64 protein-coding genes, 3 pseudogenes and 1 riboswitch (2 of these 68 only partly in view) are annotated in these 55651 nt (G+C 41.4%); of the genes and pseudogenes, 11 read left to right on the top strand and 56 right to left on the bottom strand.

Features of this window, described 5'->3' with window-relative positions; all coding sequences use genetic code 11:
* The 5 genes from M1K46_RS05885 to M1K46_RS05865 form a co-directional block, all read right to left on the bottom strand.
* Nucleotides 1–417, bottom strand: the 5' portion of a protein-coding gene (locus M1K46_RS05885; protein ID WP_256225324.1) for a hypothetical protein. 96 nt of this gene lie to the left of the window's left edge; only the first 417 of its 513 coding nucleotides appear in the window; its start codon is at nt 415–417; its stop codon lies beyond the left edge, outside the window.
* Nucleotides 418–770: 353 nt separating this feature from the next.
* A complete protein-coding gene (locus M1K46_RS05880) occupies nt 771–947 on the bottom strand; it encodes a hypothetical protein (protein ID WP_139223430.1) in 177 nt (58 codons plus the stop codon).
* Nucleotides 948–1081: 134 nt separating this feature from the next.
* On the bottom strand, nt 1082–1648 hold the full coding sequence (locus M1K46_RS05875) for a hydrolase (RefSeq protein ID WP_256225323.1): 567 nt from the start codon (nt 1646–1648) through the stop codon (nt 1082–1084).
* Between the two features lie 3 nt (nt 1649–1651).
* Complete coding sequence (locus M1K46_RS05870) at nt 1652–2497, bottom strand: 1,4-dihydroxy-6-naphthoate synthase (RefSeq protein ID WP_256225828.1); 846 nt, start codon at nt 2495–2497, stop codon at nt 1652–1654.
* A 9-nt stretch (nt 2498–2506) separates the two neighbouring features.
* The gene (locus M1K46_RS05865; protein WP_256225322.1) at nt 2507–3160 is read right to left on the bottom strand and encodes a futalosine hydrolase; all 654 of its coding nucleotides are present in this window, start codon (nt 3158–3160) and stop codon (nt 2507–2509) included.
* A 151-nt stretch (nt 3161–3311) separates the two neighbouring features.
* Between M1K46_RS05865 and M1K46_RS05860 the strand changes: the two genes are divergently transcribed.
* Entirely contained in the window at nt 3312–4178 is an 867-nt protein-coding gene (locus tag M1K46_RS05860) for an MBL fold metallo-hydrolase (RefSeq protein WP_256225321.1), read from the top strand.
* A gap of 12 nt (nt 4179–4190) precedes the next feature.
* On the opposite strand, the gene M1K46_RS05855 is transcribed toward M1K46_RS05860, so the two are convergent.
* From M1K46_RS05855 to M1K46_RS05820, 8 genes are all read right to left on the bottom strand, one after another.
* A complete protein-coding gene (locus tag M1K46_RS05855; RefSeq protein ID WP_256225320.1) occupies nt 4191–5405 on the bottom strand; it encodes an MFS transporter in 1215 nt (404 codons plus the stop codon).
* Nucleotides 5402–6439 (bottom strand): ArsR/SmtB family transcription factor, encoded by a 1038-nt coding sequence (locus M1K46_RS05850; protein WP_256225319.1) that lies wholly within the window; start codon nt 6437–6439, stop codon nt 5402–5404. The genes M1K46_RS05855 and M1K46_RS05850 overlap by 4 nt, the downstream gene beginning before the upstream one ends.
* A 134-nt stretch (nt 6440–6573) precedes the next feature.
* Entirely contained in the window at nt 6574–8307 is a 1734-nt protein-coding gene (locus M1K46_RS05845; RefSeq protein ID WP_375162182.1) for an alkaline phosphatase D family protein, read from the bottom strand.
* 423 nt (nt 8308–8730) lie between these two features.
* Nucleotides 8731–9477, bottom strand: coding sequence for a twin-arginine translocase subunit TatC (gene tatC / locus M1K46_RS05840; protein WP_062239586.1), 747 nt, complete (start codon nt 9475–9477; stop codon nt 8731–8733).
* 60 nt (nt 9478–9537) lie between these two features.
* A complete protein-coding gene (locus M1K46_RS05835) occupies nt 9538–9720 on the bottom strand; it encodes a twin-arginine translocase TatA/TatE family subunit (RefSeq protein WP_062239581.1) in 183 nt (60 codons plus the stop codon).
* Nucleotides 9721–9842: 122 nt separating this feature from the next.
* Entirely contained in the window at nt 9843–10478 is a 636-nt protein-coding gene (locus M1K46_RS05830) for a DUF1345 domain-containing protein (RefSeq protein WP_256225317.1), read from the bottom strand.
* Nucleotides 10479–10606: 128 nt separating this feature from the next.
* The gene (locus M1K46_RS05825) at nt 10607–11071 is read right to left on the bottom strand and encodes a DinB family protein (RefSeq protein ID WP_053355078.1); all 465 of its coding nucleotides are present in this window, start codon (nt 11069–11071) and stop codon (nt 10607–10609) included.
* 57 nt (nt 11072–11128) lie between these two features.
* Entirely contained in the window at nt 11129–11317 is a 189-nt protein-coding gene (locus M1K46_RS05820) for a hypothetical protein (RefSeq protein WP_062239573.1), read from the bottom strand.
* Between the two features lie 324 nt (nt 11318–11641).
* Nucleotides 11642–11756, top strand: a riboswitch (SAM riboswitch).
* A 118-nt stretch (nt 11757–11874) separates the two neighbouring features.
* Here M1K46_RS05820 and M1K46_RS05815 point away from each other — a divergent pair.
* Nucleotides 11875–12708, top strand: a complete 834-nt coding sequence (locus M1K46_RS05815) for a MetQ/NlpA family ABC transporter substrate-binding protein (RefSeq protein ID WP_062239571.1) — start codon at nt 11875–11877, stop codon at nt 12706–12708.
* Between the two features lie 333 nt (nt 12709–13041).
* Here M1K46_RS05815 and M1K46_RS05810 read toward each other — a convergent pair whose 3' ends face one another.
* Both M1K46_RS05810 and M1K46_RS05805 read right to left on the bottom strand, forming a co-directional pair.
* Nucleotides 13042–13476: an NUDIX hydrolase gene (locus tag M1K46_RS05810; RefSeq protein ID WP_053355082.1), complete on the bottom strand. Its 435-nt coding sequence runs from the start codon at nt 13474–13476 to the stop codon at nt 13042–13044.
* Complete coding sequence (locus tag M1K46_RS05805) at nt 13473–14051, bottom strand: hypothetical protein (protein WP_256225315.1); 579 nt, start codon at nt 14049–14051, stop codon at nt 13473–13475. Before M1K46_RS05805 ends, M1K46_RS05810 begins: the two co-directional genes overlap by 4 nt.
* 132 nt (nt 14052–14183) lie before the next feature.
* On the opposite strand from M1K46_RS05805, the gene M1K46_RS05800 reads away from it, so the two are divergent.
* The gene (locus tag M1K46_RS05800; protein WP_053355084.1) at nt 14184–14489 is read left to right on the top strand and encodes a hypothetical protein; all 306 of its coding nucleotides are present in this window, start codon (nt 14184–14186) and stop codon (nt 14487–14489) included.
* Nucleotides 14490–14517: 28 nt separating this feature from the next.
* Here M1K46_RS05800 and M1K46_RS05795 read toward each other — a convergent pair whose 3' ends face one another.
* Nucleotides 14518–14913, bottom strand: a complete 396-nt coding sequence (locus M1K46_RS05795; protein ID WP_256225314.1) for a VOC family protein — start codon at nt 14911–14913, stop codon at nt 14518–14520.
* Between the two features lie 505 nt (nt 14914–15418).
* On the opposite strand from M1K46_RS05795, the gene M1K46_RS05790 reads away from it, so the two are divergent.
* Nucleotides 15419–16570 (top strand): cation:proton antiporter, encoded by a 1152-nt coding sequence (locus tag M1K46_RS05790; protein WP_256225313.1) that lies wholly within the window; start codon nt 15419–15421, stop codon nt 16568–16570.
* A gap of 204 nt (nt 16571–16774) precedes the next feature.
* On the opposite strand, the gene M1K46_RS05785 is transcribed toward M1K46_RS05790, so the two are convergent.
* Genes M1K46_RS05785 through M1K46_RS05770 form a run of 4 tightly spaced genes read right to left on the bottom strand, consistent with a single transcriptional unit; the run spans nt 16775 to nt 19088 of the window.
* Nucleotides 16775–17461, bottom strand: a complete 687-nt coding sequence (locus M1K46_RS05785) for a YjjG family noncanonical pyrimidine nucleotidase (RefSeq protein ID WP_256225312.1) — start codon at nt 17459–17461, stop codon at nt 16775–16777.
* Nucleotides 17458–17925 (bottom strand): DMT family transporter, encoded by a 468-nt coding sequence (locus M1K46_RS05780; RefSeq protein WP_248252065.1) that lies wholly within the window; start codon nt 17923–17925, stop codon nt 17458–17460. Before M1K46_RS05780 ends, M1K46_RS05785 begins: the two co-directional genes overlap by 4 nt.
* A gap of 14 nt (nt 17926–17939) precedes the next feature.
* Nucleotides 17940–18638, bottom strand: a complete 699-nt coding sequence (locus tag M1K46_RS05775) for a Crp/Fnr family transcriptional regulator (RefSeq protein WP_256225311.1) — start codon at nt 18636–18638, stop codon at nt 17940–17942.
* Between the two features lie 24 nt (nt 18639–18662).
* A complete protein-coding gene (locus tag M1K46_RS05770) occupies nt 18663–19088 on the bottom strand; it encodes a DMT family transporter (protein ID WP_256225309.1) in 426 nt (141 codons plus the stop codon).
* Nucleotides 19089–19334: 246 nt separating this feature from the next.
* Between M1K46_RS05770 and M1K46_RS05765 the strand changes: the two genes are divergently transcribed.
* Nucleotides 19335–19826 (top strand): PCYCGC domain-containing protein, encoded by a 492-nt coding sequence (locus tag M1K46_RS05765; protein ID WP_256225306.1) that lies wholly within the window; start codon nt 19335–19337, stop codon nt 19824–19826.
* A gap of 55 nt (nt 19827–19881) precedes the next feature.
* Here the strand turns inward: M1K46_RS05765 and M1K46_RS05760 are convergent, their stop codons facing one another.
* The 9 genes and pseudogenes from M1K46_RS05760 to M1K46_RS05720 form a co-directional block, all read right to left on the bottom strand.
* Entirely contained in the window at nt 19882–22350 is a 2469-nt protein-coding gene (locus M1K46_RS05760) for a heavy metal translocating P-type ATPase (RefSeq protein WP_256225301.1), read from the bottom strand.
* Nucleotides 22351–22361: 11 nt separating this feature from the next.
* Nucleotides 22362–22682 (bottom strand): ArsR/SmtB family transcription factor, encoded by a 321-nt coding sequence (locus M1K46_RS05755; RefSeq protein WP_248252061.1) that lies wholly within the window; start codon nt 22680–22682, stop codon nt 22362–22364.
* Between the two features lie 183 nt (nt 22683–22865).
* Nucleotides 22866–23348 (bottom strand): DinB family protein, encoded by a 483-nt coding sequence (locus M1K46_RS05750; protein WP_256225300.1) that lies wholly within the window; start codon nt 23346–23348, stop codon nt 22866–22868.
* A complete protein-coding gene (locus tag M1K46_RS05745) occupies nt 23345–23893 on the bottom strand; it encodes a GNAT family N-acetyltransferase (protein ID WP_256225299.1) in 549 nt (182 codons plus the stop codon). Before M1K46_RS05745 ends, M1K46_RS05750 begins: the two co-directional genes overlap by 4 nt.
* Before the next feature lie 16 nt (nt 23894–23909).
* Complete coding sequence (locus tag M1K46_RS05740; RefSeq protein WP_256225298.1) at nt 23910–24542, bottom strand: FMN-binding negative transcriptional regulator; 633 nt, start codon at nt 24540–24542, stop codon at nt 23910–23912.
* Nucleotides 24543–24566: 24 nt separating this feature from the next.
* A complete protein-coding gene (locus M1K46_RS05735) occupies nt 24567–24923 on the bottom strand; it encodes a VOC family protein (protein ID WP_256225296.1) in 357 nt (118 codons plus the stop codon).
* Nucleotides 24924–24935: 12 nt separating this feature from the next.
* Nucleotides 24936–25127, bottom strand: a pseudogene (locus tag M1K46_RS05730) (GyrI-like domain-containing protein); the annotation flags it as partial.
* 145 nt (nt 25128–25272) lie between these two features.
* Nucleotides 25273–25830, bottom strand: a complete 558-nt coding sequence (locus M1K46_RS05725; protein WP_256225295.1) for a peptidoglycan-binding domain-containing protein — start codon at nt 25828–25830, stop codon at nt 25273–25275.
* 287 nt (nt 25831–26117) lie between these two features.
* Nucleotides 26118–27353, bottom strand: a complete 1236-nt coding sequence (locus M1K46_RS05720) for an alkaline phosphatase (protein ID WP_375162181.1) — start codon at nt 27351–27353, stop codon at nt 26118–26120.
* 123 nt (nt 27354–27476) lie between these two features.
* Between M1K46_RS05720 and M1K46_RS05715 the strand changes: the two are divergent.
* A pseudogene (locus M1K46_RS05715) lies at nt 27477–27821 on the top strand (chromate transporter); the annotation flags it as partial.
* Here M1K46_RS05715 and M1K46_RS05710 read toward each other — a convergent pair.
* The 6 genes and pseudogenes from M1K46_RS05710 to M1K46_RS05685 form a co-directional block, all read right to left on the bottom strand.
* On the bottom strand, nt 27801–28247 hold the full coding sequence (locus M1K46_RS05710; RefSeq protein WP_256225293.1) for a GNAT family N-acetyltransferase: 447 nt from the start codon (nt 28245–28247) through the stop codon (nt 27801–27803). The pseudogene M1K46_RS05715 and the gene M1K46_RS05710 overlap by 21 nt on opposite strands.
* A 38-nt stretch (nt 28248–28285) precedes the next feature.
* Nucleotides 28286–28492: a DNA-binding protein gene (locus tag M1K46_RS05705; protein ID WP_369795866.1), complete on the bottom strand. Its 207-nt coding sequence runs from the start codon at nt 28490–28492 to the stop codon at nt 28286–28288.
* Nucleotides 28476–29090 (bottom strand): dienelactone hydrolase family protein, encoded by a 615-nt coding sequence (locus M1K46_RS05700; protein ID WP_256225291.1) that lies wholly within the window; start codon nt 29088–29090, stop codon nt 28476–28478. Before M1K46_RS05700 ends, M1K46_RS05705 begins: the two co-directional genes overlap by 17 nt.
* Nucleotides 29091–29157: 67 nt before the next feature.
* Nucleotides 29158–29307, bottom strand: coding sequence for a hypothetical protein (locus tag M1K46_RS05695; protein ID WP_156419122.1), 150 nt, complete (start codon nt 29305–29307; stop codon nt 29158–29160).
* 101 nt (nt 29308–29408) lie between these two features.
* Nucleotides 29409–29600, bottom strand: coding sequence for a hypothetical protein (locus tag M1K46_RS05690; protein ID WP_256225290.1), 192 nt, complete (start codon nt 29598–29600; stop codon nt 29409–29411).
* A pseudogene (locus M1K46_RS05685) lies at nt 29597–30324 on the bottom strand (type II toxin-antitoxin system SpoIISA family toxin). The gene M1K46_RS05690 and the pseudogene M1K46_RS05685 overlap by 4 nt, the downstream one beginning before the upstream one ends.
* 303 nt (nt 30325–30627) lie before the next feature.
* Between M1K46_RS05685 and M1K46_RS05680 the strand changes: the two are divergent.
* A complete protein-coding gene (locus M1K46_RS05680; protein WP_256225288.1) occupies nt 30628–32121 on the top strand; it encodes a flavin monoamine oxidase family protein in 1494 nt (497 codons plus the stop codon).
* 209 nt (nt 32122–32330) lie between these two features.
* Here M1K46_RS05680 and M1K46_RS05675 read toward each other — a convergent pair whose 3' ends face one another.
* The 3 genes from M1K46_RS05675 to M1K46_RS05665 all read right to left on the bottom strand — a co-directional run bounded on the left by M1K46_RS05675 (nt 32331) and on the right by M1K46_RS05665 (nt 34858).
* Nucleotides 32331–32891 carry a hypothetical protein gene (locus M1K46_RS05675; protein WP_256225286.1) on the bottom strand — a complete coding sequence of 187 codons (561 nt, stop codon included), beginning with the start codon at nt 32889–32891 and terminating at the stop codon, nt 32331–32333.
* 22 nt (nt 32892–32913) lie between these two features.
* On the bottom strand, nt 32914–33918 hold the full coding sequence (locus tag M1K46_RS05670) for a hypothetical protein (protein WP_256225285.1): 1005 nt from the start codon (nt 33916–33918) through the stop codon (nt 32914–32916).
* A gap of 190 nt (nt 33919–34108) precedes the next feature.
* Nucleotides 34109–34858 carry an alpha/beta hydrolase gene (locus tag M1K46_RS05665; protein ID WP_256225282.1) on the bottom strand — a complete coding sequence of 250 codons (750 nt, stop codon included), beginning with the start codon at nt 34856–34858 and terminating at the stop codon, nt 34109–34111.
* Between the two features lie 225 nt (nt 34859–35083).
* Between M1K46_RS05665 and M1K46_RS05660 the strand changes: the two genes are divergently transcribed.
* Entirely contained in the window at nt 35084–36286 is a 1203-nt protein-coding gene (locus M1K46_RS05660) for a PLP-dependent aminotransferase family protein (RefSeq protein ID WP_256225281.1), read from the top strand.
* 45 nt (nt 36287–36331) lie between these two features.
* On the opposite strand, the gene M1K46_RS05655 is transcribed toward M1K46_RS05660, so the two are convergent.
* The 12 genes from M1K46_RS05655 to M1K46_RS05600 form a co-directional block, all read right to left on the bottom strand.
* Nucleotides 36332–37021: an N-acetylmuramoyl-L-alanine amidase gene (locus M1K46_RS05655; protein WP_256225280.1), complete on the bottom strand. Its 690-nt coding sequence runs from the start codon at nt 37019–37021 to the stop codon at nt 36332–36334.
* Nucleotides 37022–37189: 168 nt separating this feature from the next.
* On the bottom strand, nt 37190–37918 hold the full coding sequence (locus tag M1K46_RS05650) for an amino acid ABC transporter ATP-binding protein (protein ID WP_053355118.1): 729 nt from the start codon (nt 37916–37918) through the stop codon (nt 37190–37192).
* Complete coding sequence (locus M1K46_RS05645) at nt 37915–38559, bottom strand: amino acid ABC transporter permease (RefSeq protein WP_053355119.1); 645 nt, start codon at nt 38557–38559, stop codon at nt 37915–37917. Before M1K46_RS05645 ends, M1K46_RS05650 begins: the two co-directional genes overlap by 4 nt.
* Nucleotides 38560–38619: 60 nt before the next feature.
* Nucleotides 38620–39378 carry a transporter substrate-binding domain-containing protein gene (locus M1K46_RS05640; protein WP_053355120.1) on the bottom strand — a complete coding sequence of 253 codons (759 nt, stop codon included), beginning with the start codon at nt 39376–39378 and terminating at the stop codon, nt 38620–38622.
* Nucleotides 39379–39534: 156 nt separating this feature from the next.
* Entirely contained in the window at nt 39535–40086 is a 552-nt protein-coding gene (locus tag M1K46_RS05635) for an AAA family ATPase (RefSeq protein WP_256225279.1), read from the bottom strand.
* Nucleotides 40061–40522: a VOC family protein gene (locus tag M1K46_RS05630; protein ID WP_053355122.1), complete on the bottom strand. Its 462-nt coding sequence runs from the start codon at nt 40520–40522 to the stop codon at nt 40061–40063. Before M1K46_RS05630 ends, M1K46_RS05635 begins: the two co-directional genes overlap by 26 nt.
* Before the next feature lie 98 nt (nt 40523–40620).
* Nucleotides 40621–41067, bottom strand: a complete 447-nt coding sequence (locus M1K46_RS05625; RefSeq protein ID WP_256225278.1) for a DUF5085 family protein — start codon at nt 41065–41067, stop codon at nt 40621–40623.
* Complete coding sequence (locus M1K46_RS05620; protein ID WP_256225277.1) at nt 41064–41525, bottom strand: DUF5085 family protein; 462 nt, start codon at nt 41523–41525, stop codon at nt 41064–41066. Before M1K46_RS05620 ends, M1K46_RS05625 begins: the two co-directional genes overlap by 4 nt.
* 43 nt (nt 41526–41568) lie before the next feature.
* On the bottom strand, nt 41569–42348 hold the full coding sequence (locus M1K46_RS05615) for a hypothetical protein (protein ID WP_256225276.1): 780 nt from the start codon (nt 42346–42348) through the stop codon (nt 41569–41571).
* A 33-nt stretch (nt 42349–42381) separates the two neighbouring features.
* Nucleotides 42382–43524: a WXG100 family type VII secretion target gene (locus M1K46_RS05610; RefSeq protein ID WP_256225275.1), complete on the bottom strand. Its 1143-nt coding sequence runs from the start codon at nt 43522–43524 to the stop codon at nt 42382–42384.
* Nucleotides 43525–43791: 267 nt separating this feature from the next.
* Nucleotides 43792–44280 carry a hypothetical protein gene (locus M1K46_RS05605; protein ID WP_256225274.1) on the bottom strand — a complete coding sequence of 163 codons (489 nt, stop codon included), beginning with the start codon at nt 44278–44280 and terminating at the stop codon, nt 43792–43794.
* A gap of 158 nt (nt 44281–44438) precedes the next feature.
* On the bottom strand, nt 44439–45467 hold the full coding sequence (locus M1K46_RS05600; protein WP_256225273.1) for a serine hydrolase domain-containing protein: 1029 nt from the start codon (nt 45465–45467) through the stop codon (nt 44439–44441).
* Nucleotides 45468–45676: 209 nt separating this feature from the next.
* On the opposite strand from M1K46_RS05600, the gene M1K46_RS05595 reads away from it, so the two are divergent.
* Nucleotides 45677–46081 carry a hypothetical protein gene (locus M1K46_RS05595; protein WP_256225271.1) on the top strand — a complete coding sequence of 135 codons (405 nt, stop codon included), beginning with the start codon at nt 45677–45679 and terminating at the stop codon, nt 46079–46081.
* An 80-nt stretch (nt 46082–46161) separates the two neighbouring features.
* Here M1K46_RS05595 and M1K46_RS05590 read toward each other — a convergent pair whose 3' ends face one another.
* Entirely contained in the window at nt 46162–46629 is a 468-nt protein-coding gene (locus M1K46_RS05590) for a GNAT family N-acetyltransferase (protein ID WP_309144579.1), read from the bottom strand.
* A 97-nt stretch (nt 46630–46726) separates the two neighbouring features.
* Complete coding sequence (locus M1K46_RS05585; RefSeq protein WP_256225270.1) at nt 46727–47254, bottom strand: DinB family protein; 528 nt, start codon at nt 47252–47254, stop codon at nt 46727–46729.
* Between the two features lie 193 nt (nt 47255–47447).
* Between M1K46_RS05585 and M1K46_RS05580 the strand changes: the two genes are divergently transcribed.
* Nucleotides 47448–47765: a hypothetical protein gene (locus M1K46_RS05580; RefSeq protein ID WP_256225269.1), complete on the top strand. Its 318-nt coding sequence runs from the start codon at nt 47448–47450 to the stop codon at nt 47763–47765.
* Nucleotides 47766–47836: 71 nt separating this feature from the next.
* Here the strand turns inward: M1K46_RS05580 and M1K46_RS05575 are convergent, their stop codons facing one another.
* The 4 genes from M1K46_RS05575 to ric form a co-directional block, all read right to left on the bottom strand.
* On the bottom strand, nt 47837–51586 hold the full coding sequence (locus M1K46_RS05575) for an AAA domain-containing protein (RefSeq protein WP_256225268.1): 3750 nt from the start codon (nt 51584–51586) through the stop codon (nt 47837–47839).
* A 188-nt stretch (nt 51587–51774) separates the two neighbouring features.
* Nucleotides 51775–54210 carry a DEAD/DEAH box helicase family protein gene (locus tag M1K46_RS05570; RefSeq protein WP_256225266.1) on the bottom strand — a complete coding sequence of 812 codons (2436 nt, stop codon included), beginning with the start codon at nt 54208–54210 and terminating at the stop codon, nt 51775–51777.
* Nucleotides 54211–54534 carry a nucleoside triphosphate pyrophosphohydrolase gene (locus M1K46_RS05565; protein ID WP_256225265.1) on the bottom strand — a complete coding sequence of 108 codons (324 nt, stop codon included), beginning with the start codon at nt 54532–54534 and terminating at the stop codon, nt 54211–54213.
* Between the two features lie 137 nt (nt 54535–54671).
* On the bottom strand, nt 54672–55391 hold the full coding sequence (gene ric, locus M1K46_RS05560; RefSeq protein ID WP_256225264.1) for an iron-sulfur cluster repair di-iron protein: 720 nt from the start codon (nt 55389–55391) through the stop codon (nt 54672–54674).
* Nucleotides 55392–55593: 202 nt separating this feature from the next.
* Here ric and M1K46_RS05555 point away from each other — a divergent pair, with 202 nt between their 5' ends.
* On the top strand, nt 55594–55651 hold the beginning of the coding sequence (locus tag M1K46_RS05555) for a Crp/Fnr family transcriptional regulator (protein ID WP_256225263.1). It continues 668 nt past the right edge of the window; 58 of the gene's 726 nt are visible here — the first part of the coding sequence; its start codon is at nt 55594–55596; its stop codon lies off the right edge, out of view.

Raw genomic sequence — 55651 nt, 5'->3', positions numbered from 1 at the left:
TACTCCTGAATTGGTAGCCGTTCCTTGCCCAAAATACATTTTATCGTCTCTTCCAAAAACCACTTTATTATTGTGATGATCTCCGTGGCTTGGCAAGCCAGTCAGGATATCCTCTTTTTCTCCATCTATCGTAACGGCCGTAATTTTTCCTCTATGCGAAACATAGATTTTGCTTCCATATTGATTGATGCCAGTAAGCGGAGGTTCAAATCCCTCTGCGATGACCTTATTTCCCTGTCTAGTTACTTCTATCACTCTGCCATAACCTGTTGCCACACCTGCTTCCCCGACAATAAGCCTTCCACTTGCCGTAAATAATAAACTGATTGGATGCTGAAACCCTTTTACTGCCGCTTCGATTCGATAGCCTCCTTTCAGGGCAATATCACCCGGATTGGTCGTTCCTTCTCGGTCCATAGATTCTCTCTCTCGTTATACAGTATGGATATTCATCACGTACAGGTCTTATTCTTGAACGATCGTTACCTTTCATCTTGAGCTTCATCTATTACATATTTTTCTTCCCTCGTCTCATACTAAGAGCAGTATCTTACCTGGGGTGATAAGCAAATGGCGTCATTTTGGAAAAAATCAAAAAAGCTGTCCTCACAAACGCCTACTGAAGGGTTGCGCAAGAAGAAGCAGCCTGTTATTCCAACATCGAGCAGCCTCAATGAAAATAAAGAAAAAATAATAGACTACCTGGATCATTCTCATGACATCGGCAAAAGGGAGCTAACCTTTCAGGGTAAAAACGCTCTGTTGCTTTTCTATGAACCACCACCGTCAGTATATTTATTATCTCCCATCATATAATTAGTGCTTTCTCCTGGCTTAGCACCAGGGTTTATTGGAGGTCGAGAATTGTTGTTGTTTTTTTTGCGTCTCCAGTCTAAAAACAAAGCAAACGCTATTATTCCTAAAATTAAGACCAATAGCCAAGTCATTTTTATACCTCCTCTCAATTTTTTCCATGTTATCTTTTAATATATAATTACACAACCCTTTATATTCAATTAGCAACAAAGGTTACGAAAACAGCCATTAAAAAAGAAGGAAGGACCGAAATCCTTCCTTCTGTTTAGTTCACGTGAATGTGTTTCAAAAATTCCTCCAGCGTCCTTACCTTACCGATTTTCGGAAAAATAAAGCGGCAGGATGCGTCATGCTCTTCCTGGCTGAGCGCAACCATCGCGTCCGTTATGAAAACTTGGTTGTATCCAAGCTGGAAGGCTTCTCTCGCCGTACTTTCAACACCGATGTTGGTGGCAATCCCGCAGAGCACAATGGTGTCAATTCCGCGGCGCCTGAGCTGAAGATCAAGATCCGTACCGAAAAAAGCTCCCCATTGGCGCTTCGTGACGACGTAATCATTGTCCGTAACACCAAGTTCAGGTGCAAACTCAGCCCAGTCAGAAGGGCGTTCAGCAGAAGCCACAGGCTTGTCAATCGCTGGTTTCAATGCATCTTTGCCATCATGAAACTCTACGTTCACGAATGATATAAATCCCTCTTTTTGACGGAACAGCTTCACCAATTCAGCAGCTTTCTCCACTACCTCTTGTCCGCCAGGGAATTTGACGATCCCTTTTTGAAGATCGATAATGACGAGGGCTGTTTTATGAAAATCGATGTTTAGTGAATTCATAACTTAGTCCTCCATTTTTAAAAGTGTGGAATAGTCTCTTTCCGGTACAAGACCTTCTTTGGCCGCGCGATTAAGCAAAGAAATGATCGCTTCATAGCCCTTTTCCCCTAAATCAGCGGTAAATTCATTCACATAGAGGTTGATGTGCTGCTGAGCTACATCGAGTGATAGTTCGCTTGCATGCTGCATGACATATTCTCTTGACGCTTCTGGAGAGTCCCACGCATAGGCAACTGAGGAACGAATCCATTTCGTGATTGATTCAATATCCATTGACTTGCGGGCAATAATCGCACCGAGCGGTATCGGCAGCCCAGTGTCCTCTTCCCACCAGTTACCCATATCGGCCAACAGGTTCAAGCCATAATTTTGATAGGTAAAACGGGCTTCATGAATGACGAGGCCAGCATCAATCTTACCTTCTTTAACAGCCGGCATGATTTGGTCAAACGGCATCACGACTGTTTCTCCAATTCCGCCTGGTACATTTTGAGCTGCCCATAGGCGGAACAGCAAATAAGCCGTAGAACGTTCGCTCGGCACGGCAACCCTTTTTCCTGACAGCATGTCCGGACTTACTTCGCCGTCTTGATTCACAAGAACAAGCGGGCCGCAGCCTCGTCCAAGTGCTCCTCCGCAAGGAATTAAATCATAATGATCCAGCACCCAAGGAAGTGCAGCATACGAAATCTTTAGTATATCTGGCCCCTCCTGTCGGGCAGCCAATCCGTTTGTAATGTCAATATCGGCATAGGTCACATCAAATTCCGGGGTGCCTGGCACCATTCCATGGACCAATGCATGAAACACAAACGTATCATTCGGGCATGGTGAAAAGGCGATGCTCATTTTACTCATTTATAATACCTCCATTAAAACTTTACTTGCTGATTCAAGGGATATCAGCGCATCTTTTATCCGCCATCCCTCACGATCACGAGGACCTACCGTATTGGAGATCGCCCGGATTTCAAGCACCGGCAGATTATACTCCTGTGCCGCCAATGCCACACCGTATCCTTCCATCGCTTCAGCTGCGGCTTCCGGTTCCCGTTCCATTAATTCTTCAGTCGTTTCTGTGGTCCCTGTCACCTTTGAAAGAGTAAGAATGGGTGCTGGTTGTGCGATTAGTCCAGCTTTTGACAGTGCAGATGATATAGCCAGTACGAAGCTTTCATCCACTCCAACTCTAGTTGAAGAACCAAATCCCAGCTCGTCCAGACTGAGGAAGCCATCGGGAGATTCAGCACCTAAATCGGCACAGACAATTTCATTTGCGATCACCAGTGAACCAATGTCAGCTCTATTGGCAAAACCACCGGCAATTCCTGCATTAATGACAAGATTATATGTATTGGCGTTTAATGCCTTCATCGTATTGATGGCAGATGCAACAGGTCCGACACCTGCCAGTACAACATCCACTCGGGGATCATGCCATCCGCGAAGAACGGCCTCTTTTTCCGCCTGTACGGATGTCATAATCAGTATCCGTCCTTTTAACTTATTCATGTTCAGTCCTCCTGTTCCCTCTTCAAAGGTAGCATTTATTCTGCTGTTTTTTCCACTTTCATGCTCTGGGCAATAAGGGATTCCCGCATAAATTATACCGTATTGAAAACCCTATACGAGTAGAGAAAAAATGGAACGGAGGGTCTTCAGTATGGATCATGTGGAGGGCAGTGCTTCTACGAATAAATACATTCCAGTCAGCTCGGTCACTTCTGGTGAAGGAATAGAACTCGCACCCGATATCTACAGCTATACCAACCAGATCGTTAATCTTTGTTTTATCGGAAAGCCTGAAAACGGGCAAGATTGGGTACTGGTCGATGCCGGTATGCCTGATTCGGCCGAAAAGATCATCTATGAGGCTGAAGAGCGCTTCGGAAAAGGTTCACGGCCGAAAGCCATCATTCTCACGCATGCCCATTTCGATCATATCGGCGGCATCATTGGCCTTTTGAAAAAGTGGGATGTCCCTGTCTATGCCCACCGGCTTGAGCTGCCTTATGTCACTGGGAAGAAAGATTATCAAGAGCCAGATCCTTCTGTGGAAGGTGGTATGGTGGCAAAAATGTCCTTTCTTTTCCCGCACGAATCGATTGACCTGGATCAACGAGTAACCGCTCTCCCTGAAGATGGATCTGTTCCCGAAATGCCTGGTTGGCGCTGGATTCATACACCTGGCCATACTGACGGCCATATTTCCTTGTTTCGGGATTCTGACAAGGCATTGATCGCCGGGGATGCTTTCATCACCGTAAAACAAGAGGACCTATACAGCGTCATCATACAGGAACTGGAGATCAGCGGACCACCCCGCTATTTTACCCCTGACTGGATGACAGCCTGGCAATCAGTGAAAAAACTGGAGTCGTTGCACCCCGCAATGGCGGTTACAGGACATGGGCGCCCGGTTAAAGGAGAATGGCTCTCACAAAATCTCACAAGATTAGCACGAGATTTTGATAAGATTGCCATTCCCGATTATGGTAAATATGTGGGGGATCAGCTGCCAGAGCAATAAATAACAGGCTAATTAGCCTGTTTTTTGTTTATTAAAAGAATGTATCCTTCCACTTTCCTTGATCAGAAAAAATAAACCGGGCAAGACAATAACCGTTCCAATCACACCAAAAGTCTGGCGTATGGAGAGATGAAGGAATGCTGAAGAAGCAAATAAGATCCCCAAAGGCATCGTGGCTCTCATGAACAGCAAGCGGACGGCACTTAACTGGGCCAATCGCTCTCGGGGAGCTTCCTTCTGGAAATTAGCAGCGCTTTGAGCGTTGAACAGCGGGAATACCATTCCACCAAACAACTCGCACATCCATGCCCCTGGAATCGACGTCACCACGAAAAGAAGAAGGAAGGAAATCCCTCCAGCTACGAGTCCAAAATACATCGTCCATGGCGATTTTGGAATTCGCTTTATTAGGACGGTCCCCAGCGCATAGCCGATCGGAAAAGCTCCTGAAAAAACAGCATACTCCCACCTCTCTCCATTGAGTTCACTCCGAATCAGAGGAACACTTAGGACCATGGCAGCTCCTACAGCAAATTGGACACTTGATGAAAGAAGGGTCAGCCTCAAGAGATATGGATACTCAAAAAAGTTCTGATACCCCTGCTTCATCTCTGACCACCAAAATCGTTTAGTCCACACCGCTGCTCTTTTCGGTTCAAGCGGCGGTATTCGTGAAAGGGCATAATAGCTAACGAGAAACAAGAAAGAAGACAGTGCGTAAATAAGAGGCACAGGACTGATCAGCAGCAATAATGAAGTTACGCCAGGCGCAAGAAAACTCATCAGCCGTATCGTTCCATCAAGCAATCCATTCGCTTCTGCCAGCTCCTCTTTTTTGCAGATTTCAGGCAAAAGAGAAAACGACAGACTGGCATAGATCGGCTGCAGCAATCCTAAGCAGCATTGCAGAATGGCAAGTCCTAAAATGGTCCCCGCATGCGAATGGAGCAGTGATCCGATCAGCGGCAGCAAGTATGCACCCATGCGGATGAGCTGAATGTTTCGGAGCACTTTTTCTTTTATCACGTGATTTAAAAAAGGAGCACTGATTCCCTGCAGCACTAGAGAAGGTAGAAAGTAAACCAGCCACAATGCTCCCATCCATTCTTTTGAGCCGGTCAGTTCATACAGAAGCAATCCGTTGACAATGCCCCCTGCTGCTCCTCCAAATTCAGATACCATCTCACCGGTCCAAAGCGCTTTAAACGACCTCGAGTAGCTTTTCATTCTTCTTTTCCCAAGTACTGGATTAATCTTTCCGAAAAAGACTGGATCTGTTTCACATTTGCCGAATAGATCCCTTTTTCAACACTAACGAACTTCGCGGCTTTTAAAAGGGAAAGCTGATGGTGAAGTGTCGTTTTTGACATGTGAAACTGTCCGCTCAATTCCTGCAGTGATAATGGACCTTTTTGAAGCAGAAAAAGAAGTTTCAATCGAAACTCGTCTCCGAGCGCTTTATGCCCCCGGATCAGCTCTATGGACGGAACCCCTGGCTCGGTTAAATATTCTTCGTTTACCGGATAAAAGAAAAGCATGGTGTCAGGTGTCCGTAATTGCAGAACCCATGGCCGGTAAGAAACATGGGGAACAAGCTTTATGTACCACACTGATGGTTCAGGAATATACTTAACGCCGCCTGTAATTCGTTCAATCTCTTCCAATGGCTCTTCATATTTCACGATTTGTCTTGTTTCATGAGCAAGTGCCTGCATCCATTTTTTCCAAGCTGGCTTTGCACTTATAAAGCCATGCCACTCTTCCATCGCGGATAACATCAGCGAACTTAACTCAACGCGTGGCCGCTCTCCCAGCAATCGAACATAGCCTTCCAAGTATTCGTGACCTTCAAAGTACGAAGCATATTCTCTAAAACGATTCTCATGGCTAAAGTTTAGGGCAGTTTCCTTTCGAGTTGCTTCGGCTTCCCGGTTCTTATAAGGCAGGAGCGTTTCATAAAATTCTTCCTCTGTCATGTTCTGCAGTTTATTCGAAAATTCTTGAAGGGTGTCCGCGTTCCACCGGTTTTGAAGCAGGAGCATTCCGTACCACAAGTTCGTTTCTTGGATTTGTTTCAGATGCTCAATAAGCGAACTGTTCATTTCCCCTTTCCAATCTTTCCATTGCTCGTCCAAATCAAAGGAATGCCTTAATTGTGCGTAGGTATAACCGGCAATACCAAGTATGACTTCCCATACAGATGAAGATTCTAGTGCTACTTGGACTTTTTCTGCGGGCTGTGCGGATAAAAGGTGTTTCAAGACTTTCCATCCCCCTTTTATAGTTTCATACTTTATATTCTAAATTTAACGAACTATTTATTCAATATATTTCGAATGAACATTCAAAAAAAAAACACAAAAGCAGCTTTACGCTTTTGTGTCTCTGAGCCCATTTACTGTTTTACTTTCTCCTTTATTTGACCCATCTGCTTGTTATGTGCATGCGTATGAGCAGTAAAGCGGTCATCCTCTACCTGTTCAGAAATTTTAAGCCCCTGTGGGACAATGGAAGCCGATACCCGCTTCAGCCCGAGTTGGTCTTTTTGGTAAACATAGGACGCTCGTGTAGATACTGCGGCACCTGGCTCTGTTACGAAAGGGACAACACGATAGTCAGCCTGCCATTGTTCAGGTGTCACCTTACAGCGGACATAGCCGCGGTAGTCGTTAAAAAATTTGATATGCGAATTTTGTTCCAAAATATGATCGGTATCTTTTCGCTTATCGGCGCCATTTCCACCGGAAGTGATGGAAGTTCCAACAAATTCAGCACCGAAGATTGGTGACTTGGGATTATCAAAATCCATAAGCAGGTTGGAAGCCCAGCTCGCGTGAACATCCCCTGTTAATACAATCAGATTGTTCATGTTTTTACTTTTTACAAAGTCTAAAACCCGCTGGCGCTGTGCCGGATAGCCATCCCAGGAATCCATGCTGTAAACAGGGGCAGCGCTTGTCCCAAAATTCCATTGAGCAAAGAAAATCTGCTGAGCCAGTACATTCCAGTGAGCCTTGGAAGTACTCAGATTGTTAAAGAGCCAGCTTTCCTGTTCCTTCCCCATAAGAGTACGGCGAGGATCCAGTGATTCAGGAGACTGTGGTTTGTTTCCGTCTCCGTTGGCTTGATCCGACCGGTACTGGCGGGTATCGAGTACATTGAACGAAGCGAGGTTCCCGTATGTGAAATTTCGGTATAAACGCATGTCCGGCCCGTTTGGCAGCGATGTTTTACGAAGCGGCATATGCTCATAATACGCTTGGTAAGCGGCAGCCCGGCGAATGATGAAAGCTTCCACAGACTGTCCTTTTTCAGGAATCTTATCCGCATAGTTGTTTTCAACTTCATGGTCATCCCAGGTGACAACCCATGGGAAAGCAGCATGAGCAGCCTTCAGGTTCGCATCAGAGCGATACTGGGCATGACGGTTGCGGTAATCATCCAGCGACATGACCTCTGCACTGCTGTGCGTACGGACATTTCCGGTTGCCGCGACATACTCGTTCGGGCCATATTCGTAAATATAATCACCAAGATGGAACACAAGATCCAGATCCTCTTCAGCCATATGCTTATAGGCCGTATAGAATCCGTGTTCATATTGCTGGCAAGAAGCAAATGCAAATTTCAATTCTTTCACGGCAGATCCAACAGCAGGCAAGGTCTTCGTTCTGCCGATCGGACTCAGTTCATAACCGCTTTTAAAACGATAATAATAGACTTCGTTAGGTTTTAACCCGCTCACTTCAACATGCACGGAATGCGCAAGATCAGGTCTTGCCAGCTCTGTTCCGTATTGAACGATGTTGCGAAAACGTTCATCTCTGGCAATCTCCCATTTTACCGGAACAGCTTGTGCAGGCATCCCGCCCCCATTCAGCGGATCTGGGGCAAGACGTGTCCACAGCACGACGCCATCGGAAAGTGGATCACCAGACGCAACACCCAGGGTAAAAGGGTAGCTATGAAACTTTGGAGCCGCGTTAACCTCAAAGCCTCCCATGGACTGAGCCAACACCATACCAAGAGATAATCCCGCGATCTTACCGGTTCCTTTTAGAAAGCTTCGACGATCAAACCTCTTGTCCTCATTACTCTTATCGGTTAGTTCCTTAATCCAATCCTCCATATGCCTCTCATCTGCCATGCTGATTCCCCTCTCATTGAAATAGTAGCGTACGAGGCTCAGTATAAAACCTGTTTGTGAATCTACCGTAAAGATATGTAAAGGCCGGAGTTTAAGAGAATAAAAGGAGAAGGCCATTCTTCTCAGGACTTTTATCATCCCCTGTATCTTTTTTCAACATATTTCAATACGTGAAGGGACAAATTCAGTCAACCCTCAACAAACGATAAGGACTTTCGCCCAGGTGAATTTTAACATTTGCTTTAAAAAATCCTAACAATTGGAAGTTTAAAAAAGAGTGAGGGGAGCACTCTTTTTTGATTGGCGCGTATTTGTGTGAGATTGGATCGTATTTTGGGGAGATTGGATCGTAAAACGAGAAGATTCGCGCGTATTTCAGCCCAATCGGCGCGTATTCCTTCAAACTCACGAAGGCTTCCTCAGCTCCACAACATTATCCTCCTGCTTAGCCAGCTTTTTACGGTAAACAATCTTGGATAACGTGATGCTGAACTCATACAGAACCAAAAGTGGAATTGTGACAAGAAAATCGGACATGAAATCTGGCGGCGTAATAACAATCGCAATCAGTACTAAAACAAAATAAGCGATTCTCCGTGCTTTTGATAGAAGTTTTGGATTTACGAGGCCGATAGATGTCAGAAACATGATGACGAGAGGAATCTCGAACAAAAAGCCAAACGGCAGCGTGAGATTCATCATAAATCTGAAATATTTTTCTGATGTAAAGAAGGTCTGAAACTGTCCATCTGAAAGCGAGAGCAGGAAATCCAGCACCATCGGGTAAACAACAAAATAGCCAAAGGCAAGGCCGGTGATAAACAGCAGAAATAAAGCCGGTATGTAGGACAATGCCGTTTTGGCTTCGTGTTTAGAGAGTGCCGGTTTCACAAACATCCAGATCTGGTGAGCCGCCACCGGAATCGTCAGTGCGATGGAGATGATGCCCGATATCATAAAATACACCCACAGAATATCACTTGGCCCAAGAACCGCAAGCTTCTCGTCCAAATCCCTGATTAGCCAGTGATAGATGTCCTGAACATAAATAAAGGAAACGATGAAAAATAGAGCAAATGTAACCAAGGTAATAATCAGCCGTTTTCGAAGCTCGCTTAGATGATCCACTAGGAGCATTTCTACATCCTTCATAATTTTTCACCTCTGCTAAATAAGAGGAAGGAGATGACGAATGGCCACCCCCTTCTTCTATTATTTCTGTTCTGCTCTCTCTTCCTTTTCATCCGAACTCATCAAATCTTTGGCAGAGTTTTTAAATTCTCTGAGTGTGCTGCCAAATGCCCGTCCAATCTCAGGAAGTTTAGAAGGCCCGAAGATAATTAACGCGATCACTAACATGATAACCAAGCCGGGTATACCGATATTTTGTAACATTGGAATTCCTCCTTAAGGATGTCGTTATCGCTTACCTCCTACGATAAATAAGTATTGTTGAGGAACTGTGAAGAAAAATTTAACATTTTATAAACTTAAAAAAGGATGGCATTCACCATCCCTTACACGATATTAATTGCCCGTGCCGCCAGTACAACGAGCGCAACAAGTGAGATCACCGATTGTGTCATCATCAGGAGTTTCGCCCGCCGGGAAAATACAGCCGTATCCGCCGGACTGAAAGCAACACTTGTGTTAAATGCTACAAATAAGTAATCTAGGAAATTAGGCTTCCACCCTTCCCACTCTGGCAGAGAGGACATCATCTGAGGAAAACCAAATTCAGGCTTCCCTGGATTTTTTGAATTTCTCCGGATTGGCCCCCCTCTGTCGATCTCCCAATACCAGATCGCAAAAATCAGCACGTTCGCTGCCCACAATAGACCAGCACTTTGAAATAATTCACTGGCACTCGGCATGCCAAAAAATAAAGAATACACCAAGTCCACCATGCTGCTCATCAAGGCAAAAGTAAGAACTAAAACCCGAAGAATCGCAAATTTCCTCGACCATAGATCATGTTCAGAACTAACTGCGTAAAGCAAAGGAATATAAAGGATAAAAGCAATGACAAAGACCGGCCAGTTCGGGCCGATTGTCACCATATTGGATAAAAGTTTAAATAGTACTCCGATGATGACGATAGCAACATCAGACGGCCAGCGGTAATCTTTTTTCGTACTCTTTTTCAATTTCATAAAACCGCCAACTTAAAAAGGGTAGTCAATGCAAGAAGAAATGCTCGTCCTCATACACCGCTACCTTATGATATGTTATTGAAAATGGAATGGTGAGTTTATCTTTCCAGGCGAATTAAAGATTGATGTTATTCAAACAGTTGAATTTTCGGGTCTCTGCTATTTATGGCGAGTACCGTCTGCAGCTGACCTCTATGGTGATAGACATGTCCGAGAATTTCCAGCATCCATTCGTATCTTGAATAGGATACTCCCCACCACGAGGTTGTAACAACAGACCAATCTTCATTCGAAAAACACGCCGTCTTTTCTTTTAAAAAAGCAAAATGATCAAGAAGCATCTCCTTTATTTCCGCAATGGTCTGGGGGTGATGCTTTTCATAGAACTCCTCCATCTCCTGCTGAGTGGCCCCATTCAAGATCATAAAGTCCGCTTTATAGATCACGGCTAGATGGGCTAACAGTTCCCGTAACGTTCTTTTCTCCGCTCCCAGCGAAAGTTCCAGGTCGCTTTCTTCCATGATTTCTAAAATTTTTAGAATGTAATGGTTGGCTACCTCCAGCTGGTGAAAAATTGGTTTTATTATATTCATGAGGACTCCTTTCTAAGTAAACAAAAAAACCCTCATATAAGGGTTTCATAGTGAAAATTAAACGCCAGTGCGACGGTGCTGGTTGTTGGCCTTTTTCGTCTGCTGGCTTTTCATTTGTTTGGTTGATTTAACCGGGTTTGTAGAAAGCTTTCCGTTAGCCTGCTGCTGCTTTTTTTCAGCCAGCTTTTGCTTGATCGCTTCCTGATAGCTCAGCTTTTTAGGCTGCCCATTATTTTCAGATGACATATTTCGTACCTCCTTATGCCGTGTAGATCATACTGTAATGATATCTTCTTCCACATGTTTTGTCTGCATTTTTTTACAAATAGGGCAACTTAATTGGAGAACATGCCCCAATTTCGCTATGATAGATGGCAGAAACAAGGAAAGGAACGCTGCACATGGTGGATTTTGAATTGGATACAGTGGATTGCGAGAGGTTCGCTTTTTCTTGAAGAGCTCCGACACAAACACCCATAAATATATTTATACAATGGCTCTGTTGGAAAAAAAGGAATTGACATTATTTTGAATCCCTGCCATAATACAAAGTAATTTGATATGAGTACACTCTTATTAAGAGCAGGTGGAGGGAATTAGCCCTATGAAGCCCGGCAACCATTCATGCTGAATCACCAGTATGGAAACGGTGCTAAATCTAACAGCGAAAGCTGAGAGATGAGAGGTCAACGGATTTATTCGGAGCCCTCTGTCTCTTTTGAGATTGAGGGCTTTTGGTTTAACTCCATGCTCTCAAGACAGTGTAGTACTATCAAAAAATGAAAATGGGGGTTGGGGAATCAATGAAATTAAAAAAATGGGGATTATTATTACTGGGAGTATTGATCGCAGCAGCATTATCGGCATGCGGATCATCTAGCACGAGCGGCGATGGGAAAAAGATAGAAAAATTAACTGTCGGTGCCTCTAATGTACCGCACGCTGTCATTCTAAAAGAAGCGGTTCCTTTGCTGAAGAAAAAAGGAATTGACCTGAAGATCGTTAAATTCCAAGATTACGTTCTGCCAAACAAAGCGCTGGCCAATAAAGAGATCGATGCTAACTACTTCCAGCACATTCCTTACCTGGAGCAGCAATTGAAAGAAAATCCAAACTATAAATTCGAAAACGCCGGAGCCATTCACATTGAACCAATGGGCGTTTACTCTAAAAAATACAAATCACTAAAAGATTTGCCGGACGGTGCAAAAGTAATTCTGAGCAATTCAGTAGCTGAGCATGGCCGAATCCTTTCTATCTTTGAAAAAGCAGGATTGATCAAGCTTAAATCAGGCGTCGGGTACAAAGCACAGCTGAAAGACATTGTTGAAAATCCAAAGAAACTTAAATTTAAGGCTGACATCGAGCCAGCTCTTCTTACAAAGGCCTATCAGTACAATGAAGGAGATGCTATCGTCATCAACACGAACTATGCCATCGATGCAGGACTTAATCCAAAGAAAGATTCCATCGCACTAGAAGGGCCTGATTCTCCATTTGCCAACATCATCACTGTCCGCCAAGGAGATAAAGACAAGAAAGCCATTAAAACCCTGGTTGAAGTGCTTCATTCTAAAAAGATCCAAACGTTTATTGAAAAAGAATACAAAGGCGCCGTCCTTCCTGTTTCAAAATAAGTTGAAATAAGAGCCTGGAGAATTTTCTCCTGGCTCTTTTTTGGTATGGGGCATGGGGCGGGATGGTGTGTTTGGCATGTAACATGCTTGATCTGGCACGTAAAGCGCAAAAAGCAGACTGTAAACTCTGAAAAACGGCACGTAAACTCAGCAAAGTGGACAGTAAACCATACAAACCCGCATGTAAACTCAAAAATCAGTATTCAAACACGTTACCTGCACATTAAAAACACAGCATGCTCCTCAAAAAAAATAGAGCTTCCCCTTATCTTCGAGAAAGCTTCTTTTTCATCAAATAATTGTCCTTATTTTCTTGGATACTGCACTTCTTTTTTAGCTTCTGACGGTTCCTCGCTGACTATAGGAGATGGAATGATTGGATTTGATCCTTTCTTTTACACCATCCGGAAGATATAGATATGGCTCTGCTTCCATATAATCCATCCATGCAACTTCCTCGATTTCATCAGGACAAAGGGTCCCAATCTTTCCACCGGTTATTTTACCGAGGAACGTAAAGAAAATCACATGATGCCTACTTTCTTCAAAAAAGGCCTCTGATATTCCAAATACGTTCTCTACTTCTACCTCCAGGCCCGTCTCTTCTCTCACTTCACGGACAGCACCCTGTTCAAGGGTTTCCCCTTCCTCTACTGCTCCTCCGGGAAGCGTATAATAGGAACCTTTTTCCCCTCTGTTCTTCACCATTAAGATGTTATCCGCTCGTTCGTCCCACAATAAAACATAAACCACATCTACACGTTTCATTTGCTCATCTCCTCTAACTGCTTTGATAGCTTCTCATTACTTATGTAGGCCAACTGTTCAACCTCGTTGAGTACCCTTGCCCTTCCTTTTTCACTCAAAGTCCATTTTTCAGGGACAATTTCTCGATTATCTTGCAGAGGCAAAACATCTAATACTTTATCATCACTTGCGTACAAAGAAGATAGAAGGTAAAAACGGCGACAGAAGAAAGACTTTCCGGCCAACAGAACGTTTCGATAAGGAGTAGAATTTAAGAATTCAAAAGCAGAGTGAATGACACTCTCTACGCTTTTGGCTTCATTCCGGTTTGGTATGGCCATCAGTCGATCCTCACTAATTCCCGCTTTTGATAAAAGAGGAGCATAGTAATTATATTCATTTTGTTTCAAGAACGAGTTATAAACCCCAGGAATCAGGATCAGCTCTGCTCCTTTTTCTTCATAAAAGGAGAGCAGCTGTTCATTTAATTCCGGAAAATGTCCGGGATGATATAAAATGACATCGGGCTGGTCGAATAAGTGAAGCTGCTTCATGAAAACAAGATCTTCCATACAGCGTAGTGCTGCGTTGTTCATCGTAAATTCCCCTTCATTTTGAATGTTTTCTTTATCCTTTCTTTAAGAGATGCGAAAACCCCTCTTTTCTAAAAGGCATAACCCCGAAATAATGTTATAATATGGAAAAATAAAGGTGGAGGGATTAAGTGAATGCTTTTGAAATCTCTCGGTGTAGCTGCAATCGGTGTACTCATTTTATTTGTGGGATGGATGATTAAATGTTCAGGTACCGCTTCGTTCGTTGCTGGTTACCGGCAGACTTTTTTTCCTCGTAATGAAAAGAAATTGGCTAGTCGAATCGGTATCATTATAATGGTTTTCGGATGTATCACGATTCTCTTTCCTATTGTTCACCTATTCATAGACGGATTGAGAGGATCTTTTTATGCATTACTCGCCGGATGCCATGTGCTCGCTGTTTTCATTGTGATCGCCATCGACCAAGTAAAAAATTAAAAGAACTTCCAACACGGGAAGTTCTTTCTTACATGCCATTATGCTGCAGAAGATCAAATCGGTTGCCATATAGATCTTCAAAAACGACTTCAATTCCCCAAGGAACTTCCTTCGGTTCGCCTAGAAAGCTCACCCCTTTTTTCTTCATTTCTTCATAATCACGTAAACAATCATCCGTTTGAATGACTAAGAAGACATGATTGGAGGCCTGGCTGCCGATTCTTTCAGCTTTATCCGGCGTATCACCCTTCACAAAAACGATGGCGGTCTCTGATTCCTTTGAGGGAGCTACTGTAACCCATCTGTGTCCATTGCCAAATGCTACATTAGTTAATAGTTCAAATCCCAGCTGATTCGTATAAAAAGCAACCGCCTCATCAAAATCTTTAACAAGGATGGTGATATGTCCAATTTTTTTCTTCATTGTTCACACCTCAGATTCATTTTCTCCATTTTAGTTTTCTAAGTTTTATCATGCGTTATCGTATAATCGATTTTGTTAGGATTGCTTGCAGTTGTTTTACTCCTAGCAATTGCCCATACCTTGTACTCAGTTATTTTATTAGGGATTTTAACCTTAGGAAGCGCATTATATGCCTTCCGAAACCAGAAAAAAGCCTGGCATGTTCCTTCCCCGCTTTGTATTTCCTTCATTCCTAGAGCCTGAATAACTTTATCATTCCCTGCAAAGGTGTTTTTCACGTTAAAAGGCTTCGTATTGTCCGATCACAAATCCGTTGTCCCTCTAGTATGACGGAACAAACTGGAAATTGCATTAAAACACTTAAATTTTTTCCGCAAATATGGTATAATGGATTTAACAAAATAAATCGTACGACTTGGAGGAGCCTGTCACCAAGGGATATTTATGCCCTTGGTAACAGGCTCTTTTTTTGTTTTCAACTAAAAAATGAAAGGTGGTTGTTCACATGTTAATACTGCAAATCGCCATTATTTTAATTGCTTCCAAAATAGCGGGAAGCCTGAGTGTAAGATTAGGACAGCCTTCAGTTCTTGGAAAACTTATCATTGGGATTGTTATTGGACCATCGGTATTGGGATTGGTGAACGAGACAGAGACGTTAAATGAATTTAGCCAAATCGGTGTGATCTTCTTAATGTTTATTGCTGGGTTGGAAACGGATCTGGATGAGTTTAAAAGGACAGGTAAAGCATCCACATTAGTAGGCTTTGGTGGTATCATTGTTCCCCTTGTTTTAGGATATTTAGCAGGAATGGCATTACACCTATCCGTATTGGAAGCTGTATTTTTAGGGCTTGTGCTTTCTGCAACAAGCGTAAGTATTTCTGTTCAGGCACTCAAGGAGATGAACCAATTAAAAACACCTGAAGGAACAACAATCTTGGGTGCAGCTGTGATTGATGATGTAGTCGTTATCATCGCTTTGGCATTCTTAATGAGTTTTGCTGGAGGAGATGTCAATTTAACAACGGTTATTCTTAAGAAACTTTTATTCTTCGCAGGAGCTATTCTTGTAGGATGGAAGGTCGTCCCTTACTTTTTAAACAAGTTTTCTTTATTAAAAGTCACAGAAACGGTGATTTCATCCGCTCTGATTATTTGTTTCGTTTTTGCCTATTTCGCAGAATATACAGGAGTTGCGGCGATCATTGGTGCGTACATCGCCGGAGTAGTGGTTAGTGTGACCAACTTCAAACAAGAGGTTTTTGAAAAAGTTGAAACGATCGGATATTCTCTCTTTGTTCCTATTTTCTTTACCTCCATCGGAATTACAGCAGAGTTTTCAGGGATTACGGAAAATATAGGTCTTATCGCAGCCCTTAGTTTAATCGCGATCCTAACCAAATTAATCGGAGCTTCAATAGGAGCAAAAGCAGCTGGATTCAGCTGGAACAGTTCACTCGGAATTGGTTCCGCCATGGTCTCTCGTGGTGAAGTAGCGTTAATCATTTCCGCTATTGGTCTAGAATCAAAGCTATTGAACCAAGACATGTTTGCTGTCATTGTTGTCGTAGTTCTTGTGACTACTATTGTTACACCACCTATGATGAAAATCTTTTTCAATTCAAAAACTCAAAAAGAAATCAAAACAGCATAAACTACCTTTTCGGATGGGTTTAAAAAACGGGTTGCCAGTCAAAATGGCTCCCTTAGTAAGGGGTACCTTACATGAATTAAAACCCATATAGCCGCTGTTACAAATTATTAACTCGATAAAAGGGATCTATTCTTCTTATCCATCCGAACGGCAGATTCCTTGAAATTAATAATGGCCAACCAGAAAAATCCGGTTGACCTAGTTTTATCCCAATATCTGATACAGCTCATCAAGCTTCTGTATTTCATAGGTCGGAACCATATCCGTATGGTTGGTTTTCTTTTTGGGATTAAACCAGCAGGTATCGAGCCCGGCCAGCTGTCCGCCTTTCATGTCCGCATTTAAGGAATCACCGATGATCAATCCTTGTTCTAGAGAAAAATCGGGGATACGTGCAAAAACAAAATCAAAGTACTCTTTCATTGGCTTTTGAAACCCCGTGTCCTCGGAAACAAAAATCCCTTTGAACAGTGGATGCAGCCCCGAACTTCTCAACCGTTTGTCTTGTGTTTTGGAAACACCGTTTGTCACAATATATAGATCAAAACGATCTTGCAGCACTGTGATCAATTCCAATGCTCCTTCGATCAGTTGGTTCCCTTCACTTAAAAATCCACGATAGATTTCTTCAAGCAAACGCCCATCCGCCTCATGGCCGTACTCTTTTAATAAAAGAGAAAAGCGAGTGTTAAGGACCTCGTCCCGTTCGATTTCCCCTTCTTCAAATGCTTGCCAAAGCCCCTGGTTTATTTTCTTATAAAGGCTTTCCAGTTCTGAGGTAAACGTAATCTGCTGCTCTTCACACAACATGTGAAGGGCTGTGCTCTCTGCCGCACCGAAGTCCAACAGCGTATCATCAACATCAAATAACAGTGTTTTGTAAGTTTTCATGAGGCTTTCTGCGATTGCTGAGTCTCTTGCTCACCGCTGAATTTAAAAACGATGATGCCTCCGATGATGATCAGCACTCCAATCAGCTCTTTAAAGGTAAAAGGCACCGGTTTCAAGCCTAAGGCGCCCACCGAGTCCAAAAACAGGGCAAATCCAAGCTGTGATGCCAGGACAATGGAGATAGCAATCGTTGGCCGGAGCCGTTTGACCCCTTGTACCACACAGGTCACCACTCCTACTCCAATCACACCGCTGAACCAATACCACGTTTGCATATGGTGCAGATGGAATAATTGTTTCCCTTCAAAGATTAAACCAAGCGTCAGTGATGCAATGAATCCCAGACCCAAAACCAGGACATTCGTTGCCCAGGATCCCGCATGTTCATTGACCTTACTATTGAAAATGTTTTGCAAGCCGACGAGCGCTCCTGCAATCAGCGCAAAAATGATCCCTAAAAGCATAACTCTTCTACTCCTTATTCATAGATATTGTCATTGGCCAATGCCCGCAAGCCTTCCCGATCTTTTACAAGAATTCCTCCGCTGTTCCTTTCAACCAATCCTTCTGCACAAAATTGCTGGATGACCCGGTTCAGATGCCTGTAGCTCGTTCCGATTAAATTCGCAGCATCTTTCAAGCTCCGGGTACTGTGCTGCCCCGTTAATAAGGAATCCGATTCATCAAACGAGACCGACAAGAGATAACTCGCCAGACGAACTTCCACCGGATAGAGCAGATTAAAGCGTAAAGAATTGGATTTCACATAGAATTTTTCCGTAATGATTTTCAATAAAAAATTCAGGAACGCTGAATCATCACAAGCGTATTTTTTCAGCCAGCGATGATGAATACCGACCATCGTGACAGGAGATACAGCCTCCACTGTGTTCACCGTATCTGTACCCCGTACATATTCAATGTCCCCGATCACTTCAAGCGGTGTTTTAAACGAAAGAATGAGTGTTTTGCCTTCTGGTGAGGTGGTGTACACTTTTACCTTCCCCTTCACCAGTACATAAAGATACTGTGCGGGTTCTCCCTGTGAACAGATGAGCTCACCCGGCTTGAAATGATATAACTTCAAATACGGCATCAATTGCGAATGAAATATAGATTCTATATGATGATCACTTAAATATAATTCAAGCAGCTTTCGATCATTGATTTCTTTCATAGCGAAACCTCCATCAGGCGATTATCACATGCTTAAAATCAGCACACCTGTAATCATCATACCAATTCCGATGAACTGCGGCATCCTCATTCTCTGTTTCGCCGTTCCAAACCAGCCGTAGCTGTCTGTTAAAAAAGCAACGCTTAACTGAGCGATCAAGAGAGCAGAGATGGTCAGGGTCACACCTACCTTATGGATGGCTGTCACATTACTGAAGATCACGATAGCAGCAAACGTTCCCCCAAACAAATACAGCGGTTTCACAAGTTTGAATTTTTGCCAAGTCTGATCTCTGAAGAAAATCATGAGGATCATCGCTAAAATAAATCCTGTCATCTGGGTAACCGTGGCCGCTTGCCATGTGCCAATATCCTGGCCGATCCGGGAATTGGCCACACCTTGAAGGGAAATGAAGATACCTCCGAACAACGCAAAAAGTATTCCTTTCATCGAATCTCTCCCCTGTTTAATTTACATTTTTCATTATCAGGGAAAGCCACGCATGAGGGAAAGGACATATGTCCTCACTTTATAAAAAATGAAGGCAGTTTTTCTTGTTGAGCTAAATAGAATGCACCATGATTTCACAGGATGGAGTTGTTTACATTTATGTATTAATTGTGAACAGCTATGTGCAGCCGCCTTTTTTCATTTAAAATGACAGAGTAATCTAATCTATTGTAGAGGAGAATTGTTATGAAAATAAAATCACTTGCTGTCTTACTCTCCTTATCTCTTCTAATCGCCTGTTCCAATAAAGAACCTCAAAAAAGCGAAAAAAATCATCAAGAGCATGAACAATCTCAATCTCATGAAACCTCCGATATTAGAGAGGAAACAGGAAAAGTTGAATCGTTGCCTTCCTTTTTAATGAAACAGCCAAAAGAGATACAGGTAATTTATCAGGCTGCTGCTAAACATAAAGAGCTCCTGGAGAAGATTCCTTGTTACTGCGGCTGTGAAGAAGCAAACCATAAAAATAATTACGATTGCTTCGTCCATGAAAATAAAAAGAACGGTGCAATAGTTTGGGATGATCACGGAACAAAATGTGGGGTATGTCTGGAAATCGCTGCACAATCAGTAATGGATTACAGCAAAGGAAAATCAGTAAAGGAAATTAGAGAGAACATCAATAAAACATATGAGAAGGGTTATGCAAAACCAACACCTACACCTACCATATAAAGAAAAACCATTGAGAATCGTCTCAATGGTTTTAATTATGTCATCTTGATATATTTCATTCTTTATCCTTTAATAGCCTTAAAGCATTTAAAATAACGATTAATGCTGCCCCTGTATCACTTAATACCGCCATCCAGAGCGTAAGCCAGCCAGGGAATATCAATCCCAATGCAATAGCCTTTATGATGATGGAAAACCAAATGTTTTGCTTGATGATGGATAACGCATTTTTACTCAATTTCATGGTATGAGGCAGCTTATCAAGATTATCAGCCATTAAAACAATGTCCGCGGTCTCCATGGCAGTATCCGTTCCCGCTCCACCCATCGCAATTCCTAGATCAGCGGCGGCCAGTGCAGGGGCATCATTAATTCCATCACCGACCATGGCTACCTTGTAACCTTCGCTTTGCAGCTTCTTGATTGCGGTTACTTTATCTTCTGGCAATAATTCAGCAAAGTAACGACTCACATTTGCTTCAGAGGCAATTATTTTAGCGGTACCTTCGTTATCCCCCGTTAACATGATGGTCTCGCGTATTCCTCTTTCTTTTAATGCTTTTAACGAAGAGATGGTGGATTCTCGGATGGTATCCGACACGGCAATCAAACCAATGATCTTTTGTTCCGTACCAATGATCACGATCGTTTTCCCTTGGTTCTGCAGCTCCAGTACATTTTGGTTAAGCTGATCCAGTGACACCGGCATTTCTTTAAATAGAGTTAGGTTTCCTGCGTAATAATTCACTCCATCAATCGCGGCTTGGACGCCTTTCCCAACAATGCTTTTATATAACTCTCCTTCTTTAGAAGAAATTCCTTGGGACTTCGCGTAATCCACAATGGCTTTAGCAATTGGATGAGTGGAATAATTCTCTAATGTGAAGGCGATGGATAACAGTTCTTCTTCTGTACCTTCCAGCACTTCAACTTTTGATACTTTTGGTTTGCCCTCAGTTAAGGTTCCTGTTTTATCAAACGCGATAGCTGTGATGGCACCCGCTTTTTCTAAGAAGGTCCCACCTTTGATTAAGATTCCATTCTTTGCAGCATTCCCGATGGCTGACACAATGGCCACTGGAGTAGAGATCACCAGTGCACATGGACAAGCAATCACCAATAATTCAAGCCCTTTATAAAACCAATCACCCCACGTTCCTAATGTTAATAATGGCGGAAGGACCATGATAAGTAATGCCAATCCAAATACAATCGGCGTATAGATGGCTGCGAATTTATCAATAAAGGCTTCAGTGGGTGCTTTTTGCTCCTGAGCTTCTTCCACCAAGTGAATGATTTTGGAAATAGTCGTATCTTCGACTAGCTTTGTTACCTTGATCTCAAGCGTTCCGTGTTCATTAATGGTTCCTGCATACACGTTGTCTCCTGATTGCTTATCAACAGGGATGGATTCACCTGTAATCGGTGCTTGATTAACACTGGATTCCCCTTTAAATACCTCTCCATCCAAAGGAATCTTGTCACCTGGTTTAACAATAATGACATCACCAATCGAGATATCCTCTACGGGTTTTTTAACAACATCTAAGCCGGCTTGAACCCAGGCTTCTGGAGGAGCTAGATCCATAAGATTGCGAATCGAATTTCTTGTTTGTTCAATGGACTTATTCTGCAATTCGTTGCCCAATGCAAATAACCAAACCACAGTGGCACCTTCCAGCCACTCACCAATAAAAGCTGCCCCAATTGCTGCCGCTGACATTAATACATTCATGTCTAAAGAACGGCTTCTTAACGAATAGTAAGCACTTTTCACAGGTTTATATCCACTCAGAATCATGGCAACAGCATAGAGGATCGAGGACATCAATGTGGATACACCTGTAAAGGAACCAGCAAAACCAAGTGCAATCAACAGGCCTGAACCAATGAGCAAACCATTTTCATTCTTCTTTTGGACAGGCTGACTTGCTGTACGGCTAGTATCTAACGTAGCTTTAAACCCAATCTTAGAAACTTCTGAAACGATTTCTTCTGGACTATTTGTATGTTCAATTTTCATTTTCCCCGTCGAAAAATTAACATTTACGCTTTGAACAGAAGAGTGGAGGTTTAAATGATTTTCGATACTTTTAGCACAACTACCGCAATCCATTCCTTCTACCGTGTAGGTCTTAAGTTTTCTTTTCTCATTAATCGGCTCCACAGTATAGCCGAGCTTCTTAATTTGGCCTTCGATGGGATCAAAGGCTGAGAGATTGTGTGCAACGACTTGCATTTTCGCAGTACTGTAATTCACATGGACTTCTTTTATATCCGTTAGTGTGCGAATCCCTTTTTCAATGGTTTTTGCACAAGCAGGACAATCCATTCCCTGGACTCTAAACTCCATTTTTTCACCATCAAGGGAAGGTACAATACTCGTTTCTTTTATTTGTGGCTCAGAAGAACAACAGCTGGTTGTTTTCTCCTTGGCTATTGCTTCTGTGGCTTCCCCACCTGAACAGCAGCTATCCTTTTTCGTTTGTGGCTTTTTATCAGAGCCGGAGCATTGGTTTGACATAAGAATCACTCCTAATCTATATGACTGTCACAACAAGCGACATCATTTTGAACGTCGGCAAGAACAACGTTAAACATGTTAAGCAGTTCACGGACCTGCTGATTGCGGATACGATAATAACAATATCTTCCTTCCTGTCTTCCTACAATAATGCCACAACCTTTAAGACAGGCGAGATGTTGTGATATGTTGGATTGATTTCCGTTGATCGCTTCTACGATTTGAGATACAGTTTTTTCTTCATCCATTAACGCCTCTAATATTTGAATTCGTGTTTTATCAGCAAAACCACGCAGAAATTTTACCTTTGTATCAATTTCGATCAATTGCATACCAATAGCCCCCATTCATACATTAGAGTAAACTAATATATATATTAATATGATATTAGCAATAACTAATATATGTGTCAAAAACTTTTAAGCGGTTCGTAATCATACTTTGGAAAGATAAATGTACTTTTGAAAAAGTCAACATAAAAAAGAGCTGTTGTGAAAACAGCTCTTCCATGTTACCTATTGAATTGTTATGTTCAGTCCCCGATCAATCAGGTTAGCAGTTACTGGTTTCGTTCCGATCTCCCTCGCCCAAACCGACAATTGTCCGATGTGATGGATTTCGTGGGCGATCACATGGCGCATGATTTCTCCATGGGTGAATGTCACTTTCCTTCCATCAGGTCGGGTATCATGCAAAATTCGTTCTTCCATACTGTTGTTCCAGGCAAGAACAAAATTTTCCACTTCAGGCTTAAACTCGGCGTCCAGTTTTCTGACTTTTTCAAGGGATTGATATCCATCAAAAGTCTCCTGAAAATCAGGTTTTTCCTGTAATCCACGAATCCAGCTCCACTCGACATCGATGATATGAAAGAGCGTATGTAAGATGCCCCCCACACCGCCTGTACGAACTTTTAGTAGTTCAGCTTCAGGAACACCCTCACACCATTTGTACCAATCCTCCCTGACTTGCCAGTTGTAACGAAACAGCGTCTTCATGATACTTCCTCCTTATCCGGCCGGAACTCAATGAGCCAGCAATCCCTGTACTTTCCTTCATGCCACTCATGTTCAGCCAGTACTTTTACTTTTTTAAATCCGCATTTCTCATAGCACCGAATGGCCCGTTTATTCCAGGTTTGCGGATCCATAATAATGACCTGAGCCTGCTTATCGCTTACTAGGTACTCCAGCATCCCTGCCACCAAGTCTGTCCCAATCCCTCTATCACGATAACGAGCTTCCCCGAGGAACTGATCCATCCCATATACCGTTTCATCACGGTATCCGTATGCATGTTTTGCTTCAACATCCAGTTTGTAAAATTGAATGTATCCAATGTCTATTCCATCGTACTCAACAATACAGCCAACCGTCTCGTCTTCTTTTTTAAAAAACTTCTGTATCACTTTATAGATATCGTGAGGGCGGTCCCTGCCTTCATAAAATTCCAGGACAGATGGATCTGAAAGCCACTTAGCCAATACGAACCGATCTTCATACGCGAGCTGCCGTACGCTTAGCTTTCCATTTTGAAAGAACACAGAGCTTCCCCGCCTTTTATTCTTGCCGATTTGTTGAAGCTTGTTTGAGATTTTCTTTCATCAGTTTAGCAATCCGTCTCTCGTTTTCACCAGGCTGCTTACTCAGTTTCTCCATCACCATTTGCTGCCGTTTTAATGGATGGTTTTGACTCAATTTTGCTTTTCCCTCCATACTCGTAACGGCAAGCTTAAATCCGACAATCCCTTTCTGCATCCCTGATATGTAATGTGGGTCCAAATCGTTAACATCATAAGAACTCTCAGGGTCCTCATATTGCTTCACCATGCTAAAGAGGGTTTCAGCCATCTCTTGCTCATCCTGTATAAACTGGATTTCCCCATACACATGGACGGTTACATAATTCCAGGTCGGCACCGCTTCCCGGGTCTCATACCAGGAAGGAGAAACATAGCAATGAGGTCCTTGAAAGATAACAAGGACCTTCTGCTGTTCAATATCTTTCCACTGATGATTCGGACGGGCAAAATGGCCATAAAGCATACGTTTCTCACGGTCTAGCACCAAGGGAAGATGTGTGGCAAAAGGAACACCTTCATGCTGAGAAATGACCGTGGCAAAACTATATTGTTCGATAACATCAAACATCATTTCTTCATCGTTTATTTCAAAGGGCTTAGGAATATACAAGCTACCACTCCTTTTCAGCTGCAGCTACTGAGAGCACGTCACCTCAAACATAATGTCGTTCAGCGCATGAAAATAAAACGTATACCCACCACGGATCACTCTCGGATGATTGCCAACAGAAACCTTTGCAGCTTTTAGCTGTTCATACATTTCATCTACTTTTTCGCTCGTTTCTACATAAAAGCCAACGTGAAAACCATTCGGATACTTGGGAGGCTCTTCTCCCATACTGCTCAATACCAGCAGAAATCCCTCACCATCATCCATAACCCTACTCACATCGCTCTTTTGCGCTTTTGTTTGAAATCCTAGGAAGTGTTCAAAAAAATGCTGTGCTTCTGCTAAATCTTTCACACATAGATTCAAATGGTTAAGCTTCATGCTCCACCTTCCTCACCCGCATTTTTTGAGAACAAACAGATCTACCTTGCATCTCCCTTCCGGATCCTCTGCAGGATTATTCAGGTTAAACTCTAAATTATGACGTGAAAAATCCGGCTCATACTCACTTGCAGGCAGCCACTCTGCAAACATAAACTGATAGGCCTGATTCAGTTTACCCGGTGTGTCATAAAAGGAGTACATCATTCATTCTCTTTAAAGGGTTTCATATCCTGGTTAATTCTTCGCCAGAACATCCGCAATCCCTTCCTCCCTACATTGAGGCTATGATTTTCCCACCAAAAAAAGACATCAGGATCCGTTCTCCTGATGCCTCATTTTTTATCTCCTACTCCTCGTAATTAAACAACACTTCCCATGATTCCCGGCCAACGATACCGTCGACTGTCAGGTGATGTTTTTGTTGAAATTCCTTTACTTTCGCTTCTGTTTTCGATCCAAAGATGCTATCAATTTTAATAGAACCGCCCGCATCGTTTAAACGTGCCTGAATCCACGTCACATCCATTCCTCGGTCACCTTTCTTAATGGCGTGCCCCGGATAGGGGACTGGCGTGTGATAGAGAGCATTCCATGTGGAAGGACCCACTATCCCATCTGTCTTAAGATAGCGATAGTATTGAAACTGCTTCACTTTCTGAAGCGTCACCTTTCCAAAGATTCCATCAACCGTAATCGGGATTCTATTTTTGATTAGTTGTGTTTGTACTTTCCTGACAACAGAACCACGATCCCCGTATTTAATGACGTGGCCGGGATAAGGATCAGCCACATTCGCATTTTCTGATTTTACACCGGACGATGCGCTCGCTGCAGTTGGGAGTAAAGCTTGTAGTGCAAGAAATCCTGCTGCCGAGAAACAGATCAACGATTTTTTCATGCTCATACACTTTAGCCTCCTTACAAAAATTTGAAAAAATACAACAATACCACTCTATACCCGATTTCTTGTCCCTTGCAAGCCCTTTAAAAAAATTGTACATAAAGCAGAGCGTAATCGGGCGTCTGTCCTTCTTTAAATTTGATCGATTTTCTTTCAGTGGGGCCATCAAACTGTCCCTCTGGCAAATCTAGATCAGCGGTATTAAGTTATCCTCATCAAGACATTCGGCAAAACATGACAAATAAAAAACGCTCAGAAGAAATCTCTGAGCGTTTCGGATGTTGCTACTATTATTTTTTAAGGCCCATCGCGTCTCTCATCGCCTTAAAGATATTCGTGTTCTCATACGTTCCTTCCAGTTTCTCTGCTCCAGGTCCTTGTGCTGTTAATGGAACAGATTGACCGCCATGTTCATTAGTCGTCCAGTCAAGCGTAAACTTTTCTTTAGAGTGAGCAGGTGTATATGGCCCATCCTCTTTCGAAACATCGTCACCGCTCTCGTCTTTAGGGTTTACTTCTTCGATGGAAAGCCCGCCACATTCATGGTCAGCTGCTACAAGAACAAGAGTGTCAGGATGTTTTTTCGCATAGTCCTTCGCAACTTGTACAGATTTGTCCAGCTGCTTGCCGGCTTTCATCATGAGTTTACCATTGTTTTCGTGGGACATTTCATCGGTTCCTTCCTCTTCAACCATGAGGAAGAATCCTTTATTATTTTGAGACAACGTATCAATCGCTTTTTGAGTCATATCAGGCAATGGTACGACCGGATCATAAAGGTCGCCTTCACCTTCAGGATTTTGTTCGAACATTTCTTCGTTCGCGAAAAGGCCAAGCAATTTGCCGTTCTTCGCGTTTTGAAGTTCATCTTTATTGGTTACATAGTTATACCCAAGCTTTTGAGCTTTTTTCACCAAGTTCCCTTGAGTGCCTTGGCTTGCTTCTTCTTTATCTTTTGCTGGGTGATCCTGATATTTTCCTTCTTCGCCTTTAGGGTACCAGTAGTCTTCACCGCCGCCGAGCAGAACGTCGACTTTACTGTTTTCAAGGTACTGTTTCGCGATATCGCTTTGCTTTTTGCGATCGGCCACATGTGCACCCAATGAAGCAGGTGTGGCGTCTGTAATCTGGCTTGTTGTGACAAGGCCTGTTGACTTCCCAGCCTCACCGGCCATTTCCAGCACAGATTTTACTGGTTTCTTATTTTCATCTACTCCAATTGCTCCATTATATGTTTTAACTCCTGTCGCCATAGCCGTTCCTGCTGCAGCAGAGTCGGTTACGACCGAAGTAGAATGTGTATGAACATTTCCTGTATACGGCATTTTATTCATAGCCAGCTCGCCGTTAAGGCCTTGAGCAGCTAAACGAATCGCTTCCCTGTGAGAAGCTCCCATACCGTCTCCAACAAACATAATGACATTTTTTGCTTTTTTAGGAGATGCACTTTTCTCTTCTTTCGCATCCGCAATTTGATTTACCCCAAATGATGTGATGAGTGCTAATGAAAGTGTTGCAGCAGCTATTGTTTTCTTTTTCAATACTTCCACTCCCCTTTTCTCTGTTGTACCTTCATTGTAGTAAATGAGTATGAAGGAACGATAAATCTCTTGTAACGATATGATGAATTTATATTACGCAATTGTAAAGCGTCCTACCTTGGTGCTGTAATTAAGGGCTGGACAGGAGGACTGCTTGCAGCCTTCGCGATCTTCCTGCCCGCTTTCCTGCTCGTTTTTGGCACGCTTCCTTTTTGGAATGCATTGTGCCGCAACCCCAAAGTAAAAGGAGCTCTCATGGGTGTGAACGCTGCAGTGGTGGGTATTTTGATCTCAGCTTTTTATCAGCCAATTTGGACGAGCTCCATCCTGGCCCCCATCGACTTCGCTTTTGCCGCATTGCTTTTCAGTTTGCTTATGTATTGGAAGCTGCCGCCATGGTCGGTTGTGGCCATTGGGGTGGCGGGAGGAACATTACTTTCTTACGTGTCCTGAGAATTTAAAAATACTGATGAAATAATCCTCCTCCGGGAAATCGCCGACATATTCTAAACCCTGAACACCGTAGAAACCTTTCAGCTTTTCATTTCCTGCCCAGCAGTCTAAATACAGCGTTTTGTTTTGTTTTTGTGTTAAAGAGCAAGCAAAACGGATGATTTGGGAGCCTATGTTTCTACCTTGGTACTCGGGCAGGATAGCGATTTTTGAGATGTAAAGGCTTTGCGGTTCCATGGGTAGATCACTAAGTTTGCTTACTGAATAGATGTAGAAAGCTCCGGTGATCTGAGCATCCAGCATTACAACATAACCCTCATGCCGCTCGACTGCCTGTTTAACAACAAAAGGATCCCATGGATACGGCCACTGGTTGATTCCTTTCTTCAGCAAGTCGAGGGTAACGGCATTTAGGACCTTGACCATGGACGGAACATCTTTAAGTGTTGCTAGTTGTATCTCCATTATTTTTTAGCAAAAGAGAGTCCTTTTTCCTCAAGCGCCGTACGAAGCTGTTCCATTGCCTTCGGACCCATCCCATGGAGTTTTGATACTTCAGCTTCACTAAGATTGACAAGCTGCTCAAGTCTGGTAAATCCTGCACCGGCCAGAGCGCGCTGTGCCGGTTTTGCTAATTTGGGCGGAAAATCACTTTCAAGATTTTGTGCCAACATACTCGCTCCTTTCTAAAAAATTCTTCAGATGATGAAAGGCTTGGTTTGCTGATTCTTCGTTATAATTTGCCGTGTGAGGATCGCTAAATCCGTGCTTTCCGGCAAATTTGTAAACTTCAACATCCTTTTTCTGAAGCACCGTGATCAGCTCGTCCACAGCAAAGGATTTCTCCTCTTCCGGAAAAAACAGCAGGACAGGGCACTGAGGGGAGACCTCTGTATAGTTTCGAATGCGCGAACCGTAGTACCCAATAATACCGTCCACTCCTTCTTCCTTACTGCATAGCCAGGCGACAGTAGCCCCCACACTAAATCCTGTGATAAAGATTTTTTTATAGTTCGGTTTATTTTCCTTTACTAATTTTTTGACCTCTTGGGAGGTTTTCTCAAATCCTACGTTCTTCATGAAATGCTCATAAGCAAGACTTTCCTCATAATAATCAAAAGGCGTTTCCCGTCCCAATATATTCGGGCAAATGACATCAAATTCCTGCTGAGATAAGAACTTACAAACCTTTTTCATGTGCTGATTCAATCCATAAATTTCGTGAACGACGATGATAAGGGTATCCGAATGAAGATGTACTTTGAACATTTAAGACCTCCAGACAACAATTGTCCATAAAAAAAGAAAGGGTTCTGCTCCCTCTCCATTTAATGTATTATTTGCCGGCAAAGAACGTCCAGCGTTTTTTCTTCAAACTGTTTAATAAAGTCAGGATAGAATGATTTTCTTCCTTCAGCGCTTTTTCAAAATGGGACAAGGTCGGCTTCGGGCCTTGGATCCGGGAGACAAACCGTCTGCTCTTCACAAACTTCCCTCCAGCTTCACGGAAATGTTTGCTTTAGTATATGCAGCAAGGTGTCAATCATACAAAAAAGGGCAGCGGAATAATCCACTGCCTTTAAGGTCTTATTTTCGTTTGAATGTTCCCCGTCTGTTTCCTTTTTGAATGATCCGCTCATTCTCTTCCATGACCTGCATGGTGTGATGGCTGATGCCGACTTTTGGAAACTGAATTCTTGGCTTGAACGTGATTCCTTTTCGTTCACAGTTCTTCATGGATACCGGCTGGCTCCCCATAAGATCGAGTCCACTCGTCATGCATCATCACTCCTTTCCAAAGCTTGTACAAGGATATCGTAAGTGGCCAATAAGATTCCGATCAAAGAACCATCGACATCACTTACTTTTGCAGAGGATGAAATCTTGATTACATAAATTTCATCTTCAATATTAAAAGGATAAAACGCAAAGTTGTCTTCCTGGTTATAGTAAGCTTCAGCTCTTGATAGCGTAGATTGAATAAGGCTTGCATTCGTATACGCAGCCAGTGCTTCGTTCTTCTCTTGCGGTGTATCGAAAGGCAGGATCGTAAAGCTATGGCCTTCCTTCTCTACATAAGCCTGAAGAACGAGCTTCAGTCCATATAGATAGTTTTCCTTACTTCCATAATACGCCGTGATCCCTTCCGTTTTCAAGATATATAGGGCATTATTTACTTTCGCACGCAGATCATCCAAAACATCTGGTTGTTCTCTACAGATCGTGTGATTCTTGCTAGTTCATTATTCCCGATTTTTTTCAAGTACAAACTTAGGAAGATAAAGGCATCGATGAGGATAAACACCACGAGAACGACCAGATAGTTGGTCCAATTTGCAAAGATGCTGTGCGGCTTTCCTGTCCAATAGATCAAGGCACCGAATATGTAAATGACGTACCACAATTTGCGGATCGCATCCAATTTCTTTTCAGCTTTATCTTCATCTCTCCAATAAAAAATAAGATAAGCTCCAATTCCGATAAAAATCAGCCAGACGACCACCCGAAAAAACCAGATCAAAGTTTCTTCCCCTCCAATCCCGTGCTGTCTACCATTGAATTCCCTTCACGGAGTGTGGATTCCTGCCTTGTTGGCTGGAATTGAGCCTAACTTTCAATAATTGTGCCTCTAACTCCAATTCATTGGGCGAACCTCCGGATAATTGATCCTTACTGAAAAAAACAACTGATCATCCATTTCTGCTTCTCTTTTTCAGCAAATTTTCATATCCTTATACCTTTAAAAATATATTGGTAATAAAATAGGCAGTTTCCGTTAATGGCACAATAGCTGAAAGGAGCAAACATGGCAGTTAACAGAGCACTACAGTTATCTACAGAACAAATGCTTTCCACCATTCAGCATGGCCTTGGCTTATCTGCTTTTCAAAAGAAAATCATTGTCGTCGGGGCTGGAATGTCAGGGCTGGTGGCAGCTTCTTTATTAAAAGAAGCCGGGCATGATGTTACCGTTCTGGAGGCAACGGAACGTGTAGGCGGCCGGGTTTATACGATGCGCAGCCCCTTTATGGATGATTTGTACCTGGATGTTGGAGCTATGCGAATTCCGCATGATCATTATTTAGTACTGGAATATATAAAGAAATTCAATTTGCGTACGAACAGATTTTTGAATGTCACCTCCAATGATCTGATTTATGCAAACGGAATCAAAACCAATCAAATGGAATACCAGCGAAATCCGGATATATTAAACTATCCTGTCGCTCCTCATGAAAGGGGGAAATCTGCTGAACAATTACTTATGATGGCGATAAAGCCCATTGCCGACTATATCCAAAAGAATCCCCTCAAAAACTGGCAAAGGGTTGTGAAAGACTTTGATAAATACCCGATGTCTTTTTTTCTTCTGTACAATCCTGTCGGACCCAGTTTATCTCCGGGGGCAATTGAGAGTATAAAGGTTTTGATTGGACTGGAAGGCTTTCCTGAACTATCTTTTCCTGCAATTCTCAGGGAATTGCTGCCGCTCTTCAGTCCTGCCATACAGTTTTATGAAGTGGAAGGAGGCAACGACAGACTGCCCAAAGCTTTTTTACCCCTGCTGAAGGAAAATCTTAATTTCGGGTACCAAATGACAAAGATTGTTCAAAATAACAACCAGGTGACCATCCATTCTAGACATACCAAAAGCCAGCGGCCATTAACGGTAACCGGCGATCTGGCAATTATAACGATCCCCTTTTCATTACTATCATTCGTTGAGATTGAGCCGCGTAATTTGTTCTCTCATGACAAATGGAAAGCGATCCGGGAACTTCATTACGTAGCTTCTACGAAAATAGGACTTCAATTCAAAAAAAGATTCTGGGAAAGAGAAGGCATCCATGGGGGGAAATTGATGACCGACCTGCCCATTCGTTTTGCTAATTATCCAAGCCACCTAATTGGTTCTACAGGATCAGGCATTATTTTAGCCAGCTATACTTGGGAAGATGATACCCTGTCATGGGATAACTTGCCTGAGGGAGATCGGATTCGAAATGCCTTGGATAATTTGGCAACGGTTCACGGCAAGCAAATGTACGATGATTTTTTAACTGGAGCCTCTCATAGCTGGTCACAGTATCAGTTCTCCGGAGGCGCCTTTTCCATGTTTAAGCCATCCCAGGAAACAGAGTTGTTCCCTTATATTCCTACACCTGAAGGAAGAGTCCATTTTGCAGGGGAACATACATCGACTGCTCCTGCCTGGATTGAAGGAGCCATTCAATCTGGCATCAGGGTTGCCCATGAGGTGACCAATCTTCCCCGAACCTATTTTGGAGGTGATGGATGATGAAGGTTCAGTTCCTTCATGGCCATCCCCGGCACCCCCAAGCCATCAAAACAATCCTGTTTGCTGATCCTTCGTCCTGAGCTCGTGAACTCCAGAAGTCATCCCAGGTTATAAATATGGTCTTTTAATGCAATATCCATTCTTTCCCCTCCTAAAAAAAGACTTAAGGAAAAGAGCTCCAGATTGTTATCCAGAGCCCTCATATGATTCTATTTTATATCTTTAAATGTTCCAGTGGGGATGTTAAATGACCATTTTTTTCCGTCTTTTGCCTGAAGAGTTAACGTAAATCCTTTGGCACCAATAATTTTAACTTCGCCATGTTTGCTTGGGGTCTTGTATTCTTTTTCCCCCATATACTTGCGTTTGTCTCCTTCCGACCTCACAAAGACATAGCCTTGCGCGGAATCATTAATCAATGCTCCGGCTTCGACGGTTACATTCTTGCCGCTCATCTCACCGTTTTTGATCGGGCTGACCCAGCCATTTGTGAATTTAGCTTTTTGGTCGTTTACCGGGTCTTCCACATGCGTCAAAATTTGAGCCGTCACCGCGCGGTCATGCTGAACAACAAGCGGACCGTCCACTCCATCTTTCTTGGAGATGTTGTCATTTCTCGCTTTAACTTTGTTCTGTGCTTTTCGCTCCATAATCTCTCTTTTTTCTTTTGGAAGATTATCATAAGTGCCAGAAGCAGATACATGGTAATAAGTAACTCCTGCTCCAAACAATACAGCCATTGTTATAAGTGAAATTGCTATTTTTTTCATGTCTTTCACCCCTCAAATGGAATTAATGCCAACGGATATCCGTTGAGAGCATTGGATAATTTGTAGCAGCTTTGGTTTTTGAATCACTGTATAGTTCGTTGTACAGCTGGGTCCAGCCCTGGCTTGGCGTGTTATCGAGCTCCGTATGGCATCCTGTATTCGTACAAGCAGCATATTGGGTTAAAGAAGCGCTGAATTGCATCGGTTTAGCAGCAGTGACGGCAGAGTACTTGGCAATATTCTGCCACTGTTCGGCCATATCGCCGCTGTTATCATAAATTTCCGGAAGCGGCCATGCAGGCGATGCTCCCCAGGAAATATATTGAATATCTTTATAGGTCCAGCCGTTATTACACGAATAATTGATGGTGCCCGAGTTAAGGTTGGTGTGGTAGCATCCGTCCGCAGAACCATAATTATAGAGCGAATAGCTGTTAACAGAATCATAGCCTTTCACCCACTCTGTGGTAGTCGATACAGGATCGTATCCCGGTTCCATATCGTTACCGCCATCTACTTCAACCTGATCAGAATAAGAATTTGTGTTATTATGGCTGTTAATATCATCGATCATATTGGCAAAGTTCTGGCCGCCTTCATACGTAACGGTATAGGAGTTATTCGTTCCGACAATGATATGAACTGTGGATAGTGAATCACTTGCTGTGCCTTTCCAATATCCCCGGGAGTAAGCTTCGACCGCTGCCCCAACTTGAGTCAGCGTGGCATCCGGCATCCCGAAAAGAGACAAACTCGTTGGCGAAGACTGTCCACCGAAATCAAGAATAACCATACTGTTCTGAATTCCCGCTTTCTTGTAATCTGCTAGGCCTTTTTGGTATCCCATATCATATAATGTCACTGTATCAACAGTGTCCATGTAATAGCTTTGTGCGGATGGCGGCGGTGTGGCAGCGCTTACATTTTTAACCGGAAGCATATATCCAAAACCAAACATCACAACCATTGCTAATGAAACGAATACTCTACCAATGTACTTACCAAGTAACCCCACTTGCTTGTTCATCTCTTTCCCCTCTTCTTTTTTGACTTTAAATGTGCAAAAACAAGGCCCTATACTTCCCCCCATTCATAAAAATTTTGTATATAAAAGGAATTCGTCCGAATGATTGCTTTTATTTACATTGTTCTGATAATTTTTACAATTATTTTAAAAAATAACAAAAAGGAAGTTGACAATTTCTTGTCATCTTCCCTCAAAATCTTCCCCAATCAAGCTCTTTTAAAAATTGATAAATGTCTTCGTGCAGCTTTTCTTTCTCAGGTCCCCTCGTCACAAGGTGCGGAGAGTTTTCATACCAGATCAGCGACTTTTGGTCAGATGAAATCCGTTCATAAAGAAGGTCCGCACTTTCCAGATTGACGGGATGATCCTTACCCGATTGTACAACGAGTGCAGGACACGTAATCTCCTGTATATGCTTCCCTGCTTCCTCAATCACCGCCTGTACGGTTTGAACCATCTTGGCTGATTGCGGCTTCAAGCTTCCCCATTCTTCTTCCATCTGTTCCGGCGGAGTTCGTAGGATCGTTTTATATCTCCTCGTAAAAAGACTGACGTGCCGGCCCAAGTCTTCTGCGCTTTTCGGCTTAACTGGCGCACACATGGAGACGAGCCCTTTTACCGGAAAAGTGTATGCCATTTTCAAGGCAAACACGCCACCAAGAGAGATACCGACAACGGCAATCTCATCATGGCCTTGCTTCTGTAAAAAGCGATATCCTTCTACGACGTTCTTCCACCACTGTTCCGCCCGTATGGTGACTAGTTTTTCAGGCGTATCTCCATGCCCTTCATACAATGGGCCATGGCACGTATAGCCTTTCTCGTTTAAAAATCGGCCGAGCTCCCGAACATCCACCGTGTTTCCTGTAAATCCGTGCAGAAGCAGGACGGCCCGCTTGCCGCCTTCAAAGGTAAAAGGCTTTGCTGAAACTAATTTCATGACTGATCCTCCGTTCACTTTGTTCTGCTCCCAATGTATCATAAACAACCTGCCCTAAAAGTGAAAAAAGAGAATGATTAGATCATTCTTCTTAAAGTATTAGTCATAAATTTAGTAATTATTTGAAAATTAACACATAATTTTGAATTAATTCGAGAAAGGTCATTGACATTAAATACAGAAAGAGTAAAATGTTCTTTAAAACTTTAAACAGAGGTGTCCGTGTTGAAGTACTCATTTGCCAATCGCATTTATTCATTACAATCATCTGCCGTGAGAGATATTTTAAAAGTCGTGAACCAGGAAGGCGTCATTTCTTTTGCCGGAGGCCTGCCAGATGATCAGCTTTTTCCTTTGGAAGGAATTGAAGAAGCATTTGCTAAAGTGTTTGCATCCGGAAAGCATGCTCTCCAATACATGGAGACAGAAGGATATTTACCGCTTCGTGAAGTCATCCTTGAACGGATGTCACGCAAAGGCATTACAAACTACACTACAAAAGATGTGATGCTGACAACCGGGTCCCAGCAGGTCATCGACTTGTTTTCCCGTGTCATGCTGAACCCTGGAGACGTCATCCTGACCGAAGACCCTACGTATCTCGCAGCGCTACAGGTATTTAAATCCTATGAAGCACGTGTGATTGGTGTCGCATCTGATGAAGATGGCATGATTCCTGAGGACTTGGCGCACAAAATCAAAGAATACAAGCCGAAATGCATCTATGTCGTTCCTACCTTCTCCAATCCTGCCGGAAAGGTATGGTCACTTGAGCGCAGGAAACAACTGCTTCAAGCAGCCCATAAGCATAACATTGTGATCCTTGAAGACGATCCGTACGGTGATCTTCAGTTCAACCGCGAGGAAACCTACACTCCGCTTGCTGCACTGGACGATGGAACCTGTGTCCTGTACACGAGCACCTTTTCAAAAACAGCCGTACCGGCACTTCGTACAGGCTGGGTCGCCGGGCCATTTCAAATTGTCCGCATGATGTCACAGGCAAAACAGGCAAATGATCTTCATTCCAACTCCCTGTCACAGCAGGCACTCTATCATTTCTGTACAGGGTTTGATATGGACGGCCATATCGACCGCCTGATTGCAGAATATGAAAAACGGATGAACGTCATGTACCGCTGTCTGGGAGAAGCCAACCTGCCAGGATTAAAATTAACCAAACCAAAAGGCGGCATGTTCTTCTGGCTTGAGCTCGACGAACACGTTAACACAACTCTCCTTCTGCCGGAAGCTGTCTCCCGTGGCGTTGCATATGTACCAGGCGAACCGTTCTTTGCCACCCTGCCGAAAACGAATGCATTGCGCCTGAACTTTAGCCACCCGACAATTGAGAAGATCGAAAGCGGCATTACAATAATGACAGAGCTGTTTAAAGAGTCACTTCAGAAGGAAGTAGTTTATTCATAAGAAATGCAAAAGGAACCTGCTTTGAAAAGCGGTTCCTTTTTTTTATTATTTAACCCGCAGTCCTTGTCCTGCATAAATCGTATAGTCACTGTCCAGGTTGTTCCACTGTTTTATTTTTCCTACCGAAGTTCCATACATCTTACTGATCGAATAAACGGTATCGCCTGGCATGACCGTATGATAGACGGCTGTTGCTTTCTTGGTGAGTTTAAAGCTTTTTACGATACCATTCACGTGGGCACGCGCTATGCTACTAATAAAAGAACTGGATCTTAATTTTGCGGCATCCGCAGACGTATCAATAAAACCATTTTCAGTTAGGACTGCTGGCATATTGGACTCCCTCAGCATGTGAAAGTCTGCCGTTTTCTTACCGCGATCCGTGAAATCGACTAAGTCGATTACGGCATCGTGAATATTGGTGCGATAAGCAGTTGTAGGTGCACTTGTACCAGGATAGATATAACTTTCAAAGCCTGTCCCGCCGCCAGCGTTAATATGAATAGATAATAAATAATCCGCATCCCAGTTGTTGGCTGCGTCAGTTCTTTCATTTAACGATACGAACTCATCAGACGTTCGGCTCATCTTAACTTCCACATTATTATATTCGACTAACAATATATTCTTGATCCGAGTCGCAATCTGCAGGGTGATATTTTTCTCCTGAAGGCCATCCCCGACGGCTCCTGCATCATCACCGCCATGCCCAGGGTCAATAAAGATTTTAACCATCTACTAAACACTCCCTGTTGTTAAAAACTTGAGAAAGAACAATCTCATTCTCTCTATTATTCTATGTAAAAAATCTAGCAATGGTTTGGACAGGCCTACCCCTCTTAATTATATAAAAAAAGACCATCCCAAGAGTCTGACTTGGGGTGGTCTTCTGATTGCTTATCGTTATAATACTTTGCTTAAAAAGGATTTGGTTCTGTCGTGCTGAGGGTTTCCAAATAATTCACTTGGAACATTCTCTTCAACAATATAGCCGCCATCCATAAATAACACCCGGTCACCCACCTCGCGGGCAAAGCCCATTTCGTGTGTCACGACGACCATGGTCATCCCTTCTTGAGCTAATTGTTTCATAACTTCTAATACTTCTCCTACCATTTCTGGATCAAGAGCTGACGTTGGCTCATCAAACAGCATGATTTTCGGGTTCATGGCAAGCGCCCTCGCAATGGCCACACGCTGTTTCTGGCCTCCTGATAATTGGCCTGGATAGCTGTTTGCTTTTTCTTTCAATCCAACCTTAGCCAATAGCTCCAGGCCCTTCTCTGTTGAAACCGCCTTAGAAACGGAACGCACTTTAATAGGTGCAAGTGTTACATTTTCCAGGACCGTCATGTGCGGGAAAAGATTAAAGCTTTGAAACACCATTCCGATGTCTTGTCTGACTTTATTAATATCAATTTTTGAATCCGTAATATCTTGGCCTCTGATGATTACTTGTCCGTCTGTAATGTCCTCCAATTTATTAAGGCAGCGCAGAAACGTACTTTTCCCTGACCCTGAAGGACCAATCACACATACCACTTCTTTTTCTTGAATTTCTGCATTGATACTTTTTAAAACCTCTAACGTTCCAAATGACTTCTTTAAATTGCTCACTTGAATGATACTCATCTTAATTCAAATCTCCTCTCGAGGAAGTTTGCCAGCAGGGAAAGAAGATAGATTAATATAAAGTAAATGATTCCGACAACAAACCAAATCTTAAAAGCCTCAAAGGTGGCTGAGGTGGCAACCTCACCTTGCTGCGTCAGATCCGCAATTCCAATAATCGATAATAGGGAGGTATCCTTTAAGCTTATGATGGCTTGGTTTGTAAACGTCGGCAGCATTCTTCTGACCGCCTGAGGCAATACGATAAACCGCATATTCTGTAACCCTGTTAACCCCAGAGATCGCGCAGCTTCGGTTTGTCCTTTATCGATGGATTGAATACCGGCCCGGATAATTTCAGCAAAGTACGCGCCGGCATTAAGACCGACAGTCACAATTCCAGCGGTTGTTTTGTCCATGGAAATCCATTCTAAAGAGTTAAGCCCAAAATAGATAAAGAACAATTGCACCAGAATGGGAGTACCACGGATGGCATCAATGTAAATTTTAGCAATCAAATTCAATGCTTTTAGCGGCGAAAGACGAAGCAGCGCCATGACTAACCCAATGATTAATCCTAAAATGAGTGCTGCGATAAAAATATAGACGGTAACTTGAAGCCCTTCTATCAAATAGGGCATCGCTTTTGTAATTGCATCCATAACAAACTCTCCTTTCAAAAATACGGCGCGCTGTGAGCGCGTCGTATTTTAACTAACCTATTATTCTTTTAAGTATTTTTTGACGATCTCGTCGTATTTCCCGCTTTTCTTTAAATCCGCAAGGCCTTTGTTGATTTTCTTCAATACATCCTCATTCTCGCCTTTTAATACGGCAATACCATAGTTGTCACCATTGAGGCGGTCTCCTACAATCTTAAGACCAAGATCCTTCTGTGCAATCGCGTAGGCAACGACAGGATAATCTTCAATCAATACGTCGGCATTGCCATTGGAAACTTCCTGGAACATAGAAGGGCTATCATTGAATTGAACCACTTTCGCATTTTTCTTTTTAGCCAATTCTTCAGCAAACTGGGCACCGGTTGTCCCTTTTTTAACCGCAATCGTTTTTCCTTTCACATCATCTTGGGATGTGATGTTATTGTTGTTCTTGGCCACGACCAGAGTAAGTCCTGCCTTGAAGTATGGATCAGAGAAATCTACTACTTTCTTTCTTTCGTCCGTAATACTCATGCCCGCAATGGCAATGTCAAGCTCATCCGCTTGCAGGGCAGGAATGATCCCTTTGAAATTCATCGGCTCCAGTTTGATTTTAAAGCCTTCTTTCTTAGCAATCTCTGTGATCAAATCAATATCGATCCCTTTTTGTTTTCCGTTTTCTTCATACTCAAACGGAGGGTAGGTTGTATCAACCCCGACTTTATACACTTTGTTTTTGGCGTCTTCTTTGTCTCCGCCACATGCAGCCAATAACAATGATAGAATCATTACCAGACCGAAGATACTTAGTTTTTTCATGATAATCCTCCCTTTTATGTAAATTAAATCTCGACTTTTAGAATACCATAAATATTGTGAAAAGATTTATAATTATTTCTTATTCCAGAAGCAACCCGCTTGCTCGGCAAAAGGCAATTCCGTTTCTTCAAGCCTCGTTATGTAAGGTTTCAACAATTAATTCCCCTGCTTTCCCATGGTTTCAATAACGATTTCTCCTTCACCAGACGGTTCTTCAAAACCATTCAGATAAGAAGTTAATATTACTTCTGTAATTGGAAAAGCAGCATTGGCATCAAAACGCTGGCTTCTTATATTCAAGCGCCTGCGTAATTCATCAGGAGGAACTTTCAAATAAATGACTTTCCACACCCCTCCTGCATCTTCAATAAGCTGCTTATATCGTTCTCTTCTCGAACGCTGCCAAAAGCTAAAATCAACAACTACTTGCTTTTTCTCTTGAATCAATACCACCATATATTTTCGAAGCTTCATATCCGCTTGTTCCTTATATTTCTCGTAGACTTCAGCAGGAAAATCAATTCCATATCGGCCATGGGTGGTCCAAATCTCTTCATCAATGGAAAGACGGACAAAGCCCTCTTTCCCCAACTCTTGAGCAAATGTGGTCTTGCCAGAACCAGCTACCCCACACATCATGACCACTAATGGAGCAGCATCCTTCCCTTTTTGAGTTATAAGATCATTCAGTACCGTGTCCCTTAACATGGTAGACCTCCTTTCTAATGACAATCTCCCACTCCGGATTCCAGACGACTTCCCACAAATGGCCATCAGGGTCTTGGAAATGCCCGGAATATCCGCCCCAGAACGCGTCATGTGCCGGGTCGGTGATCACAGCACCTGCTCTTTTTGCCTCTTTCATCACTTGGTCCACTTCTGCCTTGCTTCCAACATTGTGGCCAAGCGTAAACTCAGCAGGGTTTGGTGTGCCTTGTGCCACCTTAGCCTCATGGGCAAGATCTTTACGATTCCATATGGCGAGCTTTACCCCTGATTCCAAGTCAAAGAAAGCCACCGCACCATGCTCAAACTCTGTTCCGATAATTCCTTCTGTCTGAAATCCCAACCCGTCCCGATAGAATTTTACCGACCGTTCCAAATCATTGACACCTAACGTAATAACCGTAATTCGTGGTTTCATCTAAAAAACCTCCTTTAGGTTAGAGTACATAAAAAACCCTGATATCTCTTGGTGGGAAAAATCAGGGTGAATTTATACTTCAATAAGAATTTTTTTATTTATTCCTCACTAAACACCGAAATCTTTACGTCCACATACTGAATGGATTCATCACCGCCAAAGATATGATAGATAGGTGATGCTAAGTTCAAATTGTTATCTACCATATATTGAAACAACTCAGCATAGACAAATTCCGTTAAGGTTTCGTAATTCCCTGTAAAACGCTTCATAAGCATTTCATCCACATAATAATAGCTTCTAAACCTGAGAGACTTAGAGGAGGGGATTTTATCTTCCTGAACGGGCATGAATAATTCAATATACATGTTTTCATCTTTCGGTATGTTTTTTAATGCATAAAACAGGGGACCTTTAATGGTTAAATTGACTTCTGCAATCTCTGATAATAGATCCTCGATCACTCTCTCCATCTCACTGTAATGGAAGTAATATTCCTTTGAGACCACATTGGAGTATGCGATGCTTTGATCTTCACCTATCATAGGGCGGGCTCACCTACTTCAACAATAGGAGCGTAAACATCCAACCACGTTTCTCCAAATACATCCAAACAAACATGATAAAAGCTTGGATCGAGTGTAATATGATTCTTTTCCGCAGTCTCTTGAATCAATTGATACACTTCTTCTATGCTGCCGTCTTCATCTGTAAAACGAACGCATAGAGCTTCCTCAATGACTAAGGCGTCAATATATTCATAAGCAGAACCTTTTTCTAGTTCTACTCGGTCATTCACAGGTACACAGTATGTAAACTCCCCGGAAGCAGGATCATTCTCTAAGGGCTGGAATTTGAAAAGCACCGGACCTACCGGATAGATTCCATTGTTTACGACCTGGCTCCTTAAAGCGATAGCCGGCAACAGCCACTCCTCTTTTTCCACCACTTGAGTAATACTGATTAAGTTTAATAGCGATAAAGATTTATATTGAACTTTCAATAAGACCACTCCTCTCCTGCTTTCACTAGCTCAGTTTCTTCTTTTATTTTGCTTTACGACTTTGTTTTTTTATCATCGCTTTATTCTCACGCTGATATTCTTGCCAAGTTATGTTGAAAGAAGGGAATTTACGTTTGCAGTAGGCTAACAAATGAAATTCTGCTGTACCTACAGCAACACCATAAAGTATGACTGATAGAACAAAGTAAAAGATCATATCCCCCAATGAAGTTTCACCAAAGTTATGTACATAAATTAATATCAATAAAACGAAGGTATAAACTAAGGCTGCAATAACCGTATAAATAAAAGTTTTATTGAAAAATCCAGTAGAGTTTTCTCCCTCATTAAAAGCTCCATTTTCAGCTTGTTTAAAAGTATTTAGCGTGCATAAGAAGTGAGTAATTATACCGCCCGCTATCAATAATCCTACATATATTAGCGTAAGAGTATCATTTGGAAAGTTAAAAACCCCCCGAATGACTACAGTAACAAATCCAATGGTTGCGAGTTGAAAAGAATAAAACAAGGTCACTTTTGAAAGCGACTTTTGAAACTTAATAAACCTCTTTGGTTTTGAATAGAAGAATAATAAGACGATCTGCAAGCTGTAAAACAAAAGCTCAACAATAACTACTATCTTTTCAAAAGCAGTTGGAAAAGCAGCCCAGCCAAATCTAACTAACCCAAGAATAATAAAAAACATAACCATGGAACTCCAAATGATCGTTCCATACATAAATGAAACATTATTAACAGGATTAAGCCGATTTTTGGATGTAACTTTAAATTCAGATAAGTCTTCTTCTTTAATGTTCCACATATATTTCTCCACCTTAATAATTAACGAGTAATTCTACCAGAAAACAGAAGCAATCTTATGTGTTACTCCCTTTATCGCTTTTTTCGTGCCGCTAACAATGCTCTCTCCTCCAAGGAAGTCCGATTTATAATTCATTGCAAACGAGGCAGCGATACCCACACCAGCCCCAACCACCGTTCCGACAGGTGGTACAATTAACGAGCCTACAGCCGCTCCGGCACCGGCTGAAGCAGCAATTGAACCAATATCTACTGCTGAATCTGTAACGATATCAGCCGCATCCATACCTTGCCAGCCGTCTTTTTGTGATTCTATGACATTACCGGCAACGGATAATGCAGATCCTACCACAGCTAATCCTTTTACTGCTTTTCCAACTTTTCCAACCTCTTTAAAGGTTGATTTCCATTTCGCTGGATTGAGATTTTTCAAACTGTCGGCATACGATGATTTAAAGCCTTTCAATGCTTGTTTCCCGAAAGCTTTAGTAAATCCAATTTTTCCAAGATCTTTTTTAAACTCTTGATGTGCTACAAAATCCGGTAATTTATAGATCGTTGCCTTTGCTTTTTTAATTTGTGATTTAGTCGTTTTTAAATCATCAAACTTAAAACCATTCCGAATATATTTCATGAAAGCATCATCGTCTTTATTTAGCTTTAGCATCTTGGCTATTGTTACTAAATCTTTATTATTTCGTGCGGATAAGGTATACGCTCCTCTTCCCTTTCGGCCGTCTGGGTCAAAAAGAGTTTTGAAATCATATTTCCACTTAAGATACTGGCTAATCGTTAATGCAGTAGAAACCCTTCCATATTTAATACTTTTACTTACATTAGAAACCCCTTGCCTTACTGTAGCAAATAAAGTACCGCTCAAGAAACTAGTAAAGCCGTCGGCACTAAACAACTGCTGATCCGCCTCACGAAATTTAGTTTCCGTTTTCTTTACGACATCTTGTGCACTATGTAAAAGTGTACCATAATGCTCCATCTGTTGAATGAGGCTGTTGTAAAGCGGACTGATGGCTGATAGATTTATGCCCTGCCCATTGCTCTGCATGGAATAATAATTTAATTGTAAGTTCGCTTTGATTTCTTTGCTCTGTGCTGCCAATTTGCCCACATCGGAAGCGAGAGCCTTAAGTTCATCCGGTTTCACATTTACACGACTCATTACTTTCTTCTCCTGCCTTTCTTCTCTCTTTTTATTGTAAAAAAGAAATAGGGCTGTATGTATTGGACTATATTACTAAAAACTCCCACTTTCTAATTTCTAACTCCAAAATCCAAATAATACCATTCTACTAAAGATTATTAAGGCTAAAGAAAAACTCTAGATTAAAGAGCAGTGCCGTCCCAAGGAACAGCACCGCTCTTTTGTTTAGGCTCTTTTCGGAATGTTTGCCAAGGATTCTACCTTCTCTTTTTTATTGCGTTCTCGCTATCGAATGGGCTCCATGAAGTAATAGATCTGACGCTTTTTATCAATGGTAGGCGCAACTCGATTTCCATTGACTGTATCAATCCCATGAAGGTTTGATTTTGCTCTTCCCAGATAAACCGTATACTTGTGTTTGGACAGGGAATCTACCTTGAAATGAACAGAGGGTGAGGAATTATTTTTCTGGTTCTTTATTTGGATCTCAGGAGAAGACCGATACCAAGTATATTTTCCATTCTTTTTACCAATGTTGACGACACCTATAGCATCTCCATCGCTAACCTTCTTCTCGTAGAAGATAAAAACATCTCCCGCTATTTCGGTTCTTCCCATTATATCTTCTTCCGTAATTTCTTCTTCTTTCGCTCCTTTATGGATTGCACCATAGGAAGTATCATACAAAGTGAGATTCTCTTTCCCGGTCGCAAATAAAGAACACCCCGTTAGGAGTAGTATTCCTAAAATAATACAAAACGTTTTTGCTTTCATTCCATCTTCTCCCGTTCTTTTACCATAGAAACAAATTCGGACCAGACCATAGAGTCCACCCGAAAACCAGTAGTCAAAGTTATCCCTCTCTTAATCAATGAATTCACTTTTTTGTACACTTTAAAAAAAGCATCAATCTATACGAAAACAGCCTTTGTTTAAGAAGTCATCTCTTTCATTAGTTCACTCTCAATACCTTTGATCATGTCAAACGCTCCTCCCGACTGATTACTGCAAACAGAAATACAGAGTGAGGGATGCGGATAGAAGGCGGCTCGGAAATTCACTCCTGGGTCGTAGCCCATCAAAATGTGTTTAGTCACTGAATGTTTTTCAGTCTTCATCCAGATTCCATAGCCATATGCAGTTGAGTCATCTACACGGATATGGGGTGCAAGCAGCTGTTGAACGTTCTGTTTATCCAATAACCTCCCTGCCGTTAAAGCCTCCCATAACTGAATTATCCCACATGCCGTGATATAGGCCCCGCCATCTGGACCTCCTTTTGCCGGCAAGGAGAATATATTCGTCTTCCAGCTTCCATCGCTTTGATCGATATAGCCTAAAGCTGCTTTCGACGGCAGACTGTCCGTTTCAAAGTAACCAGCATCCATTCCGACTCTCTCAAATATATTTTTCTCTACATAGTCGGTGAATGCCATTCCGCTAACCTGTTCAACAATCAAGCCAAGCAAGATATAGCCCGCGTTGTTGTAGTGAAACTTGCTTCCTGGATCGTACTTCATTTTTTCATTTTGAAACAACGGTAAAAAGTCTTTCGGACCACGAACGTGATACATCGGCTTGTTGATCCATAGGTCCTCGTAATCTTCCATAACTTCTTCATCAAAGTAGTCAGGAATACCTGAAGTATGAGTCAGCAATTGATGGATGGTGATTTCCTGAGAAAAGTGAGGGAAAGACTGGTTTAAACAATCTCCCAATAAAGAATGATAGGACAGTCGCCCCTCTTCAGCCAGCTGACAAATCGCAATAGCCGTAAACAGCTTACTTCCCGACGCAATTCCAAACTTTGTATCACTTACATTGTTCATCTTCTCCGAACGGTTCGCCAGTCCAAAACTATAATCTGCCAGGATTTGGTCCCCCTGCTTTACAAATACCGAGCCTGAAAAATGAATTTCAGCGGCCAACGATTGTATGTATTCAATAATCTGCTTGTTCATAACTCTTCCTCCACCATCTATTCGTTATTCAAAACTTTGACATTCTTTTACCAAATCCTCTTTTTGATCACTAAGTTGCTTTTCTTATTTCTTCATATTTAATAAAATGAAAGTATCCAATCTATCTCGTCCAATGAAACACCACAAAAAGCCGAACCAATAATCATCGTAACCTCATACCCCTATGTTTCAATAGGAGGAGGTGAAAAGTGATGAAGAAATCAGGCTTCATTCTGGTGTTTTTTGTACTTTCCATGCTTATTCCGACAACCGCACATGCAGGCTGGGATTACCAGGGCAGTGATGTCTTTACGAAGCAAAGCAAGAATTTCAAGTCAGGCGGAGGAAGCTTTAAATTCTGCCTTAGCAAGAACAGTAAAGAAGGAAACTACCGGATGATGGAGGAAGATCCTTTTAATCCGGATGACTGGGTCTCTTATGAAGAAAAAGACCCGACTGGCTATGAGCCTAGCTTCCCTAATATCGGATTTGATAGCAAAGGCTGTGTCGTGTATCACAATATTAGTAAATATGTAGACGGAACGGATGGACAAGCGGAATTATATATCCAGAAATGGTCTGGAGGGAATTCAAAGGTCTATGCTTATGATTAATAGAACAACAAAAAGAGCATCGATGCTGATGCTCTTTCATACTGCCTATTCAAGATCCAGACGCCAGTTGTTGCACTGCATTAAATTGCCCGGGGGATACTCAAACTGACACTCATTGAGAATGGTAAAACCCAGCTTGCGGCAGATGCATTGGAAGCTCCATTGCCGATCGAAGGAAAGGCGTGAAGGAACTTGTGCTTTTTCTCAGCTTTCGCTTGTGTAATCGCCGCTGCAACCGCTTGGCTCGCTATCCCTTTCCCCTGATGAGACAGTACTACACTCCAGCCGATTTCATAGACGGTTTCATCCTCCCAGACACTTTCCCAATAACCGACCGAGCCAGCTGCTTCACCATTATCCAGGATGACCGTGTACATACAGCCCCTGTCACCTAGATCGAGATAACGTTTATGGCGGCCAAGGATCAACTCCTCACTTTCCGGTCCGCCAAGATGCTTCGTCATCTCCCGGGTATTCAACTTATACAGCAAGTTGAGGTCTCCATCTGCCCATGGCCGGATTTGAAGTGAAGTTGTTTGTTCTGCCATCTTGCACCTCCATTTTTCTCTATCTCCATTTTACAATTAAAGGAAAAAAGATGTATACATTAAAATAGCCCCCTAAAATAGAGGGCTACACTTTTTGTTAAACTGGACTCTTAAACCCGTTTCTGTTCACATATAAATACAATCCGTAATCCTGCATGACAGACGGATGCCCCTCTTGCCGAACCATGGCTGCTACATTCCCGCGGTGATAGTTGCCGTGGGTAGAGATGTGGAAGATCGTTTCGGTGGGCGTGGTGTCGAGCAGACCAGCATATGGGTTATCAACCGTGAAAACTTTTTCCATGTCGTTTTGTTTGATAAAAGCTCTGTATTTCTCGCTGAGCTCACAGTACATCGTTTCCATTTCCTCCAGTGTACAGGCCTCTGCCTGCACTCTCACCTGGTCATTAGCACCCCATACTTCCTTCATATCTCTGCCTTTCATCATCTCCAACCACAGAGAATCCGTGAGGTAAATATGGACCATCACCATTTGAAGTGATGGAAAAATGCTTGGCTTCATTTCTTTTTTGTATAATTCCTCAGGAAGTTCTTTTAGCCGTTCAAAGATCTTTGCGTTTGCCCAGGCATGATAGTCATACATTTCCTTTGCTTGGTTTTTCATAAAGAAAGCCTCCCTTTGCATAAAAGATTCCTAACCCAGTATGTATTCTAGGGAAACCTCTCTTTCCCTTTTCGAAGGAAAAAAATGGTCATCTCATGAATTCACCCCCACAAACCACGCTTCTCATTATAAATATGTTATAGAGTACATAAAAAGAAACGCTGAAAAAGGAAGGCACGAAGGAGGCAATGCCATGGAGTCCTATGTGAAAGATGCTCTGCTTGAATGGAAAGAAGAGATGGAAAGCCAAAAGAGAGAAATTGATGAAGAGTACGAAAAGGTAAAAACAGAACTACAGCTCTATTCCTATAAATTCGGAATCACCAAACAAGTCCTGCAATCCACCATCAACGAAGAAATGATCCGAAACATCAAATCCACCTACCAGGAACCATTCGAAGAAAAATACAACGAGCTTAAGCTGCAATTAAAGAAGCTTGAGGAAAAGCGGAATGTATTCTTGATGTTTGTGGAGAAAATTGAGGGTGCTGGTGTAAAAGAAAAGAACTAGGAAAAAACCGCCTATTGCTATTTTTAAAAAAAACACTTGCTGACGACTTTCCGACAGCAAGTGTTTTTAGATTATAGTTGAGATACTTTTTCCTTTGATTTCTCTTCATTTAGAACCTGTTTAATCAAATGATCAATTCGTTCAATTTCCAAGCTTGCATTTTTCCACCAATTTCTACTCCAAATCCTCGTAATTTTCCATCCTTTGGATTCCAAAAACCGTTGTCGATAGACATCCCTTTCTTTGGCAGAAGCTGCACTATGGAACATTGCCCCGTCGCACTCAATTCCTAAAATATATTTTTGAGGATGGTTAGGATGGACGACAGCCATATCAATACGGTAACCAGACATTCCAATTTGAGTATCAACTTTATATCCTAAATCAATAAGTTGTTTATAAACTTGTTCTTCAAACGGGGAATCAAACCATAACTCTAAATCTTGTTTTTTTGTATTATGATTTTCATTAATTTTAGTAACAATTGCTTCGATTTCATCTTTATTTACATTCGAGACTGCTTTCGAATACTCTAAGTAATTTTTTAATAACTTTGGACCATCATTCTTTGCATTAGTAACATTTAATTCTGCCGGTTCAATACTAGAAACAACATGAATCTGTTCTTTAGCCCTTGATACAGCAACATTTAAACGGTTCTCTCCTCCTTGCTGACTTAACGTTCCAAAGCGTGAATAAACTTTACCCTGTTCATTTCTTGCATAAGCAATTGAAAAAATAATTGTATCTCTTTCATCGCCCTGTACATTCTCAATATTTTTCACAAAAATTCTCTCATCTAAATCTTTACTCATAATTTGTTGATATACAACAGAGAATTCCTTGTCTTTTTCTACTTCACTCTCAATAATATCTAAAATTTTATCTTGTTGCTTTGCATTAAACGTAATTATTCCAATAGATTTGTTTGGTTCTTTAATTACTATTTCCTTTAACAGGTTTACTACTTCCATGGCCTCGGCTTCATTACATTGATTTATCCACTTTCCATTTGTAATCTTATGCCATTTTATAGCGGCTGGATCTTTGAGCGGTGTAACATTAGGAGCTATTTGAATGTTGCCATTATAATAAGCATGGTTAGAAAAGTTAATTAGTTCTTCAAATTTAGACCTATAGTGCCATTGAAGCATTTTTTCAGGCAGTATTCTTTTGGATAAATTAAGCAAACTCTCTGAGTGCTCAATATCATCCTCTTCCTCTTCTTCATCAATATGTGTGTCACCTTTAAACAGATTTGAAGGAGGCAGCTGTTTTTCATCACCAGCTACAATTATTTTCTTTCCTCTATATACGGAAGGAATTCCATTTTCAACCGTACATTGAGAAGCTTCATCAAATATCACCACATCAAACAATTCTTTTTCCAATGGGAAGATAGCAGAAACAGACTCAGGTGAGGTCAACCATATCGGCATTGCATCTAAAAGTCCATTTAACGAAAATTGACGTACAAGTTTACGAACTGGCCACACCATTCGTTTTTTACCTACTTGGTGTTTTAATTCTCTAAATTGCTTACTATTAGATTGTTTTGACTGATGCAACCATTTTAGTAAGCGGTTTGTTAAAACTTTTGCTGCTAAATCTCTTTTTTTCTTTAATATCTTTTTGAACTCTTTACGTATGTTATCTAATTCTTCTGTTCCTATTTTACTTAATGATGGATGCTTATTTTCAATTTCATCAATCCAGTGAATGTACGCAGATTGTTTTACAATATCGACCCATTCATTTGCAAGTTGACTATGAACATTGTCATTCGTTTTATTTTTCAAACGATCTAGGATCAATTTTAAAAATGGTAGACTTTCATCATAAGTTCGATCCATAAATCTAAGCTCTTCGAAATCTTGAATAATAAATTCCTGCTTTTGTTTAAAGTCGTTTACCGGAATATCGCCTTTTGAAATTGAATGATTTATCTTTAAAATAGAATCATCATTAAAATAAGTTTTTAACGAATTAATCTCCTTGGACATCTTTTCAGAAACCTTTGACAGCTCAAATAAAATTCTTAAACTTTCTCTTAACTTGGGCCATTCTTTTGATGATAACCCTTTAAATTTTTCTCCGTTAAGCAGTTCCTCTACAATGGTTTTACCTGTAAATGAAGTCCACCACCATAATCTTAACTTTTGAAGCGATTTTTTTTCTTCTGGATTTAAGTCTTCGTATATTTTTTCAAGTTTGTCACTAATTAACCATGTATATTCAGGTGTAATTTCATTCTGTTCAAAGGTCTCTAAGTATTCAACGCTCTTTTCTGCTTTTTCAATAATGTTTTTTAAAATTTCTATTAGGGTTAAACGATCTTTTAAATCAAGCTTTGTAAATGACTTTCTATTTTTTAATGGATACTGTTCGTTGCCAAATCTTCCATAATAACTACCATAAGAGAGAATTTTTGAAAGTACATCTTCAAAGTTTTCTTTATTTAAGGACCGCAGTATATTTTCTAAGTCCAGAATTACTTCGATTTCTGTAATTGGTTTTCCCAATCCATATAATTCATATGCTTTAAATCCATGAGGCTGAACTTCATACAAACCCTTTGCAATAGCATTAAGTTCGCTTTCATATTGTTGTATTTTATTGGATAACATAAGCAACTCATTTTCATAATTAACATATTGCGAATCATCATCTAATAAAGAATGTATCCTGGCATATAAGCTCTTTCTATCACTTTTTTCATCATGCAATAATGCTACTTGTTTAGACAGGCCAATTGAATCAAGTCTTTGATAAACGACATCCAACGCTGCACGTTTTTGACAAACTAAAAGAACCTTTTTGTTTTTAGCAATAACATTTGCAATTAAATTTACAATAACCTGTGATTTACCTGTCCCTGGGGGTCCGTGTATGACTAATCCCTTATTCTTATCTAATTCTTTAATAATTTCTTCCTGTGAAGCATCTGTATCTAATACTAAGAATCTTTCAGCTTCAGGTATCTCTTTTATTATTTCTTCAGAATCATCTTTTTCATCGTTATTAGAATCATCAGCACCAAGCAATGTTCCCATTATACCCATGGGTCCATCATTTGCTATTTCCAATAAATCTTCATAATCTTTTAATAGTGCAGAATTCCCTTGTGGAAAATTCCCTAAAATAGCCATATTCTCTAATTGAAATTGACCTTTGTTAAATTCAGGAACTTCATTTTGTTTAAAATCACTAAAAGGTTGGAGATCTCCTTTACTCGACCATAAAAGATTAAAGGAGTGTTTTTTTAACCATGTGGTCCATTTGAGGAAATCAAGTGTTTTACTTTCCTGAACTGCTTCTTCATATAATTCTTCGGTAAAATTAATTCCACTTAATTTTTTTAAAGCCAGAAATAAAGTTCTATTAAGTTGTGGATCTTCATTTTCAAGAACCAATGTCCATTTAGTACCGCCTGCTTTTTCTTTTTCAAGTCTAACAGGGTACAAGAACAATGGTGCCCTCACATAGGTTCCATCTAACATGTTTCCTGTTATATAGGGATAGCCCATGTAAAGATCATACAATCCAGTTTCTTCTTCTATCGCTTTCATATTTCTGTATAAATTATTTAATTTCGCAGAATAAAGTTGGGTTTTATCATTATTTACATCTTGTTTTAATAGACTAATATTTCCTTTTTGTTCTAAAACTCTTTTGATTACATCTAATGGATCTTTATCCAGTTTTAATAAATTGCTAAGATCAAACGCCCATTTATCATAAATTTTCAACATTCTAATGGAACGATTACGCTTACTTAAGTCATTTAATCTATCTTTTAAATTAATTAATTTCTGCTTCATCACACATCACCTGTTGCCTATTGTTTTATATAAAATATTGTTTTAATTATATCTTTTCTATCTTCTCAATAATAGTAATTAATTGATTAAAATACCAAAAGTTTTGGTTTGTGAAAGAACTTATATTAATGAAAGCAAGCTAAAAAGGCATCCGTATTGGATACCTTTTTATGAACAAAAATTCTTTATCATAAAATACTTAAATACTCATTTCTTTTCTCGAAATGTTCGTGCAGCCTATACTCACAAATCTGTTTTGTCCATTCATAAACCACTTCGTAATGCCTCACTGGAAGGTCTATCTTTATTGCAAAGACTCCCTCTTTAAATTCAGCTAACCCTTTAGAACTCCCGCTCCACTTGTTCATTGGCATAGAAGCAATAAGCTTGCTGACTTTTTTTTCATTATACTCCCAAAGCTGTTCTGAAGCTTTATCTGAGAAATCAATGCGTTTGCGATATTCCTTTTCCATCAAATAATGATGGAAATATGGCGCAACTTCTTTGGGCGTAATCGGATTCAGCCAATTTCCTACGCCTCTGCCAAGCATATAGTTCAAAACAATCATCTTATAACTTTTCGCCATACCTGTACTTTCAACTTCAACCAGCCAGCTTTCATTCTCCAAAAAGGCATTCTTTTCCTCTTCTCTTAATTCATCTGCCCAGTACAAAAATCCCGGATAGGATTTAAATTCCTGCCTGTACTCCCTGCTGTTTGATCTTCCATGCAAATGAAGTTCCAAATAAGTCGGTCGCCTTCCCAGTTCTTTCTTTAATTCGATATAATCCCCGAGAAGTTTATCCTTCCTTGGCTGACGTTTTCGATTCAGTTCATTAAGAAGATTGATGGCTTCCAATTCAATGTTGATTTCACAGTTAGGAGGTACAGATGGTATTGTGGTTTGTTTACCTTTTTTCTCCTCAACTGGCGTAGTATTAAAGAGTTGCAATTTTATATCCGCATTACGATAGTTTCCAATCAAATCAATAATCACACAATGTTCTTTCCCTGCAAATAACCTCAGCCCACGCCCAACCTGCTGAGTGAATACAGTAAGTGATTCTGTCGGCCGGACAAAAAGTAGTGTATCAACAGAAGGAATATCAACACCCTCGTTAAATAAATCGACTGTAAAGATAACATCGATGAATCCTGTATCTAATCTCTTTATGGCTTCCCCGCGTGAAATGCCAACTGTCTTAGAGTTAAGGCTAACTGTGCTATATCCCTTACGATTAAAATGACTCGATAGAAAGTTGGCCTGCCGGATAGAAGAGCAGAATGCAATGGTCCTTGTTTGCTTATGGGAGTTCCAGGCTTGCAGCACTTTTTCTGCCATTTCATCCCTCAATTGAATGGAAGCCAGTTCTTCCTCATCATACCGTGTCCCCAGCCATGTAATTGAGGAATAGTCTGTATCATCATAAACACCGTAATAATGAAAGGGAGCGAGCCACTGCTTTTGGATGGCTTCTATAAAATGAAGCTGATACGCTACGTTTCCTTCACAAATGGCATACACATCTTTGCCATCCATTCGATCAGGTGTTGCTGTAATTCCCAATAAGAATTTTGGGTTAAAAAAGTCTATTACTTTCTGATAGGAACCTGCAGCAGCATGATGAAATTCATCCACGATGATCAAATCAAAACCATTGGGTTGGAAACCGGCAAGATGGCGAAGAATACCAAGTGTATAAATGGAAGCAAAAACACAATCAGTTTCGCCGTCTTTTTCCTTTCCATAATAAAGACCCATGGAGCGTTCGGGCATGATATTCCGGAAAGAGTTTCTTGCTTGTCCCAAAATCTCCTCCCGATGGGCAATAAAAAGAATTCGTTTAAAATCCTGAGCAAAAAATCCTGCAAGATACGTTTTGCCCAATCCAGTTGCCATGACGACCATGGCTTTATTGTAGCCCTCTTCCAGCGTAGTGCTCAGCATTTCAAGAGCTTGCTGCTGAGCCGGCCTAGGTTTTAATTTTCCATAAAGAATTGGTGATTCTTTTATAATGGGTGTTTTTTCAGTTATGGTTGGCAACGTTAAAATCTCTTCTTCCGCTTTCGTCCATTGCCTTAGTAAGTTGGGATGCCTTTCATGGTACCTCTCATATTCATCTCTGTAATCTTTTAATGTTTCATGGTTAATGGTTATCGTCTGTTCATGATGAAATGTTTTAATAAACGCATCAAGAGCTTCTTGGTATATCTCCTGATCCACTTTATTATTTAACATCAGGTTCCATTCCACACCGCTCGTTAAAGCAGAATTGGAAAGATTGGATGAGCCAACAATAAACGATCCATTACCATCTTCATTTTGGAATAAATAAGCCTTGGGATGAAAGGAACGTCCGTTGCTGCGATAAAGTTGAATTTCAATTTTCCGATCTATTTCCAGAAGTCTTTCAAGAGCATCCGGCTGGGTGACAAATAAATAATCACCTGTGCAGATTTTGATCTCCGCTCCTCTATTTACCGCTTCTTTTAAAAAAGGAGCCAGCAAGCTGACTCCTGATTTCATAATAAATGAGGTAAGAATATAAATAGAACTGGCATCATTCATCAACCCTGTAAGTTCTTCTCTTAGGTTACCAGTTACAAGTTTAATATTTTGCATTTAATCTTCCACATCCATGAGGAAGATACGATTTTCAAAACCGCCGCGCTTTTCTGCTTTTTGCTGGCGTACACGTTCAACCTCTGCAATGTCTGCTCCATGAATTTTAGCCAAAGAATGCATTAATTCAAGCAGATCGGCAAGTTCCTCTACTGCATTTTCATCGTTTGGTGCGGAAGCATATTCATTCAGTTCTTCGTAGCATTTTTTCTTTAATTCTTTTATGTAATCATCTATTTCTAATATTGATGTGTTGAATGATTTTCCTGTGCTTGATATTACTTCTGGAATTCTGTCACGAACAAGTTTATTGTAGGTTGGCATTAAAGAGAACCTCTTTCCATTTGGATATTCTTCTCAATTCACAATTTTATTTTAGCATATCCCTTAATTTACAAACTACTTTTCTATGAAAAAGCCCCAAACCCCTAAAAGCCAGGATTTGAGATTTTTTAGGTTTTTTATTTCACCTTCTCCATTTCCTCAATTAATTTTGGAAACAGAATATTGTTTTCAAGGTGTAAATGCTGAAATATATCTGTTTCAAGCTCATCCAGTTTAACGCAGGCTAATCTATAGGAATCACAAGCGTCAAGAGGAACTTGATAATCATTCGTAATAGCTCTTAAATCCTTTAAAATTCGCATGATGTGATGGTGATCTCGTTCAAGGTCTTCCACATATTCGGTTATATCAATTAATGTATTAAGTGTTTGATGCTTTTCATAAGAGATGATTTTTGGAAAGATGAGTTCTTCCTCCACGATGATATGCTGCTCCAATTCAATCTTTAGTATGGAGTATAGGTAATGAACATTCGAAAGTTCAGGTTGTGATTGGACATGTTTATTATAACTATTTGTTATGGCTTTCTGCAGGCTCGGCAGTGCCATATATAAATACGAATGATGGGCATCAATAATATATTGAATCAAGTCTATACATGTCTGCCTTTCCCACTTTGTCATTCTAAGCTGTTCGTCTGAATTCTTTTCATACAATGTATTCAATTCATGAAGGATTTTAGTGGGATTTAAGTTCCGTTCTTGTAAAGCCTCCCCTATTGGACGGCTGCCACTGCAACAATAATCAATTTTATACTTTTTTAGCAGTGTTCCTGCTCTAGGACATTTTATTATAATGTCACGTGTTTTTACCGTAGGATCAAACACCATTTCCATGATGACCCCTCCTCCTGTATGATACCTTACCTCAACTTTATCTCTTTATTCTGTTTTTTACGGTGACTCTTATCACACCTATCGACATGAGAATAAAATAGGGGACTTTCACCCTCCACAATCGGGAAGTTCCCTGATATTGAACTTCATGCTTTTTTCTTATACTAATAAAGAGATGTGTTAGGTGATGGAGGTTAAACATATGAAAACCCGTGATATCCCGAGTGACTATAATTCGGTTCAAAATACAGAGATTTTCT

The sequence above is a fragment of the Fictibacillus sp. WQ 8-8 genome, assembly GCF_024494405.1.
Taxonomy (GTDB): Bacteria; Bacillota; Bacilli; order Bacillales; family Fictibacillaceae; genus Fictibacillus_C; species Fictibacillus_C marinisediminis.
The sequence above is the reverse complement of the archived record's forward strand: the minus strand, read 5'-3'. Positions and strand labels throughout refer to the sequence as shown.

Coding starts and splice junctions, on each gene's coding strand:
- M1K46_RS05880 (WP_139223430.1), bottom strand. CDS start 947: ATGACTTGGCTATTGGTCTTAATTTTAGGAATAATAGCGTTTGCTTTG.
- M1K46_RS05875 (WP_256225323.1), bottom strand. CDS start 1,648: ATGAATTCACTAAACATCGATTTTCATAAAACAGCCCTCGTCATTATC.
- M1K46_RS05870 (WP_256225828.1), bottom strand. CDS start 2,497: ATGAGCATCGCCTTTTCACCATGCCCGAATGATACGTTTGTGTTTCAT.
- M1K46_RS05865 (WP_256225322.1), bottom strand. CDS start 3,160: ATGAATAAGTTAAAAGGACGGATACTGATTATGACATCCGTACAGGCG.
- M1K46_RS05860 (WP_256225321.1), top strand. CDS start 3,312: ATGGATCATGTGGAGGGCAGTGCTTCTACGAATAAATACATTCCAGTC.
- M1K46_RS05855 (WP_256225320.1), bottom strand. CDS start 5,405: ATGAAAAGCTACTCGAGGTCGTTTAAAGCGCTTTGGACCGGTGAGATG.
- M1K46_RS05845 (WP_375162182.1), bottom strand. CDS start 8,307: ATGGAGGATTGGATTAAGGAACTAACCGATAAGAGTAATGAGGACAAG.
- tatC (WP_062239586.1), bottom strand. CDS start 9,477: ATGAAGGATGTAGAAATGCTCCTAGTGGATCATCTAAGCGAGCTTCGA.
- M1K46_RS05835 (WP_062239581.1), bottom strand. CDS start 9,720: ATGTTACAAAATATCGGTATACCCGGCTTGGTTATCATGTTAGTGATC.
- M1K46_RS05830 (WP_256225317.1), bottom strand. CDS start 10,478: ATGAAATTGAAAAAGAGTACGAAAAAAGATTACCGCTGGCCGTCTGAT.
- M1K46_RS05825 (WP_053355078.1), bottom strand. CDS start 11,071: ATGAATATAATAAAACCAATTTTTCACCAGCTGGAGGTAGCCAACCAT.
- M1K46_RS05820 (WP_062239573.1), bottom strand. CDS start 11,317: ATGTCATCTGAAAATAATGGGCAGCCTAAAAAGCTGAGCTATCAGGAA.
- M1K46_RS05815 (WP_062239571.1), top strand. CDS start 11,875: ATGAAATTAAAAAAATGGGGATTATTATTACTGGGAGTATTGATCGCA.
- M1K46_RS05810 (WP_053355082.1), bottom strand. CDS start 13,476: ATGAAACGTGTAGATGTGGTTTATGTTTTATTGTGGGACGAACGAGCG.
- M1K46_RS05805 (WP_256225315.1), bottom strand. CDS start 14,051: ATGAACAACGCAGCACTACGCTGTATGGAAGATCTTGTTTTCATGAAG.
- M1K46_RS05800 (WP_053355084.1), top strand. CDS start 14,184: ATGCTTTTGAAATCTCTCGGTGTAGCTGCAATCGGTGTACTCATTTTA.
- M1K46_RS05795 (WP_256225314.1), bottom strand. CDS start 14,913: ATGAAGAAAAAAATTGGACATATCACCATCCTTGTTAAAGATTTTGAT.
- M1K46_RS05790 (WP_256225313.1), top strand. CDS start 15,419: ATGTTAATACTGCAAATCGCCATTATTTTAATTGCTTCCAAAATAGCG.
- M1K46_RS05785 (WP_256225312.1), bottom strand. CDS start 17,461: ATGAAAACTTACAAAACACTGTTATTTGATGTTGATGATACGCTGTTG.
- M1K46_RS05780 (WP_248252065.1), bottom strand. CDS start 17,925: ATGCTTTTAGGGATCATTTTTGCGCTGATTGCAGGAGCGCTCGTCGGC.
- M1K46_RS05775 (WP_256225311.1), bottom strand. CDS start 18,638: ATGAAAGAAATCAATGATCGAAAGCTGCTTGAATTATATTTAAGTGAT.
- M1K46_RS05770 (WP_256225309.1), bottom strand. CDS start 19,088: ATGAAAGGAATACTTTTTGCGTTGTTCGGAGGTATCTTCATTTCCCTT.
- M1K46_RS05765 (WP_256225306.1), top strand. CDS start 19,335: ATGAAAATAAAATCACTTGCTGTCTTACTCTCCTTATCTCTTCTAATC.
- M1K46_RS05760 (WP_256225301.1), bottom strand. CDS start 22,350: ATGTCAAACCAATGCTCCGGCTCTGATAAAAAGCCACAAACGAAAAAG.
- M1K46_RS05755 (WP_248252061.1), bottom strand. CDS start 22,682: ATGCAATTGATCGAAATTGATACAAAGGTAAAATTTCTGCGTGGTTTT.
- M1K46_RS05750 (WP_256225300.1), bottom strand. CDS start 23,348: ATGAAGACGCTGTTTCGTTACAACTGGCAAGTCAGGGAGGATTGGTAC.
- M1K46_RS05735 (WP_256225296.1), bottom strand. CDS start 24,923: ATGAAGCTTAACCATTTGAATCTATGTGTGAAAGATTTAGCAGAAGCA.
- M1K46_RS05725 (WP_256225295.1), bottom strand. CDS start 25,830: ATGAGCATGAAAAAATCGTTGATCTGTTTCTCGGCAGCAGGATTTCTT.
- M1K46_RS05710 (WP_256225293.1), bottom strand. CDS start 28,247: ATGGTCAAGGTCCTAAATGCCGTTACCCTCGACTTGCTGAAGAAAGGA.
- M1K46_RS05700 (WP_256225291.1), bottom strand. CDS start 29,090: ATGTTCAAAGTACATCTTCATTCGGATACCCTTATCATCGTCGTTCAC.
- M1K46_RS05690 (WP_256225290.1), bottom strand. CDS start 29,600: ATGACGAGTGGACTCGATCTTATGGGGAGCCAGCCGGTATCCATGAAG.
- M1K46_RS05680 (WP_256225288.1), top strand. CDS start 30,628: ATGGCAGTTAACAGAGCACTACAGTTATCTACAGAACAAATGCTTTCC.
- M1K46_RS05675 (WP_256225286.1), bottom strand. CDS start 32,891: ATGAAAAAAATAGCAATTTCACTTATAACAATGGCTGTATTGTTTGGA.
- M1K46_RS05670 (WP_256225285.1), bottom strand. CDS start 33,918: ATGAACAAGCAAGTGGGGTTACTTGGTAAGTACATTGGTAGAGTATTC.
- M1K46_RS05665 (WP_256225282.1), bottom strand. CDS start 34,858: ATGAAATTAGTTTCAGCAAAGCCTTTTACCTTTGAAGGCGGCAAGCGG.
- M1K46_RS05655 (WP_256225280.1), bottom strand. CDS start 37,021: ATGGTTAAAATCTTTATTGACCCTGGGCATGGCGGTGATGATGCAGGA.
- M1K46_RS05650 (WP_053355118.1), bottom strand. CDS start 37,918: ATGAGTATCATTCAAGTGAGCAATTTAAAGAAGTCATTTGGAACGTTA.
- M1K46_RS05645 (WP_053355119.1), bottom strand. CDS start 38,559: ATGGATGCAATTACAAAAGCGATGCCCTATTTGATAGAAGGGCTTCAA.
- M1K46_RS05640 (WP_053355120.1), bottom strand. CDS start 39,378: ATGAAAAAACTAAGTATCTTCGGTCTGGTAATGATTCTATCATTGTTA.
- M1K46_RS05635 (WP_256225279.1), bottom strand. CDS start 40,086: ATGTTAAGGGACACGGTACTGAATGATCTTATAACTCAAAAAGGGAAG.
- M1K46_RS05630 (WP_053355122.1), bottom strand. CDS start 40,522: ATGAAACCACGAATTACGGTTATTACGTTAGGTGTCAATGATTTGGAA.
- M1K46_RS05625 (WP_256225278.1), bottom strand. CDS start 41,067: ATGATAGGTGAAGATCAAAGCATCGCATACTCCAATGTGGTCTCAAAG.
- M1K46_RS05615 (WP_256225276.1), bottom strand. CDS start 42,348: ATGTGGAACATTAAAGAAGAAGACTTATCTGAATTTAAAGTTACATCC.
- M1K46_RS05610 (WP_256225275.1), bottom strand. CDS start 43,524: ATGAGTCGTGTAAATGTGAAACCGGATGAACTTAAGGCTCTCGCTTCC.
- M1K46_RS05605 (WP_256225274.1), bottom strand. CDS start 44,280: ATGAAAGCAAAAACGTTTTGTATTATTTTAGGAATACTACTCCTAACG.
- M1K46_RS05600 (WP_256225273.1), bottom strand. CDS start 45,467: ATGAACAAGCAGATTATTGAATACATACAATCGTTGGCCGCTGAAATT.
- M1K46_RS05590 (WP_309144579.1), bottom strand. CDS start 46,629: ATGGCAGAACAAACAACTTCACTTCAAATCCGGCCATGGGCAGATGGA.
- M1K46_RS05585 (WP_256225270.1), bottom strand. CDS start 47,254: ATGAAAAACCAAGCAAAGGAAATGTATGACTATCATGCCTGGGCAAAC.
- M1K46_RS05580 (WP_256225269.1), top strand. CDS start 47,448: ATGGAGTCCTATGTGAAAGATGCTCTGCTTGAATGGAAAGAAGAGATG.
- M1K46_RS05575 (WP_256225268.1), bottom strand. CDS start 51,586: ATGAAGCAGAAATTAATTAATTTAAAAGATAGATTAAATGACTTAAGT.
- M1K46_RS05570 (WP_256225266.1), bottom strand. CDS start 54,210: ATGCAAAATATTAAACTTGTAACTGGTAACCTAAGAGAAGAACTTACA.
- M1K46_RS05565 (WP_256225265.1), bottom strand. CDS start 54,534: ATGCCAACCTACAATAAACTTGTTCGTGACAGAATTCCAGAAGTAATA.
- ric (WP_256225264.1), bottom strand. CDS start 55,391: ATGGAAATGGTGTTTGATCCTACGGTAAAAACACGTGACATTATAATA.